At 71.3% G+C, this 56155-nt stretch carries 53 protein-coding genes (1 of these 53 cut by a window edge); 30 read left to right on the top strand and 23 right to left on the bottom strand.

Annotation, left to right across the window (positions count from 1 at the left end; all coding sequences use genetic code 11):
• Window positions 1-487: the 5' portion of a TetR/AcrR family transcriptional regulator gene (locus G401_RS0136165; protein ID WP_169734291.1), read on the bottom strand. 335 nt of this gene lie to the left of the window's left edge; 487 of the gene's 822 nt are visible here — the first part of the coding sequence; the start codon lies at window positions 485-487; the stop codon falls past the left edge of the window.
• Window positions 488-556: 69 nt separating this feature from the next.
• On the opposite strand from G401_RS0136165, the gene G401_RS0136160 reads away from it, so the two are divergent.
• Window positions 557-1270 (top strand): hypothetical protein, encoded by a 714-nt coding sequence (locus tag G401_RS0136160; protein ID WP_064741944.1) that lies wholly within the window; start codon window positions 557-559, stop codon window positions 1268-1270.
• Window positions 1271-1433: 163 nt separating this feature from the next.
• Here the strand turns inward: G401_RS0136160 and G401_RS0136155 are convergent, their stop codons facing one another.
• Window positions 1434-2087, bottom strand: a complete 654-nt coding sequence (locus tag G401_RS0136155) for a hypothetical protein (protein ID WP_051367714.1) — start codon at window positions 2085-2087, stop codon at window positions 1434-1436.
• Window positions 2088-2321: 234 nt separating this feature from the next.
• Between G401_RS0136155 and G401_RS50855 the strand changes: the two genes are divergently transcribed.
• Entirely contained in the window at window positions 2322-3869 is a 1548-nt protein-coding gene (locus G401_RS50855) for an MFS transporter (RefSeq protein ID WP_064741943.1), read from the top strand.
• A 7-nt stretch (window positions 3870-3876) separates the two neighbouring features.
• A complete protein-coding gene (locus G401_RS0136145; protein WP_027346322.1) occupies window positions 3877-4536 on the top strand; it encodes a TetR/AcrR family transcriptional regulator in 660 nt (219 codons plus the stop codon).
• Between the two features lie 241 nt (window positions 4537-4777).
• Here the strand turns inward: G401_RS0136145 and G401_RS0136135 are convergent, their stop codons facing one another.
• The 3 genes from G401_RS0136135 to G401_RS0136120 form a co-directional block, all read right to left on the bottom strand.
• Entirely contained in the window at window positions 4778-6076 is a 1299-nt protein-coding gene (locus G401_RS0136135; protein ID WP_027346321.1) for a PQQ-binding-like beta-propeller repeat protein, read from the bottom strand.
• A 102-nt stretch (window positions 6077-6178) separates the two neighbouring features.
• On the bottom strand, window positions 6179-8947 hold the full coding sequence (locus G401_RS0136130) for a beta-L-arabinofuranosidase domain-containing protein (RefSeq protein WP_034594143.1): 2769 nt from the start codon (window positions 8945-8947) through the stop codon (window positions 6179-6181).
• A 494-nt stretch (window positions 8948-9441) separates the two neighbouring features.
• Window positions 9442-10182, bottom strand: coding sequence for an MBL fold metallo-hydrolase (locus G401_RS0136120; RefSeq protein WP_027346319.1), 741 nt, complete (start codon window positions 10180-10182; stop codon window positions 9442-9444).
• Window positions 10183-10308: 126 nt separating this feature from the next.
• Between G401_RS0136120 and G401_RS0136115 the strand changes: the two genes are divergently transcribed.
• A complete protein-coding gene (locus G401_RS0136115; protein ID WP_027346318.1) occupies window positions 10309-11643 on the top strand; it encodes a serine hydrolase domain-containing protein in 1335 nt (444 codons plus the stop codon).
• 159 nt (window positions 11644-11802) lie between these two features.
• Here the strand turns inward: G401_RS0136115 and G401_RS0136110 are convergent, their stop codons facing one another.
• Window positions 11803-13716, bottom strand: coding sequence for an elongation factor G (locus G401_RS0136110; RefSeq protein ID WP_034594141.1), 1914 nt, complete (start codon window positions 13714-13716; stop codon window positions 11803-11805).
• A 465-nt stretch (window positions 13717-14181) separates the two neighbouring features.
• On the opposite strand from G401_RS0136110, the gene G401_RS0136105 reads away from it, so the two are divergent.
• From G401_RS0136105 to G401_RS0136095, 3 genes are all read left to right on the top strand, one after another.
• Entirely contained in the window at window positions 14182-14472 is a 291-nt protein-coding gene (locus G401_RS0136105; protein ID WP_027346316.1) for a hypothetical protein, read from the top strand.
• Between the two features lie 109 nt (window positions 14473-14581).
• A complete protein-coding gene (locus G401_RS0136100) occupies window positions 14582-15001 on the top strand; it encodes a hypothetical protein (protein ID WP_027346315.1) in 420 nt (139 codons plus the stop codon).
• Between the two features lie 43 nt (window positions 15002-15044).
• Window positions 15045-15950, top strand: coding sequence for a hypothetical protein (locus G401_RS0136095; protein ID WP_157546716.1), 906 nt, complete (start codon window positions 15045-15047; stop codon window positions 15948-15950).
• Between the two features lie 63 nt (window positions 15951-16013).
• On the opposite strand, the gene G401_RS0136090 is transcribed toward G401_RS0136095, so the two are convergent.
• The gene (locus G401_RS0136090) at window positions 16014-17051 is read right to left on the bottom strand and encodes a suppressor of fused domain protein (protein ID WP_027346313.1); all 1038 of its coding nucleotides are present in this window, start codon (window positions 17049-17051) and stop codon (window positions 16014-16016) included.
• A 41-nt stretch (window positions 17052-17092) separates the two neighbouring features.
• Here G401_RS0136090 and G401_RS0136085 point away from each other — a divergent pair, with 41 nt between their 5' ends.
• The 3 genes from G401_RS0136085 to G401_RS53775 all read left to right on the top strand — a co-directional run bounded on the left by G401_RS0136085 (window position 17093) and on the right by G401_RS53775 (window position 19051).
• Complete coding sequence (locus tag G401_RS0136085; protein WP_211240948.1) at window positions 17093-17662, top strand: dihydrofolate reductase family protein; 570 nt, start codon at window positions 17093-17095, stop codon at window positions 17660-17662.
• 15 nt (window positions 17663-17677) lie between these two features.
• Window positions 17678-18226, top strand: coding sequence for a cysteine hydrolase family protein (locus tag G401_RS0136080; RefSeq protein ID WP_027346311.1), 549 nt, complete (start codon window positions 17678-17680; stop codon window positions 18224-18226).
• 81 nt (window positions 18227-18307) lie between these two features.
• Window positions 18308-19051, top strand: coding sequence for a hypothetical protein (locus G401_RS53775; protein WP_027346310.1), 744 nt, complete (start codon window positions 18308-18310; stop codon window positions 19049-19051).
• Between the two features lie 172 nt (window positions 19052-19223).
• Here the strand turns inward: G401_RS53775 and G401_RS0136070 are convergent, their stop codons facing one another.
• Entirely contained in the window at window positions 19224-20975 is a 1752-nt protein-coding gene (locus G401_RS0136070; RefSeq protein WP_027346309.1) for a hypothetical protein, read from the bottom strand.
• On the bottom strand, window positions 20972-22687 hold the full coding sequence (locus tag G401_RS56415) for a hypothetical protein (protein ID WP_157546715.1): 1716 nt from the start codon (window positions 22685-22687) through the stop codon (window positions 20972-20974). Before G401_RS56415 ends, G401_RS0136070 begins: the two co-directional genes overlap by 4 nt.
• A gap of 72 nt (window positions 22688-22759) precedes the next feature.
• On the opposite strand from G401_RS56415, the gene G401_RS58465 reads away from it, so the two are divergent.
• The 6 genes from G401_RS58465 to G401_RS0136035 all read left to right on the top strand — a co-directional run bounded on the left by G401_RS58465 (window position 22760) and on the right by G401_RS0136035 (window position 28118).
• The gene (locus tag G401_RS58465; RefSeq protein ID WP_027346307.1) at window positions 22760-23707 is read left to right on the top strand and encodes a glycosyltransferase; all 948 of its coding nucleotides are present in this window, start codon (window positions 22760-22762) and stop codon (window positions 23705-23707) included.
• A 22-nt stretch (window positions 23708-23729) separates the two neighbouring features.
• Window positions 23730-24551 (top strand): PHP domain-containing protein, encoded by an 822-nt coding sequence (locus G401_RS0136055; protein ID WP_245602010.1) that lies wholly within the window; start codon window positions 23730-23732, stop codon window positions 24549-24551.
• A 40-nt stretch (window positions 24552-24591) separates the two neighbouring features.
• Window positions 24592-26157 carry an MFS transporter gene (locus G401_RS0136050; protein ID WP_027346305.1) on the top strand — a complete coding sequence of 522 codons (1566 nt, stop codon included), beginning with the start codon at window positions 24592-24594 and terminating at the stop codon, window positions 26155-26157.
• Window positions 26158-26228: 71 nt separating this feature from the next.
• Complete coding sequence (locus G401_RS0136045) at window positions 26229-26615, top strand: GntR family transcriptional regulator (RefSeq protein WP_027346304.1); 387 nt, start codon at window positions 26229-26231, stop codon at window positions 26613-26615.
• Window positions 26608-27507 carry an ABC transporter ATP-binding protein gene (locus G401_RS0136040; RefSeq protein ID WP_034594138.1) on the top strand — a complete coding sequence of 300 codons (900 nt, stop codon included), beginning with the start codon at window positions 26608-26610 and terminating at the stop codon, window positions 27505-27507. Before G401_RS0136045 ends, G401_RS0136040 begins: the two co-directional genes overlap by 8 nt.
• On the top strand, window positions 27504-28118 hold the full coding sequence (locus G401_RS0136035; RefSeq protein WP_027346302.1) for an ABC-2 transporter permease: 615 nt from the start codon (window positions 27504-27506) through the stop codon (window positions 28116-28118). The genes G401_RS0136040 and G401_RS0136035 overlap by 4 nt, the downstream gene beginning before the upstream one ends.
• Before the next feature lie 117 nt (window positions 28119-28235).
• Here the strand turns inward: G401_RS0136035 and G401_RS0136030 are convergent, their stop codons facing one another.
• Window positions 28236-29615 (bottom strand): MFS transporter, encoded by a 1380-nt coding sequence (locus G401_RS0136030; protein ID WP_027346301.1) that lies wholly within the window; start codon window positions 29613-29615, stop codon window positions 28236-28238.
• A gap of 60 nt (window positions 29616-29675) precedes the next feature.
• Window positions 29676-30023 carry a nuclear transport factor 2 family protein gene (locus G401_RS0136025; RefSeq protein ID WP_034594137.1) on the bottom strand — a complete coding sequence of 116 codons (348 nt, stop codon included), beginning with the start codon at window positions 30021-30023 and terminating at the stop codon, window positions 29676-29678.
• A gap of 121 nt (window positions 30024-30144) precedes the next feature.
• Here G401_RS0136025 and G401_RS0136020 point away from each other — a divergent pair, with 121 nt between their 5' ends.
• A complete protein-coding gene (locus G401_RS0136020) occupies window positions 30145-32721 on the top strand; it encodes a helix-turn-helix transcriptional regulator (RefSeq protein ID WP_027346299.1) in 2577 nt (858 codons plus the stop codon).
• Here the strand turns inward: G401_RS0136020 and G401_RS0136015 are convergent.
• Both G401_RS0136015 and G401_RS0136010 read right to left on the bottom strand, forming a co-directional pair.
• Window positions 32710-33429, bottom strand: coding sequence for a YcnI family protein (locus tag G401_RS0136015; protein ID WP_027346298.1), 720 nt, complete (start codon window positions 33427-33429; stop codon window positions 32710-32712). The two genes, G401_RS0136020 and G401_RS0136015, sit on opposite strands and share 12 nt — an antisense overlap.
• Before the next feature lie 227 nt (window positions 33430-33656).
• A complete protein-coding gene (locus tag G401_RS0136010; protein ID WP_027346297.1) occupies window positions 33657-34232 on the bottom strand; it encodes a TetR/AcrR family transcriptional regulator in 576 nt (191 codons plus the stop codon).
• A 52-nt stretch (window positions 34233-34284) separates the two neighbouring features.
• Here G401_RS0136010 and G401_RS0136005 point away from each other — a divergent pair, with 52 nt between their 5' ends.
• Window positions 34285-35076, top strand: coding sequence for a class I SAM-dependent methyltransferase (locus G401_RS0136005; protein WP_027346296.1), 792 nt, complete (start codon window positions 34285-34287; stop codon window positions 35074-35076).
• On the opposite strand, the gene G401_RS0136000 is transcribed toward G401_RS0136005, so the two are convergent.
• On the bottom strand, window positions 35073-35900 hold the full coding sequence (locus G401_RS0136000) for a DUF72 domain-containing protein (RefSeq protein ID WP_027346295.1): 828 nt from the start codon (window positions 35898-35900) through the stop codon (window positions 35073-35075). The genes G401_RS0136005 and G401_RS0136000 overlap by 4 nt on opposite strands.
• A 144-nt stretch (window positions 35901-36044) precedes the next feature.
• Here G401_RS0136000 and G401_RS57385 point away from each other — a divergent pair, with 144 nt between their 5' ends.
• The gene (locus G401_RS57385; RefSeq protein WP_211240947.1) at window positions 36045-36575 is read left to right on the top strand and encodes a hypothetical protein; all 531 of its coding nucleotides are present in this window, start codon (window positions 36045-36047) and stop codon (window positions 36573-36575) included.
• Here the strand turns inward: G401_RS57385 and G401_RS0135990 are convergent.
• Window positions 36554-36946 carry a DUF4406 domain-containing protein gene (locus G401_RS0135990; RefSeq protein ID WP_245602006.1) on the bottom strand — a complete coding sequence of 131 codons (393 nt, stop codon included), beginning with the start codon at window positions 36944-36946 and terminating at the stop codon, window positions 36554-36556. The two genes, G401_RS57385 and G401_RS0135990, sit on opposite strands and share 22 nt — an antisense overlap.
• Window positions 36947-37018: 72 nt before the next feature.
• Between G401_RS0135990 and G401_RS0135985 the strand changes: the two genes are divergently transcribed.
• Window positions 37019-37798, top strand: coding sequence for a DeoR/GlpR family DNA-binding transcription regulator (locus G401_RS0135985; protein WP_027346292.1), 780 nt, complete (start codon window positions 37019-37021; stop codon window positions 37796-37798).
• Here the strand turns inward: G401_RS0135985 and G401_RS0135980 are convergent.
• A complete protein-coding gene (locus G401_RS0135980; RefSeq protein ID WP_027346291.1) occupies window positions 37788-38336 on the bottom strand; it encodes a DUF1062 domain-containing protein in 549 nt (182 codons plus the stop codon). The genes G401_RS0135985 and G401_RS0135980 overlap by 11 nt on opposite strands.
• A gap of 288 nt (window positions 38337-38624) precedes the next feature.
• Here G401_RS0135980 and G401_RS0135975 point away from each other — a divergent pair, with 288 nt between their 5' ends.
• Genes G401_RS0135975 through G401_RS0135965 form a run of 3 tightly spaced genes read left to right on the top strand, consistent with a single transcriptional unit; the run spans window position 38625 to window position 41709 of the window.
• Window positions 38625-39608: an ATP-grasp domain-containing protein gene (locus G401_RS0135975; RefSeq protein ID WP_027346290.1), complete on the top strand. Its 984-nt coding sequence runs from the start codon at window positions 38625-38627 to the stop codon at window positions 39606-39608.
• The gene (locus G401_RS0135970) at window positions 39605-40897 is read left to right on the top strand and encodes an MFS transporter (protein ID WP_027346289.1); all 1293 of its coding nucleotides are present in this window, start codon (window positions 39605-39607) and stop codon (window positions 40895-40897) included. The genes G401_RS0135975 and G401_RS0135970 overlap by 4 nt, the downstream gene beginning before the upstream one ends.
• Window positions 40894-41709: an SDR family NAD(P)-dependent oxidoreductase gene (locus tag G401_RS0135965; protein WP_027346288.1), complete on the top strand. Its 816-nt coding sequence runs from the start codon at window positions 40894-40896 to the stop codon at window positions 41707-41709. Before G401_RS0135970 ends, G401_RS0135965 begins: the two co-directional genes overlap by 4 nt.
• A 3-nt stretch (window positions 41710-41712) precedes the next feature.
• Here the strand turns inward: G401_RS0135965 and G401_RS0135960 are convergent, their stop codons facing one another.
• Together G401_RS0135960 and G401_RS50845 are read right to left on the bottom strand one after the other, a co-directional pair.
• Window positions 41713-41991: a hypothetical protein gene (locus G401_RS0135960; protein WP_027346287.1), complete on the bottom strand. Its 279-nt coding sequence runs from the start codon at window positions 41989-41991 to the stop codon at window positions 41713-41715.
• Entirely contained in the window at window positions 41988-42446 is a 459-nt protein-coding gene (locus tag G401_RS50845; RefSeq protein ID WP_051367711.1) for a toxin glutamine deamidase domain-containing protein, read from the bottom strand. The genes G401_RS0135960 and G401_RS50845 overlap by 4 nt, the downstream gene beginning before the upstream one ends.
• A gap of 161 nt (window positions 42447-42607) precedes the next feature.
• Here G401_RS50845 and G401_RS0135950 point away from each other — a divergent pair, with 161 nt between their 5' ends.
• The 3 genes from G401_RS0135950 to G401_RS50840 all read left to right on the top strand — a co-directional run bounded on the left by G401_RS0135950 (window position 42608) and on the right by G401_RS50840 (window position 45190).
• Entirely contained in the window at window positions 42608-43813 is a 1206-nt protein-coding gene (locus tag G401_RS0135950; protein ID WP_027346286.1) for a cytochrome P450, read from the top strand.
• Entirely contained in the window at window positions 43807-44019 is a 213-nt protein-coding gene (locus G401_RS0135945; RefSeq protein ID WP_027346285.1) for a ferredoxin, read from the top strand. Before G401_RS0135950 ends, G401_RS0135945 begins: the two co-directional genes overlap by 7 nt.
• Window positions 44020-44182: 163 nt before the next feature.
• Window positions 44183-45190, top strand: coding sequence for a hypothetical protein (locus tag G401_RS50840; RefSeq protein ID WP_051367709.1), 1008 nt, complete (start codon window positions 44183-44185; stop codon window positions 45188-45190).
• Window positions 45191-45193: 3 nt separating this feature from the next.
• Here G401_RS50840 and G401_RS0135935 read toward each other — a convergent pair whose 3' ends face one another.
• The gene (locus tag G401_RS0135935; RefSeq protein WP_027346284.1) at window positions 45194-45778 is read right to left on the bottom strand and encodes a hypothetical protein; all 585 of its coding nucleotides are present in this window, start codon (window positions 45776-45778) and stop codon (window positions 45194-45196) included.
• A gap of 266 nt (window positions 45779-46044) precedes the next feature.
• Here G401_RS0135935 and G401_RS0135930 point away from each other — a divergent pair, with 266 nt between their 5' ends.
• Entirely contained in the window at window positions 46045-46869 is an 825-nt protein-coding gene (locus G401_RS0135930; RefSeq protein ID WP_211240950.1) for an alpha/beta hydrolase family protein, read from the top strand.
• 50 nt (window positions 46870-46919) lie between these two features.
• On the top strand, window positions 46920-49424 hold the full coding sequence (locus tag G401_RS0135925; RefSeq protein ID WP_027346282.1) for a helix-turn-helix transcriptional regulator: 2505 nt from the start codon (window positions 46920-46922) through the stop codon (window positions 49422-49424).
• On the opposite strand, the gene G401_RS0135920 is transcribed toward G401_RS0135925, so the two are convergent.
• The 3 genes from G401_RS0135920 to G401_RS0135910 all read right to left on the bottom strand — a co-directional run bounded on the left by G401_RS0135920 (window position 49411) and on the right by G401_RS0135910 (window position 51793).
• Window positions 49411-50064, bottom strand: coding sequence for an alpha/beta fold hydrolase (locus G401_RS0135920; RefSeq protein WP_027346281.1), 654 nt, complete (start codon window positions 50062-50064; stop codon window positions 49411-49413). The two genes, G401_RS0135925 and G401_RS0135920, sit on opposite strands and share 14 nt — an antisense overlap.
• A 485-nt stretch (window positions 50065-50549) precedes the next feature.
• Window positions 50550-51023 carry a hypothetical protein gene (locus tag G401_RS0135915; protein ID WP_027346280.1) on the bottom strand — a complete coding sequence of 158 codons (474 nt, stop codon included), beginning with the start codon at window positions 51021-51023 and terminating at the stop codon, window positions 50550-50552.
• A gap of 137 nt (window positions 51024-51160) precedes the next feature.
• Window positions 51161-51793, bottom strand: coding sequence for a TetR/AcrR family transcriptional regulator (locus G401_RS0135910; RefSeq protein ID WP_051367705.1), 633 nt, complete (start codon window positions 51791-51793; stop codon window positions 51161-51163).
• Window positions 51794-51871: 78 nt separating this feature from the next.
• On the opposite strand from G401_RS0135910, the gene G401_RS0135905 reads away from it, so the two are divergent.
• On the top strand, window positions 51872-53335 hold the full coding sequence (locus G401_RS0135905) for an MFS transporter (protein ID WP_027346278.1): 1464 nt from the start codon (window positions 51872-51874) through the stop codon (window positions 53333-53335).
• A gap of 228 nt (window positions 53336-53563) precedes the next feature.
• Window positions 53564-54502 carry a patatin-like phospholipase family protein gene (locus G401_RS0135900; RefSeq protein WP_027346277.1) on the top strand — a complete coding sequence of 313 codons (939 nt, stop codon included), beginning with the start codon at window positions 53564-53566 and terminating at the stop codon, window positions 54500-54502.
• 128 nt (window positions 54503-54630) lie between these two features.
• On the opposite strand, the gene G401_RS50835 is transcribed toward G401_RS0135900, so the two are convergent.
• Window positions 54631-56040, bottom strand: coding sequence for an NF041680 family putative transposase (locus tag G401_RS50835; RefSeq protein ID WP_064741918.1), 1410 nt, complete (start codon window positions 56038-56040; stop codon window positions 54631-54633).
• Between the last annotated feature and the right edge of the window lie 115 nt (window positions 56041-56155).

Below are 56155 nucleotides of genomic sequence, written 5' to 3'. Positions count from 1 at the left end.
GCTTGAGCGCGGTGATCAGGGCATCCAGCCACGCCGCGTTGTGCGGGGTCAGCGGGACGGTCGTCGGCACGTCCAGCAGCCACGGGCGGGCGAGGAACCGTTCGAACAGCTGGTGTGACCACAGCGTCGCCGCCGCCCGCCAGTCGCCGGCCGGCAGCGCGGGCGGTTCGCCCCAGGCCCGATCAGCCAGCAGGACGAGAAGCTCCTCTTTGGACGCCACATACCGGTACAGCGCATTGGCTGTCACGCCGATCCGGCCGGCCACCTTCGGCAGCGAAGCCGCCGCGATGCCCTCCTCGTCGGCCAGTTCCGTCGCGACCGCGATGATCTCCTCGACGCTGTGCGCCGGCTTCGGCCCGCGCCGCCCCTCGACGTCGACGGCCCCCCAGGCCGCCGCCAGCCCGGGCGGCAGCGCGTCGAGGTTCACGTCCTGCGCAGGCGCGTGATCCGGTACGCCGTCGCGGCCAGGGCTCTTACGTGGGGTCATGCCGGCTTCCCTTCGGAGTTCTCCGCAAAATTGTAGACGCCTTACACAGTTGTTGTTACTGTGCATGGCGTGAACACTTCATCCCTTACACAGTTTCAGCTCCCCGGCACCGCCCGACGCTGGATCGGCTGGGCCGCGCTCCTCGGCGCCGTCGCCGCGATGGCCGAACTCCCCCTCTACTTCGTGGTACGCGCCTGCGACGCGGCGAAGTGCGGGGTCGACACCGGCAGCCCCATGCCGGACTCGCTGGTCCTGACCCGCTCGCTGTTCAACTTCCTCGCGCTCACACTGTTCCTGGTCTTCATGACCGGTGTCCGGTACCTGATCGCGCGCGCCGACGCCCGGTACGAATGGTTCGGCACCGTGGCCGGTACCGCCGGCGTCGCCTGGGCGATCATCGACATGGTGGCCAAGGGACTCGAAGGCGGCACCGCCATCAAGACCCCCGAGTGGATCGACCCGACGCGTACCGTCCCGACCTACCTGCTCTACGGCTCCATCAGCCACCTGATGCTGCTCGTCTTCGGCCTCGCCTTCGGGTACGCGGTCCTGCGTACCCGCGCCCTGCCCCGGTGGGTCGGCTGGACGTCGTACGCCGTCGCGGCGCTCCACCTGGCGGCGGTCCCGTCGATGTACTTCGGCTACAACTCGTCGGAGTTCTACGCCGCCAACGGATGGGGATCGGTCGCGATGTTCAACGGGTACGCGGCGATCTGGCTGGCGGCCGTCGGGGTCGCAGTCCTGAAGAGGAAGGATCCGACGGCGTACGCCAACGCCAGCTAGAGATCATCAATCGTCGATACCAGGAAGTGGCCTCTTCGTTCGCACCGAAGAGGTCACTGGTTCGATCTCAGCATCATCCACCGAGGTCAAGGGCCGTGACGAGATCCGCGCCAAGATGCCCGAGGTGTACGCCGTCCGCGCCATCGACGCCCTCCAGGCGATGTCAGCGGTTGAACCAGACGACCAGGCGGCAGTTCGCAGTTCCGTGGAGGCGGCCGAGCACGTCCATCAGTTCCCACACCGGGCGCCAGTCGCCGTCTTGAGGGATGACGTCGCCCCGGGTGAGCCGCTCCGCCCTGTACTGGACGTTGCCCATGGTCCAGATGCTGCCATCCGGCCAGGCTTGGAGAGGTTCGCCCGGAGCGGGGGCGGCCACGCCCAGGGCCTCGAAAGCCTCGCGTGACCAGGCTGCCTTGTCCTTGAAGACCCACTGGCCGGCATCGTCTTGTTCGTAGCGGTGCAGGCGCGTATCGGCATGGTCGGCCGGCTCGCTCCAGTCGATCTGCTGGATCTCGTCCCACCCGATCCATGTCGGCGACAGGCCGTCGTGGCCAGATTCGGAGCGAAGGTCGTTGAACGCCCGCCGAGTGCGTTCCGCCGCGTCGGCAGGCAGTCCCCGTTCCCCGGCGATGGGCCGGAACCCGGCGTAGTTCATCACGCCGAACAGACATCCGAACGCGTCGTAGTCTCGGGTGGCATACAAGCAGTCCAAGTGGACCGCAGTCTCCCACTCGATCTCACTCGGCAGATCCGGCCAGATCACCCATGGCCGAACTTCGATGAATCCGTCAATGTCCATGCCCACCGGCCAGAGCATGCCACCAAGATCGGCTCAGGGCACCCGGTTTCCGAACCGCTGTAACGATCGGCCTTGCGCGGTCACTGAGCTTTGACCCGAGATGACGGGACGCGCTGCCTGGCGAGCCGGCACCGTGGGCGAGCATCCCGATCTTCAAACTAACGCTTGTAAGGTTACGGTCGTTACGCTAACCTCACCTAACATACGTAAGGTTACGGACGTAATCCTATGCCGTGGGATGAGGGAGAAGCCATGGAAACGCAGCTCACGGGTCATCCGAGACGGCGGCCCGCGCTGGCGGTGCTCAGCCTGACGCTGGTCGCGGTCACGCTCGACAATTCGGTGCTCAACACGGCGCTGCCGTCCCTGGCCAAGGGGCTGCACGCCACCACGTCGGACCTCCAGTGGATCACCGACGCGTACACCCTGGTCTTCGCCGCCGCGCTGATTCTGGCGGGCAGCCTCGGTGCCCGGCTCGGCGCCCGCCGCGCGCTCATCGGCGGCCTGGTCGTCTTCGCCGGCGGATCGGCGGCCGCCGCGTTGTCGCACAGCCCGGCCCAGCTCATCGGCTGGCGGGCACTGATGGGCCTCGGCGCGGCGTTCGTCATGCCCGCCACCCTCGCGATCATCACCCAGATGTTCCCGGTCGCCGAGCGGCCCAAGGCTTTCGCCGCCTGGTCGGCCGCCGCAGGCGTCGGCATCCTGATCGGACCGGTCACCGGCGGCGCGTTGCTGGGACATTTCTCCTGGAGCAGCGTCTTCTGGATCAACGCCCCGGTGGTCGCGGCCGCCCTGGTCGCCATCGCCGCCGTCGTGCCCACCGTCGCGCCGCAAGCCACCGGACGGCTGGACCTGCTCGGCGCGGTGCTGTCGACCGCAGCGGTGGCCGCGCTCGTCGACGCCATCATCGAGGCTCCCGAGCGCGGCTGGCTCGCTCGCGCCACCTTGGGCGAGTTTGCCGTCGCGGCCGTGCTCAGCGGCGCTTTCGTCGCTTGGCAGCTGCGCGCGAAGCAGCCTCTCGTGCAGTTGCGGATGTTCGCCAACCGCCGCTTCGGCGTCGCCGCCCTGGCCCTGGCGGTCACGTTCTTCGCCCTCTTCGGCACGCTGTTCGAGCTCTCCCAGTACCTTCAGCTCGTGCACGGCTACAGCCCGCTCGTCGCGGGCCTCGGCGCCATGCCGTTCGCCGTCACCATGGCCACCGCGTCGGCCACCTCCGCGCTGACCACCAAGCGCCTCGGCGTCCGGGGCGCGGTCATCACCGGCCTGCTCCTCGTCGCCGCGGGGCTCGCGGCCCTTTCCACCACCTCCACGGGTACGCCTTTCGCCACCATCGCCGCCTCGACGGCCGTGATCGGCGCGGGCATGGGCATGTTGATGGCCCCCGCCAGCCTGGAGATCACCGGATCGGTGCCCGGCAGGTACGCGGCGATGGCCGGCGCCCTCAACAGCGTCACCCGGGAACTCGGCGGCGTCCTGGGCATCGCGGTGATCGGCACGATCGTGGCGGCCGGGTACCGCAGCGCCATGCAGGACTCGCCCACCGTCGCCGGCCACGACCTCCCGTCCGCCCACGCGGTGGCGGCCCACCTGCCCGCCGACACCGCCGCGCCGCTGCTCGACGCCGCGAACCAGGCGTTCACCGCCGCGATGGACCGCGGGGCCGTCATCGCCGCGATCATCGCGGCAGCCACGGCGCTGCTCGTGTTCGTCGCACTGCCGCGCCGTGCTCCGCGGCCAGGGGTCGCCGTGGTGACGGACTCGGTGGTGTCTGGTCCGGAGCGGACGTTGGAGAAGGCATGATGACGTGGTGAAAACGTCTCCGGAGGCCAAGGGCCGCACTCGCAACCGTCGGGGCGAGGGCGGCCTGCTCCGCGACGAGATCGTCGCCGCGGCCGAACGCATTCTCGAACGCGAGGGCGCCGAGGACGCGATCACGCTGCGGTCGGTGGCCCGCGAGGCCAACATCGCCGCTCCATCGATCTACTCCCACTTCGCCGACCGCGACGCGATCATCGACGCGGTCCTCGACATCGGCTACGAGCGGCTGCGGATGCTGATCGTCGACGTCACGGCCGCCGAACCGGATCCCGTCGCGCGGCTGCTGGCCGGGGCCCGCGCGTACGCCGAATTCGCCATGACCGACCCCGCCCGCTACCGCGTCCTGTTCGGACGGTCGCGGGCACCGGAGGCGCCCGGCCTCTCCGGGCCGCCGCTGGAGACCATCGAGGGTCTGCCGGACGTGTGGCAGCGGCGGCTGGACGCGTTCCGGACCCTCGTCGACGCGATCGCCGCGTGCGCGGCGGCGGGCCGGTCCGACAGCACCGACCCGTTCTCCGACGCGACTCTCTTGTGGACCTCCATGCACGGTGCGGTCCTGATGCGCCAATTCGTGCCGCGCTTCCCGTGGCCGCCGCTGGACTCGGCGGTGGCGGAGCTGGCCCACCGGATCGGCCGGATCCGCGACTGAGCCCGGCGGCGAACGGAGCGCGAGCCCGCTACCAGCGGATCAGTGCACGCTCATCGGGGCTTGTGAACCGTCGGCCGGATTCGAACCGGCGTCTACGCATCCCCGAAGGCGTGCGTGATCCTGGGCCACTGGACGACAGGCAGGAAGCGAGAGTATTTCGCCGGCAACCACACCGCGAGCGATGTGAGCCCCAAAACCATCATCTTCTGCTCCACCTTCGTGGGGCGGCTCTACGGGCATGTCATACGGGTCGATCGTCGAGGCGGATCGCGACCGGGCGGATGTCGGTGACATCGTTGCTGCACAGCAGCCAGCCGTAGCTGAAGTCGCAGTCCTCGTACGCTCCACCCAACCGCCTGAGCGTCGTGACGGCGAGCGGCACACCCGATCGCAGGTCGATGTAGCCGAAGATCGTCTCGTGCTGAGCGCGCGCGTGGGACGCGACGACAAGCGTGGCGGTGCCGCGGCTGGCGAACTGAGCCACCCAGATCCGGTCGGCGTCCACTCGGACGAGCCGCCAGACGCCGATGTCGGCGAGGACATGTCCCGTCGCGGTCTCGACGATCTGGTTGGTGTCCATCGGCACACCCGGCGTGACGACGCCGGATCGGTGCTGCTCGCCGATGATGAACTGCCGGTCGCCGCGATCGACGACAGTGTGCAGCAGGAACTGCGCTTTGGAATAGAGGATCTCGCCGTGAAGGTCGTAGACCTTCATCTCGACTCCGCCGCGCTGGCAGATGAGATCTCCGCAGAGCCATAGGTCGGGCGGGAAACTCGCGCTGTTCGTGATGTTCAAGTGCGCGATCTGGCGCAGGTCATGGCTGTCGAAGACGCCTACGCCCGGGTAGACGATCGGCCCGGAGTCGGGAACGGAGGGTGGAACGGCCAGGATGTATCTCGCCGACCCGCCGATGATCCAGTAGCCCTGGGGAAGTGTTCCGACGAGGCGCGCACGTCCGGTCGCCAGGTCGACTGCCCGCACCGTGCCATCGCGGGCGGTCGACCACTGCGAGCGGCCGTCGAAATAGTTCGACGATTTCAGCCAGGGGGACCGCCAGATCTCCCGACCGGTACGCGCGTCGGCGCCGACGGCATCATCGGAGCACCCGTTGCACCAGATCGGCACGATGGCGCCGATCGTGTTGGACAGGACGGCACCCTTGCGGCGCCATAACTCGCCACCGGATCGGAGATCCACGGCGATCGTCTGATCGGTGCCGGATTTAAGGATCTCCCGCGTCGCATCGGAGTATTGGAGGGCGCTCATGATGAGTACGCCATCGACGATGCGCAGCGACTGCAGGTGGCCGATGCCCGGATCGCGCCGCCACAGCTCCCGTCCGTTGTACAGGTCGAGCACGCCGACGGCATCGTCGTGGATGGAGCTGCGGGCGGCGTACCCGTCGCCGATCAGGGAGTAGTACTCGCCCTCGGCCAGCGCCGGCAGCACCACCCGGGTCACGTCCGGGCTGGGCAGCGCGACGGCCAGCATGGCCAAGACCAACGCGAACCGCGCCCAGCGCCACGACGATCGCATGCTTCCCCCGTCACCCACAAGATCGAAACTGGACGGTATCAGTGGGACGCAACAGGCCGCTGCCACCTCGAACGGTGGCAGCGGCCTTCGAGCACCCTACGATCAGACGAGCCGCCAGAGATGGTCGCCGGAGCCGTTGTCGTCCCAGAGCACCACCTGCGCCCCGAGCGCCGTCGACGCCCCGCTGACGCCCAGCACCCGCCCTCCGTTCGCGCACTGGATGCGGAACGCCCCGTTGCTGCCGTACCGCAGGCGCCAGCGGTGGTCGGCCGTGCCGTTGTCCGACCACTGCACGGCCCGCGAGCCGTTGGCCGTGGCCGCGTTCTCGATGCCGAGCACCTTGCCGCTGTTGGCGTTGCGCAGTCTGAAGTAGCCGCCGCTGTCCACGACCGCGCTCCACAGGTGGTCCGCCGTGCCGTTGTCCTCCCACTGCACGACCAGGCCGCCGTCGGCCTGGGACATGTCCTGTACGCCCATCAGCCGCCCGGTCCCGACGTTCAGCAGCCGGAACGTGCCGACCGGCAGGAAGCGCCAGTTGTTGTCGGCGGAGCCGTCGTCGGGTGCCTGGACGGCCTGGGCGCCGGAGGCCGTGGAGTTGCCGGAGATGCCGAGGACCTTGGAACTGTTGACGTTGCGCAGCTTGTGCCCGCCGTCGCCGTTGTCGACGACCGTCCACCGGTGATCGGCGGTGCCGTTGTCGGTCCACTGCAGGACGATCGCGTTGTCGGCCGTCGACATGTTCTGTACGCCGAGCACCTTCGCGCTGTTGATGTTGCGCAGGCGTACGGCGGTGCCGTCGACGATCATCTCCCAGTTGTGGTCGGCGGTGCCCGAGTCGGCCCACTGTACGGCGAGGCCGCCGTCCGCGGTGGACATGTTCTGGACGCCGAGGACCAGGCCGCTGGCGACGTTGACGAGCCGGAAGCCGGGTGCCGTCGTGCCGGTGCCGCTGCCGGTGTTCCAGTAGACGGCGTAGTTGAAGCCCTGCGCGTCGTGGAACGGACCGAGGTTGACCGTCGAGCCGTTCGCGGTCGCCGTGAACGCGAGCGCCGTGCTGCTGGTACGCGTGACCGACGACGCGGTCAGCACCGGCGGTGCCGACAGGCTGGTGCTGCCGTAGTTGCCGGCCAGGACCGCCGGCCCGTAGGTCAGCGCCACGACGTTCGCGTTGTCGTTCGCGGGCCGGACGACGACCGCCATCGGCAGGCGTACGGTGACGACGTCGCCGGAGGTCCATGACCTGGTCAGGGTCGCGTAGGTGCCGGGCGTGGCGGTGATGTTCTGGGCCGTGCCGTTGACGCTGATCGTCGCCCCGGTGGCCCACCCCGGTACGCGGATCTTCATCGACCAGGAGCCGCTCACACTGCCGGTGACGGTGAGGGTCGTGGTGTCGCTCGCGGGATACGTCGTGCTCTGGGTGACGGTGATGCCGCGCTGGGACCAGGTCAGCACCGACGGCGTGAACAGGTTCACGTACAGCGTGGTGCCGTTGTAGAAGTAGACCGAGTCCATCAGCTTCGTGTTGGCCTCCAGGCCGGTGCCCTGGCAGCACCAGAAGCTGGCGTAGTCGGTGCTCCACGTGCCGCCGCCCCAGGCCGGGCCGACGCCCCGGCGGCCGCCGGGGTTGAGCGGGGTGAAGTAGGTGACGTGCCCGTGGGCGTCGGCCGGGTTCTGCGCGCCGATGACGTGGTTGAGCAGTGCCCGCTCGTAGAAGTCGACGTAGCCGGCCTGGTCCGGGTTGAGCAGCCACAGCTCGCGGGTCAGTTTGAGCATGTTGTAGCTGTTGCAGTGCTCGCAGGTGTCCTGCGTCAGGTACGCCGCGATCGCCTGCGGCGCCCGGAAGTGCTCGGCCTGGCTGTTGCCGCCGATCGCGTACGTGTGGGCGTTGACGCAGATGTTCCACGCGTTGGTGGCGATGTCGCGGTAGCGCGTGGTCCCGGTCGCCTTGTACTCCCGGGCCGCCCCGATCCACTTGGGCACCTGCGTGTTGGCGTGCAGCCCGCTGAGGCTGTCGGTGTTGGCGGCCAGCGGCGTGAACACCGCGGCGTGGTCGAACCGCTGGGCCGCGGTCAGCCAGCGGGCGTCGCCGGTCTGCTGGTACAGGTCGGTCAGCACCGCGTTCATGCCGCCGAACTCGGTGTTGAGCACGGACTGCATCGTGCCCGAACTCAGCCGCGCCGTACGCGTGTCCACCCATCCGGCCAGCGCGAGCAGCACGTCGCGGGCCTGCGTGCTGCCGAGCAGCCGCCAGACGTCGAGCAGGCCGGCCATCGTCTTGTGGACGCAGTAGTACGGGACGTTGCCGTTGGTCAGCGTCCCGCCCTCCAGCGCGGTGAAGTCCGACTCGGGGAAGCCGGACAGGTAGCCGGCGGCGAATCCGGCCGTGCCGTTGTTCGCCTGGCACGCGGCCAGCCCGGCGACCATCGCGTTCGCCTTGTCGCGGCAGGTGGTGTCGCCCAGGACCGCGTACGCCTGCGCCCAGGCGGTCAGGAAGTGGCCCTGGACATGGGTGCGGAACGGGAAGCTGGGCGCGTCCCAGCCGCCGGTGGCGGTGGCGCCGGCGGTGGACAGCCTGTGGTTGGCGCGGAAGTTGTACAGCAGCCGGTCGACGTCGACGAACTTCAGGTAGGCGAGCGTCCGGTTCTGGTTGTCCAGCCAGCGGCTGGACGTCAGCTGGACCTGGCCGAGGTCGAACGCGTACGCGCCGACCCCGGTGTCGGACCGGGCGGGCGGGACGGCCGCGGCGGCTGCCGGGTCCGGGTGCAGGAGTTCCAGCGCGGGCAGGGCGGCGGCCGACAGGCCGGCGGCGCGCAGCAGCCCGCGCCGGCTCAACGAGAGGTCGGCGGGCGGGTTCGCAGGACGGGAGGGCATCGCGAGTCTCCTCACGGGACGGTGGCGACCCGCCGAGGACGAGCGGGTCAGACCTCGCAGTGTTATCGTTCACATCGGCCGCCGTCAAGGTCTTGCGACAACCTGGGACAGGCCCGACGGCTCGCCTTCCGTGACCGCGACAACCAGTCCAGCCAGGCAGCATCACCAGGCACGGCATCGTCCCACTTGAACAGTGCGGCCAGATGTGGCACCGTCGGACAGGGTGGATGGGAGCGTTCCCATCGATCCCGCCTTGTTAGCGTTCACATTCACCACCGCCGGAAGGAGTCCCCGGTGCCCCGCCCGTCCCTCCGCGCCCGGCTCGTCATCGCCGCGGCCGCCGCCGTCCTCAGCGCCACCGCCCTGCCGCTGATCGGACATCCCGGCGCGTACGCCGCCGCCACCGGCCCCTGATCCCCCCGAACTCCTGCGGCCGGCCCGCCGATTCCCCGGGCCGGCCGCAGGCTCTACCAGCGGTTCAGCGGTTCAGCGGGTCAACGGATCAGCCGGTCGGCGATCCCGGCCGCCGCGAACGCCGCCTCGACGTCGGCGTACCCCTCGGTGAAGTGCGACCAGCTGTCCACATGCGCCACCACGACCGTACGCGCGCCCAGCAGCTGCGCCGCGCGGGCGGCCGCCGGGCTGTCCAGGGTCAGCAGCGCCCCGTCGAACAGAGCCGTACGCGCCGCGCCCGCGTACAGGATGGCGGTGTCCACGGGGCCGAACCGCGCGGCGATCTCCTCGACGACGGCGAGCGAGGCGTTGTCGCCGCTGACGTAGACGGTGGGCAGGCCGTCGCCGGTGAGCACGAAGCCGGTGACCTCGCCGGTGACGGGCTCGCAGCCGTCGGGGCCGTGCTGCGCGGGCACCGCGGTGACGGTGAGCGTGCCACCGTCCGGACGCGACAGCGCGGTGGACTCCCACGGCGCGAGGGCGCGGGCGCTGCCGCCGAGCCGCTGCGTGCCGGTCGGCGTGGTCAGCACCAGCGGCACCCGCCCCAGGTACGCCCGCCCGGCCGTGTCGAGGTTGTCAGGGTGCTGGTCGTGCGAGAGCAGCACCACGTCCACGGGCCCGATCTCCTCGGGGCCGGCGGCGGGCGCGGCGGTCTTGGTGAGGACGTGGCCGCCCGGGCGCGGGTAGTCGCCGGGCTGGTCGAAGGCGGGGTCGGTCAGGAACCGGATGCCGCCGAGTGCGAACTGGACGGTCGGGCCGCCGAGGACACGGGGGGTCTGCATGGCACTTCCTCACGGATCTTGAAACTTCTGCTCCCTCGAAACATAGCTCGGAAGATCACTTGCACAGTGTTCAAGCACTCGTCTACAGTCCCACTTGAACGTTGTTCAAGTCATGGGGAGGACAGCATGGAACTGCACGAGGTCGTCACCGCCGTCGCGGCGAAACACCGGATCCCGGGCGCGGCGGTCGGCGTGCTGGTGGACGGGCGGGAGCACTTCGCGGCCGCCGGGGTCACCGACATCGAGAACCCGCTGCCCATCGACGAGCACACCCTTTTCCCGATCGCCTCGGTGACCAAGTCCTTCACCGCCACCGCCCTGATGCGCCTGGCCGCCGAGGGCAAGGTCGATCTGAACGCCCCTGTCCGCACCTACGTCCCCGAGCTGCGACTGTCCGACCCGGACACGACCGAGCGGGTGACCGTGCTGCACCTGTTGAACCACACCGCCGGGCTGGAATGGAACCTGATCGACCCCGACCCCGTCGAGGACACCCTGGCCGCATTCGTGGCCAAGCTGGCCGGGCTGAAGACGATCGCGCCGGTGGGCGCCCGGGTCTCCTACAGCCAGGCCGGCTACAACCTGGCCGGGCGCGTGATCGAGAAGGTCACCGGAATGTCCTATGAGGAATCCGTCGGCCGGCTGGTGCTGCGACCCGCCGGACTGGCCGACACCGTCTTCGCGATGGACGACGTCGCCCGCCGCAGGCACGCGACCGGCTACAACCGCGACGACGACGGCACACCGCGGCCGGCCACCTCCTGGAAGGGCGACCGGGGCAACCATCCCGGCGGCGGCGCCGCGTCCACCACGGCCGACCTGCTGCGCTGGGCGCGCGTACAGCTGGGCGACGATCCGGCCGTCCGGCGCATGCAGGAGCCGACCGCCGAACTGCGGGCGAGCACCCTGGGCGACGCCATGGGCATCTGCTGGTTCATCAAGGACATCGGCGGCGTACGCACGATCGGCCACGGCGGCTCCGGCAACGGCCAGTTCAGCGACCTGCTGATCGTCCCCGGACGTGGCTTCGCGGTGGTGTCCCTGGCGAACTGCGGCCCCGACGGCTACTTGTTCAACCAGGCGATCACCCAATGGGCGCTGGAGCACTACCTGGGCGTCGTCGAGCAGCCCCCGCAGCCCGTCGCGTACGACGAGGCGCGGGCCCGGGAAGCGGCGGGCCGCTACGAGATCGACGTGATGAACCTGGACGTCGCGACCGACGGCGAGCGGATGACCCTGGCGGTCGGGATCAAGCCGGAGATCCGCGCGGCGTCGGAGACCGAGATGCCGGCGGACTACCCGGCCGCGGCGATGGGCTTCCTGCCCAGCGACGGCGACGGCGACGAGTACGTGATCACCGACGGCGGGCTGGCGGGGCAGCGCGGCTACTTCACCCGCTCTGCCCAGGGGGTCATCACCGGCATCGACCTGGCCGGCCGCCTCTTCACCCGCATCCCCTGAGGCCCCCCCACCGCTCCCCTCCCCACCCCGCCGGCCGCCGGCCGCCGGGCCCAAGATCGCGTTTGGATCACGGTTTTCACCCGAATCTTGGGCCATGATTCGGGTGATTTCCCTGATCCAAACAGGATCTTGACGCTCGCGGACGGCGGGCCGGGCGGGTCAGACGGCGGCCAGGTAGGCCTCGCGGTTGCGGGGGTCGGGCGTCAGGCGTCGCCGTTGCGGACCGGTTCCCCGGACAGCCCGGTAGCCGGACAGCACGGCCTCCACCGTTCCCTCGCCGCTGGTGATCCCGGGCAGTCGCCGGTGCAGTTCCTGGCTGTGCGTCGCCGTCAGCTCCGCGTCGATCACCACCTCCGTCCCGCGTACGCGTTGCCCTTCGACGGTCGCCTCCAACCGGCTCAGCAGGGAGAGCACCGGACCCAGCGACTCGACCGGCACGTCCAGGCTGACCTGGGCGAGCGGTTCGCAGACCGCCGTACCGGCCGCTTCCAGGGCGGCCATGAGCACCAGCGGCGTGAGCTTGCGGAAGTCCGCCGGGGTGCTGAGCGGCCCCCGGGTCGCCGGCGAACCGTCGGGCGAGCTGTAGTTGCAGTCGGCCAACGTGATCACGCAGTCGTGCACCGGCCACGCCCGCAGACCCTCCTCCAACGCCTGGCGTACATAGGTTTCCATGCTCGCCGTGAACTCGTCGCGGTTGCGGAACGCGTACAGGGGGATCGACCGGTGGTCCACATCGGACACGAAACGCACCCCGCTGTCCGGTGCGGCGGGCTCGATCCGCAACCCGATCGTGGCCCGGAACGGGTTGTCCGGCGCGTTGAGGATCTCGACCGCGTACCCGGTCCGCAGTGGACGCTCGACGCACAGCGGCGTGGCCTCCCGGAACACGACCTCGATGCCGTACGCGTCGGCGAGCGTGGACTCGATGACCTCCTTCTGCACCTCGCCGTAGAGCGACACCGTGATCTCGTGATACGTGTCGTCCGACCGCACCGCGATCAGCGGATCCTGCTCCGCGAGCTGCTGCAGCGCCACCAGCAGGGCCGGCCGCCGGGCCGGGTCGCGCGCGTCGACCACCGCCTCCATCATCGGCCGGGCGAAGTTGCCGCCGACCGCGCGTACCGGGCGGCCGATCGGGTCGCCGACCTGGAACGAGCCCGCGCCCCACAGCTTGCCGATCTCGCCCGGCCCGACGGCGTCACGGCGTACCCAGGTGCCGTGCTCGAACACGCTGATCGCCGTCGCCTTGTCGCGGCCGTCGCCGAGCCGGTCCCGCAGATGCAGGCGACCTTCGAACATGCGCAGGTAGGCCACCTTCTCGCCGGCCGCGCCCCGCTCCACTTTGAAGATCCGTCCGGCCACCGGCGCGTTCGGGTCGCCGCTCGCCGCCGGCAGCAGCGCCGCGATCCCCGACATCAATTCCGCGACGCCCGTCCCGTTCGCCGCCGACCCCGTGAACACCGGATGCACGAGCCCGGCCCGCGTCTGCCCGGCCAGCGCCGCCCGCAGCCGGTCGTCGCTCATTTCACCCCGGACGTACGCGGAAACGAGCCCGTCGTCATGCGTGGACAGCACGTCGAGCCACTCCCCCGGCGGCGTACCCGCGTCCACGACGGCGACACCGAGCCGGCGGGTGAGGTCCGCGCGTACCCGGTCGGGATCGGCACCCCGCCGGTCGATCTTGTTGATGAACACCAGCGTCGGTACGCCGAGCCGCCGCAACGCCCGCATCAGGACACGGGTCTGCGGCTGTACGCCCTCGACGGCCGAGACGACGAGAACGGCGCCGTCGAGGACGCCGAGCACCCGGTCCACCTCGGCGATGAAGTCCGGGTGGCCGGGAGTGTCGATGAGGTTGACGGCGACGCCCTCGATCTCCAACGCCACGACGGCCGACCGGATCGTGATGCCGCGCCGCCGTTCGAGGTCGAGCGAGTCCGTCTGCGTGGTGCCGGCGTCCACACTGCCGATGCGGCCGATGACGCCGGCAGCGTACAGGAGACGCTCGGTGAGAGTTGTCTTACCGGCGTCGACGTGCGCCAGAATGCCGAGGTTGAGGATGGGTCGAGACAAGCGCCGATTCCTTCGAGACGAGTGACAGGTCCGCGGAAGAGATCGACGTTCCTCGCATCAGTGGGCTCCTCAAGCCGGGGTCAGAGACGCCTCCCAGATAACCACACCCGCCTCCCACCCGCGACGCCTTTTCCACCCACCCCGCCCCCCGGCACCCACTCCCGCCCCACCCCGCCCCCAAGATCCCGCTTGGATCAGGGAAATCACCCGAATCTTGGGCCTTGATTACGTGGAGATCCCTGATCCAAACGGGATCGATGCCGGCGGCCCAGCGGGCGCCTGCCTGTTCGCCGGACAGGATGATCGTTTACAGCTCAGGTGTGAATTCGGCCGCCTCGGAGGTAACCGGGATCCAAGCGGGATCTTGGAGGTCTGTGGTTGACCTGGTTGAGCCGGTCCGAACGGATTTCGGTCGGGACCGTAGGGGGGTGGACACGGTCGGGCGTTCTCGGGCATCGTGCCCACATGCACCAACTGCGCCTCGTCCTCACCGTTCTGCAGGCCATGAGGTCCACCTACGCCGAGGTGGTCCGGGACTTCGTGGCCACCCGGATGCGTACGCGGCTCGGCCGGCTGACGTTCGCCCTGCTCGTGCTGGCTGTCGGCCTGTCGACCGGCGGTCAGTTGCTCGTCACCGCGTACGCCGAGTCCAGTCCGCTGATCCGGCTGACCGCCTTCGTCGCGGCCTGCACCTGGGTCTTCGGCTTCGGACACACCGCGGCGCTGGTGGCCCGCCCGGCGGCGAAGAGTCGATAAGCCACCTTGCCGGCCGGCGCCCCCCTCGCCGGGTACCGGGCCGGCCCACCCGGTACCCGATGCTCGACGCTCCATTCACGACTCTTGACCCCCGCACGATGATCGAGCCATGCCGTCTTTGACTCCTGACGCCGCGGGAACGGTCGCTCAGGTCACCGCCACTCTCGCCCTGGGCGTCGTCATCGAGATCAGGTTCCTCTGCGACCTGGCCCGCCGTCAGGGACAGGGAACCAGCGACGACGACTCCACGGCCATCGGTTTCGGCCTTGCGGCGGCCGCGCTGGCGCTGGAGGCCCTGGCCATCGTCACGTACCAGGCACTGCTGGTGGTCGCGCCGGAGCTGAGCCAAGGTACGCGTTTCTGGTTGGCCGTGGCGTTCGTTCTGCTGGTACTCGTACCCGGCGGCCAAGCCTGGCTGGCCCTCGGCGACCTACCCAAAGTGTCGCCGTGGGTGGCGGCAGCGGGGATGCTGGCGATGATCATCGCCGCGATCGTCATCATGAAGACCCTGAACCTGACGGGCAGCTAGGCTGGCGCACCCATCCATTGATACCGGACGTTAGGATGCCGGCGTGCCGGAGAAACCACATAGGACACTTGTCCGACTGCTCGTTCTCGCCCTGGCCGCTGCCGTAGGGGACCTGGCCGTGAACGCCGCCTCCGCCACCGACCGCTGGCCCGGCCTGATGAACGTGATCAGACGTCATCCGTGGCCGGCCCTCGCTGTCGTCGTCGCCGCCGGCGTGGCTGTCGAACTACTGCTGAGCAGGTCCGCCGACCGCCGTAGAGGGCCGGTGCCGACCGACCCCGACCCTCATCCTCGGCCGGGTACGCCGTTCGAGGTCGCCTGGAGCGGCACCGATCCACTGGACTCCTTCGCGGATGCTCCACCGGCCGGCTTCTTCACCGTGAGCGCGATCATGCTGGCCGGGCTCGCATGGCAGGTGAACGGGAGTCTTGACCGGGCCATCCTGGATGACCGTGCCAATCCGGCAGGGCCGTTCCTGTTTCTCGCGGTCGGGTGCGGCCTGTTGGCGATCGTTTTGTGGATCTCCAAGGTGGTCGGCGATCGTACCGTCTCACCGCAGCTGACGCCCTGGTCTCTGCGTGTCGATGCGGACGCCATCACGATCGGCGCGCAAGACCAGGAGTGGATCATCGAATGGACCGAAATTCTCCAGGTCACCGAGGCCAAGGTGCTGTCGCTCGCATGGCGGCGGTTGCGGGTCCTGCACATCGAGTTCGATCCTGTCGCCATACGCCCCGCCGAGGTGTTCGCCGTAGGGTGGCCTGGGCCGGTCTATCCCGGCTTCTACCTTGGTCTCCGGGGAGCTCTGACGGGACGCTGGGTGCCCATCTGCGTCTACGGTCCAATGAACGACCGCCAGCGTAAGGATCTCCGTGACGCGCTCGCCCGGTTCGGCGGCCGTCGGGCGACCAGGTTCTGGACGCAGGAGCGCAAGAACGCCGCCCCGTAGGCCGTCTTGGGGGTCTGCGGTGCCGCCGGTCGCCATCGCAGGTCACCTGCTGAATCACCAAGGTCAGCCGATCTCTTCGACGACCTCGCCGTCCTGGTCGCGGATCTGCGACTTCACGATCTCCACAGTCAGCGCGTCACTCACCGCGTAGACGCCCGCCCGCGGCCGCAGAGCCCCGACCAGATCATCGAGTACGCGCGGCGGCACCGTCAGTTCGAGGAATCCGTCGTCGCCGGGCGTGACGGCGAACGCGTCCCCCGGTTGCAGCCCCACCGCGCCGGTCGACGATTCCACGAGCAGCCCGCGGCCGAACGGGAGCCGGGCGGTCAGGATGCGCCCGATGCGGGGGGCCGCGTTCGCCCCGAACGTGAGGCGTACGCCCGCGTCGTCGGCCGCGAAGGTGGCTTCCTGCACGTAGAGACCGCCCGTCGACGAGCCGTCCCGGCGTACGCCGGCCTCGATCGCGGCCGCCACGTCCGGGTCCTCCGCGAGGTCCGGGCGGGCCAGGTCGGTGACGAACAGCGGCAGCTTCGGGGCCAGCGCCGCGAGCAGTCCGGGCGCGTCCCAGCTCTCGATCGCCGCGTACTCGGCCAGGGTGATGCCGACGACCTGCAGGAACGTGAGCCGCCCGTTCGAGGTGTCGATCGTGGCGAGTTCGGGGTCGTCGGTGAAGGTCACCGCCCGGATCACGGTGTCCTCCGCGCTCAACGCGATCGGGCCGTTGAGGTCGAGGTGGTGCCCGGCCGCGAACACGTTGCCGCTCTGGTAGACGTAGCGGGCCAGGTTCTGCAGGAAGCTCACCGCCCACATCGGCGGCTCGGCCTCGGCCGCTTCGCGGGCCAGGCGGAAGGTCAGTTCGAAACCCCAGCCGGATCGGTCCGGGTTGTCCGACTCCTTGGCGTACAGTTCCGAGAGGCCGTACGTGACGAAGTGCCAGTGTCCGTCGCGCGGGTAGGCGCTCACGCCGTCCAGCGGGTCGGGGCCGCCGAGCCGCCAGCCGATCACGGTGCCGTAGTGCCGGGGCTCCACACCGGAGTAGATCGGTTCCAGGGCCGCGTCGATGGCCTCCCAGCCGGGGGCGCCGAAGTCGTCGTTCGTCACGGTCGCCGACTCTACCGCCGGCCGCGTACGCGAGGAGGACCGTGTTGGGCAAGGTCATCGTCACGGGAAGCATGTCCCTGGACGGGTTCGGGTGCGGTCCCGACCCCAGTGCCGAGCACCCGATGGGCGTGGGCGGCGAGCGGCTGCACACGTGGCTGTTCGCCGAGGCCGCGCATCCGGCCGATGTCGAGGCGGGCAACCGGATGCGGGCGGCCGCGGGCGCCGTGGTGCTGGGCGCGCGTACGTTCTCGCTCGGTCTGGAGATCTGGGGCGACGTGCCCTTTCCCGCGCCCTGCTTCGTGGTCACGCGGACGCCGGGACCGGATCTCGCTCAGCCCAGCGGCACGTTCCGCTTCGTCTCCACTGTGGAGGAGGCGGTCGCCGGCGCGCTGGCCGCCTCGCCGGGCGACGTCCTCGTGATGGGCGGCGGCAGCACGGTCGGCGCGGTCCTGCGGGCGGGGCTCGCCGACGAGGTGTGGGTCGAACTCGTCTCGATCACGCTCGGCGCCGGTACGCCGATGTTCCCCTCGGTCGGCGAGCTCGACCTCGAACCGATCGCGGCCGACGCCTCCCCGTCCGCGACCCACCTGCGCTATCGCGTACGTCGATAGGGGATCCTGCCAGACATGACTACCGCACTGCTCGTGATGGACGTACAGAACTCCGTCGTGGCCCGCATCGCCGAGCCGGGCTACCTGCCACGGCTGCGTACGGCGATCGCGGCGGCCCGCGCGGCCGCGCTGCCGGTGATATACGTCGTGGTCGGGTTCCGGCCCGGCTACCCCGAGGCGAACCCGCGCAACAAGATCTTCGGCGGGCTCGCCGGCCGGTTCGGCGCGGCCGGACCCGACGCGATGGAGATCCACCCGGACGTCGCGCCCGAACCCGGCGACATCACCGTCACCAAGAAGCGGGTGTCCGCCTTCGCGGGCAGCGACCTCGAACTGCTGCTGCGCTCGAGCGGCATCGGGCACCTGGTCCTGACCGGCATCGCCACCAGCGGCGTCGTCCTGTCCACGCTCCGCCAGGCCGCCGACCTCGACTACGAGATCACGGTGCTGGCCGACGGCTGCCTCGACCACGACCCGGAGGTGCACCGCGTCCTGACGGAGAAGGTGTTCCCGGCCCAGGCCGACGTCGTCACGATCGAGGACTGGGCCGCTCGCATCAAATAGATCCTTTTCCATACATGCAAGAGCCTTTTCCTGTACATCGTCGAGACCGGTTTCTGTAGAACCGCTGCGTACGCTGCGCCCATGTCGACACTCTTCAGTGTTCTGCGGCGCCGGCCGGCCCGGTTCGCCGCGCTCAGTGCGACGGTGGCGGGCGTCATGCTGTTCGCCTTGCCCAGCGCGGCCAACGCCTCCGCGTCGGGCACGGTCAACACCGCCGGCACGGCCCTGACCGTCCGGGCGGCCCCGGGCACCGGCTTCGACGCGTGGGACACGGTCGCGGACGGTTCGAAGGTCACGATCCTGTGCCAGACCGAAGGCTCCCAGGTCAGCGGGACCTACGGCACCAGCACCATCTGGGACATGCTCGCCCGGGGCGGTTTCGTCTCGGACGCGTACGTCTACACCGGCGGCGACGGCTACGTCACCGGCAAATGCGACTACGTCGGCGCGCCGCCCCGGGCCAACCCGCGGGGCATCAACGCCGCCATCTCGTGGGCGTTCAGCCATCTCGGCTCCAGCGCGTACGAGAATCTCTGCCTGAAGTTCACCGGCCTGTCCTACGGCTGGAGCTACACCAACTGGGCGACCGCCGAGGTCGGCGGGGACTACATGGTGAACCACGGCTACATGCACACCAGCGGGATCCCGCCGCGCGGGGCGCTCGTCTGGTACCACAACTCCTCCGGCACCGGGCACGTCGTGATCAGCCTCGGCGAAGGCAAGATCATCGGTACGTCGGTGGGCGGCCAGGTCGGCGTCGACGACTACCTCTACCACAGCAGCTACCGCGGCTGGAGCCAGCCGTACTACCCGCTGGCCGGCTGACAGCCCTTTCGCTGTCCCGCTCAGACCGCTCCATGATCCCGTTTGGATCAGGGAAATCACCCGAATCTTGGACCAAGATTACGTGGACATCCCTGATCCAAACGGGATCATGGAGCCGGGTCACGCGAGCGGGCCGGGGAGCGGGTCGCGCCGGGGAGCGGGGCGGGCAGGATCAGGCGCAGAAGCGCGAGCAGGTGATCAGGGCCGTCTCCGGGTCGTTGGTGGCCAGCCGGACATCGCCCGCCGCGGTCCTCGTGAACCGCCACCACCGTTCCTTCCCCGGCTCGATCGTCTGCCAGAGCCGTACGCCGTACCCGTCGCACCAGTCTCCACAGTGGACGACATACAGCCCGTCCTGGGGCTGCCCGCCGAGGCGGACCGTGAACCCGGACGGCTGCCGCGGCGCGTACGCCCGGACGGCGGCGACCGGACGGCCCTGCCGGTCCATCGCGAGCGCCTCGATGCGGGCCGGGTCCCCGCCGGGTTGCCCGGGCACGTCCAGGGAACGGGTGGTCGAGTCGACGGCCCGGCAGTCCGGATCGGCGCAGTGGTAGAACTCGATCTCGGGCCGGCGGCTCCGGTTCGTCGCCATGACCGGCCGGCCGGCGGTGTCGACGCCGAGCGCGAACTTCGCGTCGTACCAGCTGACCGGCTCCGGCTCGGCCGCCTGGCCGGCTTGATCGCCGAACATTCCCGGGAACGCGCTGTGCGGCTTCTCGCGGGGCGGGTCGGCCGGCAGCGGGATCGGTGTCAGGACGTGCACGGTGCCGCAGGCCGGATCGTCGCAGCGCCACAGGCGCAGCAGGACCGAGTCGCCGGCCTCGTGGGTCACCGCTGCGATGAGCAGCCCCGTCGGCGTACGCGTCATGTCGATGCGCATCGCCGTGTCGATCCCCGTCAGCGCGACCTCGGTACGCGTGCATTCGGTGGCCTGGATGTCGCACTTCACCAGCTCGGGCTTGCGGTCGCCCGGGTCGACGGCCACCTGGGAGCCGTCCGGCAGCGGGAGGAACCCCAGGCCGATGGCGTCCACGCCCTGCCGCGGCCGTTCGGTGCCCGACGTGATCACCGGTAGGCCGCCGGGGTCGGCGACGGCCACGGCGGTCAGCGCCAGCGGCGCGGCGATGACGAGGGCGAACGCGGCCCCCAGCCTGGTTGGGCGCCGTCCTGGTCGCGGTTCGCCCTCCTCTGCAACAGGAGCGAGTGGAAGCGCGCCCTTCTCTGCACCGGGAACGGATGGAAGCGCGACGGCTTGGAGCGTCACACACGCGACGAGGACGGCCACGGTGATCACGGCGCCGACCGCGGACCGGGCGAACCCGGCGGCCGTACTGTCGCCAAGCGACATGAAGCGCAGCTGGAGCAGGAGGGCGGTGACGACCGGCACGGCGACCAGGATCCACACGCCGCGCAGGAACTCCCGCCACCGTTGCCCGGCCGATCCCCGCCAGGCATCGGCGAGCGCCCTGCCGATCGAGGCCCCGGCGAGCACCCGCGGCAGCGCGCCGAGCAGCTGGGTGACGGCGAACAACGGCAGGACGGCCGCGATCGCGAGGACGGCGAGCGATCCGCCGGAGACCACGGCAGCGCCCGCGAGACCGCCGAAGCCCAGCACGGCGAGCACGGCAAGAATTCCCGCCGCCGGGAGCAGCCGCCGGATCACCCGGCGGTACGCGTACCCGCCGGAACCGGCTGCGGCTCCGGCACAGAGCGCGAACGCCCAGCCCGCCACCCAGCCGATCCCGGCGAGGGTCGACGACGAGCCGCCCGCGTACGCGCCGTCGATGATGGAGGTCGACGTCCGGTCACCGAACACCGGCAGGAGCGCCGTCAGCAGCCAGACCAGCGCGAGCGGCGGGGCCACCACCGTGAGCACGGCCCGCCGGCGGTCCGCGTCCGGCGCGGTGAAGGCGTCCCCGGTCATCGCGGGTCGCAGTTGCGGGTGCAGGTGAGCTGGACATCGTCGCCCCACTCCCAGGTCGTCAGGACCGTTCCCTCCGGCCGCACCTCGATCTGCCACCGGTCCTGGTGGTTCGGTTCGGGCGTCCGCCACAGGCCTGTCCCCCACGTGTCGCAGCCTGGTCCACAGTGGATGACCAGCAGCCAGTCCCTGGGCGGCGTACCCCACCGGATCGAGAATCCCGGCTTCCGGGGCGGGGCGTACGCGCGCACGGCGACGACCGGCCGGCCCAGCTGATCCAGCGCGAGCGCTTCGATGGTGGACGGGGCCGCTCCGGTCGCCTGGAACAGGTCGAGCCGGCGGGTGGTCACGTCGAGCCCGCCGCAGTCGCGATCGGCGCACCGGTACAGCTCGACTTCGGCTCGCGTGCTGCGGCTGACCGCCAGCACGGGCCGGTCGGTCTCGTCGACGCCGACGATGAACTTGGCGTTCTCCCAACGCAGCGTCTTCGGTTCGGTGTCCTGCCGCCCGGTGCTCAGCTGGTCCGCGAGCGGATCGAACGACGTGTCGCCGGCCGCCCTGACCGCCGGGTCGTCGGGCAGCCGGATGCCCGGCAGCACGTGCACCGAGCCGCACACGAGGTCGTCGCACCGCCACAGCCGCAGCGTGTGACTGCCGTCGTCGTTCATCATCGCCGCGGCGACGATGAGGCCGGTACGCGTACGCGCCATGTCCATGATCGAAGGGTGGGCCAGGCCGGTGAGCGCGACGTCGGTACGCGTGCACTCGGTGGCCTCGGCGTTGCATTTCAGCAGCTGGGGACGGCTTTCGCTGGTGGAGACGGACAGGTGCGAGCCGTCGGGCAGGGAGATGAAGCGGTAGTTGGTGCGCTCGAACCCGAGCGGCGCCGGGGCGGGCGCGGCCGTGATCACCGGAGCCTGCTCGGGGTCGGCGATGGTGACGGCGGCGAGCACCAGCGGCGCGGCGACGGCCACGGCGAACGCGGGCCACATCCGCACCGGCGGCGCGTACGCGGGCTGCGCGCCGGGCACCAGGGCGACGGCTTGCAAGGCGACGCACGCCGTGCCCACGAGGACGGCGACCGTCCCGAGCACCGCGGAGCGGACGACCCCCAGGTCCGACCCGCCCCACGGCGATCCGGCGTCCACCGCGCCGACCAGACCGACGGTGAGAACGGCCAGCACCGGGAGGCCGATCAGGATCCACAGGCCCAGCCCGAACGACACCCACCGGGCCCGGCTCGTGGCCCGCCAGGCGCCGACGAGGGCGGCATCGATGTCGCTACCGGCGAGGACCCGCGGCAGCGCGCCGAGCAACCGCGCCACGACGAACACCGTCGCCACGACGATCGCCGCGAACCACGGCACCGAGCCGCCGGACAGGACGACCGCGATGCCGACGCCGGCGGCGCTCAGCGCGCCCAGGGTGCCGGCGACGACCGCCACCGGCAGCAGCCGCCGGGCCAGCCGCCGGTACGCGGCGCCGCCGAGCGCGGCCACGACGGCGGCGCACAGCGCGACCAGCCAGGCAAGCACCAGGACCACCGGCGCCACGGCGCTCGACCCACCGATGTGGACACCGTTGGACACGGCGGTGTACTCGGGGGTGAGGTCGGTCAGCAGGGTACTGGCGAGCCAGCCCGCGGCGATCGGCGGCGCCGCCGCCACGAATGCCGCGCGCCAGCGAGGTGGTGTCCGCCCCGGAACCGCCGTCATGATCATCCCCGTATCGTCGGTGTGCCGCCGCAGCGTAGTGGACGCCGTCCAGGTTCGGGGTACCGTCGCACGATGCGCGTCCTGTTCGCCGCCCTCGCCTCCCCCGGCCACACCCTGCCCATGGTTCCGCTCGCCCTCGCCGTCCAGGCGGCTGGGCACGACGTGGAGTTCGCCGTCGGCGAGGCGGTGCACCCGCGGCTGCGTACGTTCGGGCTGGCGGCGTTCCGGCCCGCCGACGTGTTCTACGAGATCTACGCCGAGGATCTCCGGCCGGACCTCGAAAACCGCCGGCCCGACCTCGTCGTGCACGGCTGGGGCGTACCCGGCGCGGCGGAGGCGGCTCAGCAGGTCGGGATCCGCGGGGTCTGGCACGGCTTCGGGCGGCTCTTCCCCGACGGCATCGGGCTCGTGCGGCCCACCGGCACCGGCCGGCCGCATCTGGACATCTGCCCGCCGTCGTTGCAGGACAAGGATTTCCTGGCCACCGAGGCGACGATCCCGATGCGTCCCGGCACCCGTACACCGTCCACACCGGACCCCGGGCTGGTCTACCTCACCCTCGGCACCGCGTTCGGCAGCCCGGACCTGCTGCGCACGGCCATCGCCGGGCTCGCGCCCGCCTACCGCCGGGTCGTGGTCGCGGCGGGACGCGTGACGCCGGCGGCGCTCGGGCCCCTGCCCGCCAACGTCACCGTGGAGACGTGGGTCGATCAGGACGCCGTCCTCGCCCGCGCCGCCGCCGTCGTCCACCACGGCGGCAGCGGCACCACCCTCGGCGCGCTCGCGGCCGGCGTACCGCAGCTCGTCCTGCCGCAGGGCGCCGATCAGTTCGCCAACGCCGAGGCCGTGTTCACCGCCGGCGCCGCGCTGCGGCTCACCGCGTTCGACGCCGGCACGATCCGGGAGTACGCCGCCCAGCTCGACGGCTGCCGTCCGGCGGCCGCCGCGCTGGCCCGGGAGATCGCCGAGATGCCGGCCCCGGCGCGGGTCGCCGAGCGCCTGGCCGATGATGTGAGCTGACAGCTTCGCCGAAGGGGTGGCCGTGCGCGAACCGATCCTGCCCGCCGACAGTCACGTACACAGCGAGTTCTCCTGGGACGCCGCGAACGGCTCGATGGAGCGGACCTGCGCGGAGGCCGTGCGCCGGGGGCTGCCCGCGGTGGCCTTCACCGAGCACGCCGACCACACGCCGTGGCTGGTCCACGGCTATGACGCGCACCTGTCGCGGATCAGCGTCGACGGTCTCCTGACCCCGCCGCCGATGGACCTCGACGGCTACCTGGCGAGCATCGAACGCTGCCGCGACCTGTTCCCGCAGTTGCGGATCCTGTCCGGACTGGAGCTCGGCGAGCCGCACTGGCACCCGGAGGCGGTGGCGAAGCTGACCGCGGCTCCCCTCGACCGCCTGCTGGGCTCGCTGCACTGCCTGCCGCTCGGCGACGGCTTCTCCGAACCGCCCGGCCAGTTCGCCGCCCGGCCGGCCGCCGAGGTGCTGCACGACTACCTGGCCGAGATCCCCAAGTTGATCGAGGGCTCGTCGGTGTTCGCCGTCCTGGCCCACATCGACTACCCCGTACGCTACTGGCCCGGCGAGTTCGACCCGGCCCCGTTCGAGGACGGCTACCGCCACGCCTTGCGTACGCTGGCCGGGACCGGCCGCGCCCTGGAACTCAACACGCGGCTGCCGTTCTTCCACGCGACCCTGCTGCGCTGGTGGTGGGAGGAGGGCGGCGAGGCGGTCAGCTTCGGCAGCGACGCGCACATGCCGCACGCGGTCGGCGACGGGCTCGCGGACGCGGCCGCCCGGGCGCAGGCGCAGGGCTTCCGGCCCGGCCGCCACCCGTACGACTTCTGGCTGCGCTGAACCGCCCGCACCCCCGCCCAACTGCTCCTAGGCTGACGACGTGGCATGGAAGCCGTTGGCCGTGCTGGGAACGGCTCAGTTCCTCATGGTGCTCGACACCTCCGTGATGAACGTGTCCGTCAGCCAGCTCGTCGCCGACTTCGACACGACCGTCACCGCGATCCAGGCCGTCATCACGCTGTACACGCTGGTCATGGCCGCTTTCATGATCACTGGCGGGAAGCTCGGCGACCTGCTCGGCCGGCGCCGCGCGTTCGCGATCGGGCTGGTGATCTACGGCATCGGCTCGGGCGTCACCGCGATCGCGCCCCAGCTGTGGGTACTGACCGTCGGCTGGTCGGTGATCGAGGGACTCGGCGCCGCGCTCGTCCTGCCCGCCCTCGCGGCCCTCGTCGGCGGCAACTACGCCGCCGGGCGGGACCGGGCGATGGCGTACGGGGTGATCGGCGGGGTCGCCGGGGCCGGCATCGCGGTCGGGCCGTTGCTCGGCGGCTGGGTGACCACCTACCTGACCTGGCGGCTGGTCTTCGCCGGCGAGGTCGTGCTGGTCATCGCCATGCTGCTCACGCTGCGCTGGGTCGCCGACGTGCCGATCGAGCGTCGCCCGCGGCTGGACTGGATCGGCGCCGCCCTGTCCGCGGTCGGCATGGCCCTCATCGTGCTCGGCGTCCTGCAGAGCAGCGCATGGGGCTGGGTGAACCCGAAGAACCCGCCGTTCACGATCTTCGGTTTCGCCCCGACGATGTTCGTCGTCACGGCCGGCCTCGTCGTGCTGTACCTCTTCGCCGTCTGGGAACGCCGCCGCGACGCGGCGGGCCACGACCCGCTGGTCCGGATGACGCTGTTCACGCTGCCCTCCCTGCGGTCGGGCCTGGCCATGCTGCTCGCCCAGAACCTGGTGCTGCTCGGCCTCTTCTTCGCCATCCCGCTCTACCTGCAGCTCTCGCAGGGACTCGACGCCTTCCAGACCGGCGTACGCCTGCTGCCGGTCTCGATCACGATGCTCGTCACGGCGCTCAGCGGTCCCGTCATCGGCCGGTACGCCGGACCGCGGCGCATCGTGCGCATCGGCCTGGCCGTGCTGTTCGTCGCCGTCATCTGGCTGGTGGCCAGCGTGGACCCGGAGCTGAACGAGCGCTCGTTCGGCTTCGCGATGGCCCTGCTCGGTGTCGGCATGGGACTGCTCGCCTCGCAGCTGGGCAACATCGTCCAGTCCAGCGTCGGCGAGGCCGAGCGCGGCGAGGTCGGCGGCCTGCAGTACACCGCCCAGAACCTCGGCTCGTCGCTCGGCACCGCCCTGGTCGGCGCGGTCCTGCTGGCGACGCTGGCGGTGAGCTTCGGCAACCACGTCGCCGACCACCCCGAGATCTCCAACGCGGTCGCCGACCAGGCCGCCGTACGCATCGCCGGCGGAGTCCCGTTCATCTCGACCGCCGACGCGACCGCCGCCCTCGCCACGACCCAGGTGCCGCCGAACGAGCAGGCCGCGATCGTGTCCGCGTACGCCAGTGCGCAGCTCGTCGGCCTGAAGCTGGCGTTCCTGACGGCGGCCCTGTTCGTGCTGGCGAGCGTGCCGTTCACGCGGAAGCTGCCCGAGCGCCTGTAGCGCACTTGCGCCCTTACCGTCACGACTGTATATAGTGTGCATATACAGTTGGGCCGTCTGGGGAGGTCGTCGTGCGGGTCGTGCTGTCCAACAGCTCCGGCATACCGCTCTATCAGCAGATCAAGGAACAGGTCGGCGCGGCCGTGCTGACCGGGGAACTGGCCGAGGGCGAGGCGCTGCCGTCCGTCCGGGCGCTCGCCCGCGACCTGCGTATCAGCATCATCACCACCACCCGCGCGTACGCCGAGCTGGCCGCCGAGGGATTCATCTCGACCGTCCCCGGCAAGGGCGCGTACGTCCTGCCGCTGGACTCGGCGCTGGTCCGCGAGCAGCTGCTGCGCCAGGTCGAGGAGGGATTGCAGACCGCGCTGGACGCCGCCCGGCGGGCCGGCCTCGGCCGCGACGACGTCGTCCGGATCCTGGACGGCCTGCTGGATTCGGAGTACGAGCATGCCTGAGACGCCGGCCTTCGCCCTGCGCGGCGTGAACTGCGCGGTCGGCAACGGTTTCGCTCTGCGGGATGTCGGCTTCGAACTGCCGACCGGCTACGTCATGGGCCTGATCGGCGCCAACGGAGCCGGCAAGACCACCACGATCCGGTGCCTGCTCGGCATGCGCGGCATCGACTCCGGCGAGATCGAGCTGCTCGGCCGCCGGGTCCCCGGCTCGGTCAGCCTTCGCCAGGACGTCGGCGTGGTGCTCGACCACACCTATTTCGTGGGCGAGTGGCGGCTGGCGGAGGTCGAGCGGACGCTGCGGCCCTTCTACGACCGCTGGGACGGCGCGCGGTACCGGCAGCTGCTCGACGAGTTCGGCCTCGACCCGAAGGCCAGGGTCAAGAACCTGTCCCGCGGCATGGCGATGAAGCTGATGATCGCCGTCGCGCTGTCGCACCGGGCGCGGCTGCTGGTCTTCGACGAGCCGACCAGCGGCCTGGACCCGGTGGCCCGGGCCGAACTCGTCGGCATCATCGGCGACTTCCTCCTCGACGAGGGCCACAGCGTCCTGTTCTCCACGCACATCACCGCCGACCTGGACCGCATCGGCGACTTCGTGACGCTCATCCACGACGGCCGGGTCGTGGACACCGGGCCCAAGGACGAGATCCTGGACGCCTACCGCGTGGTCCGCGGCGGCCCCGACGAGCTGACCGACCTGATCGGCGTGGAGCTGATCGGCGCCCGGCGGTCACCGGCCGGCGTCGAGGCCCTGGTCCGCACCGACGAAGCCGGCCTCCTCGACGGCCGCGTCCTGGTCGAGGCACCCACCCTGGAGGAGATCGCCATCCACATCGGACTATCCTCCGCCCGCCCCGCCCTCCGCACCCGTACGCGTGGAGCCGCCGCATGAACGCCGTCTTCCGCGCGACCGTGCTGCACATGCGTAGCGTCGCGCCGTACCGGACCCAGTTCCTCCTGGTGCTCGCCCTGATGGTGGTGCTCGACCTGCGCAGCCCGACCGGCCTGATGGTGGCCACGGCGGTGATCCTCGCCCCGTACCTCGCCGTCCAGCCGTTCCAGATCGCCGACAAGGCCGACCTCACCACCCTGTACGCCGTCCTGCCCGTCACCCGCCGCGCGGTGCTGCTCGCGTACTACGCCTGGGCCGTGGTCGTCTATCTCGGCGCGCTGATCGTGGGAACCGCGCTGTCCTACGTCGCCGCGCGGGTCGAGGGCGACGCCTTCGGCGGCGGGCAGCTCACCACCCTGCTGACGATGTCGTGGGCACTGTTCGCCGTCAACGTCGCGGTGCAGTTCCCGCTGCTCATCCGGTTCGGGTACACCCGCGTCAACGTCCTTGCGACGATCCTGCCGATCGCACTGATCATGCTGGCCGCCTACAAGCTGCACCTGACGATCGACGCGGGCCAGGTCTGGCTGCCCCTGCTCGGCGTCGCCGGTGCCGCCGTCCTCGTCATTTCGGCGACGCTCACCGCACACGTGTTCCGCCACCCTGAGTGACCTCACCGACGCCAAGACCCCGCTTGGATCAGGGAAATCACCCGAATCTTGGCCCAAGATTACGTGCGAAACCCTGATCCGAACGGGAGCTTGGACGGGCCGCCGGGAGCAGCCGGGTCAGCGGCGCGGCAGCAACTGGATCAGCAGCGCGAGCAGCGCCTCCAGGCCGATCAGCACGATCAGCCCCGCCTCGAACCCGGCGGTGTACCCCGAGGCCTGGTAGAAGACGATCCCGATGAGCGCCACGCCCAGCGCGTTGCCGGTCTGGTTCACCGTGGCCAGGACGCCCGCCGCCGCGCCCGTGTGCTCGGCCGCCACCCGGGACAGGGCGATCGTGGTCAGCGGGGCCAGCGCCATGCCCATGCCCAGACCGTCGACCGCGAGACCCGGCAGCAGCCAGCCGACGCCGTGCCCGGCGGCGGCCGCCATCCCGGCCAGCCCGGCGACCATGATGAGCGCGCCGGCGGTGACCGCGTGCCGGCCCAGCCGGGCGGCGATCCGGTGCGCGTTCATCGAGGTGAGCAGGTAGCCCGCGCCGATCGCCATGAACACCGCGCCCGAACGCAGCGCCGACAGGTGCTGCCCGAACTGCAGGTACAGGGCCAGGATCACGAAGAACGACGCCTGCCCCATCCAGAACACCTGCACGGCCAGCAGCCCGGTCGAGAACGTGCGCTCCCGGAACAGCCGCAGGTTCACCAGCGGATGCGTACGCCGGCTCTGGTGGAGCGCGAACACCGCGAACAGCGCGGCGGCGCCGGCGAGGCTGACCCACGTCCACAGTGGCCAGTGCTGTTCGGGGCCCTGGATGAGGGGCAGGACGAGGGTGACGAGCGCGGCGGTGACCAGCACGACGCCGGTCAGGTCGAGCCGGCTGGCGGCGTTGCGCGACTCGGGCAGGAACCGCAGCGCGGCGAGGACGGCGATCCCGATCGGCAGGTTGATCAAGAAGCACGTCCGCCAGTCGAGCCCGAACAGGTTCGCCTTGATCAGCAGGCCGCCGATGACCTGGCCGAACACGGCCCCGAGGCCGAGAGCGAGGCCGTAGCGGGCGAAGGCCTTGGGCTGCGCGGCCGGCGGCACCGAGCCGCGCAGCAGGGCCAGCGTCTGGGGCATCATCAGCGCGGCACCCAGGCCCTGCAGGACCCGCGAGCCGACGAGGAACCCGGCGGTCGGCGCGATCCCGCACAGCACCGAGGCGACGGTGAACACCGCGACGCCGACACCGAAGATCCGGCGGCGGCCGTAGAGGTCGCCGAGCCGCCCGCCGGTGATCAGCCCGGCCGCGAGCGCCAGCCCGAATCCGGCGACCACCCATTGCAGCGCGGCGGGACCGGCTCGCAGGTCGGTGTGGACGGCGGGCAGGGCGACGTTGACGATGAAGAAGTCCAGCGCGGTCATGAAGGTGGCGGTCAGCAGCACCGGCAGTACGCCTCGCGGCGCGCGGTCGGCGGCGGTCGCGGTGGCGGGGGTGGCGGCGACGGCGGTCGTGGTCATGGGAAGTCTCCTTGGGGTGGAAGGGAATGGGGGCCGGACGGTCGCCCGGCCCCGGGGAAATCAGGCGGGCACCTTGTCCAGGAAGCCGGCGACGCTCGCGATCCGGTCCCCGTCGAGCACCGCGACGTCGAACCCGATGACGACCGCCTCGCCGCCGGCCGGGCCGAGGTGCCAGGTGAACCGGCACACGTCGTGGTGGGCGTCGACCGGACCGGCCAGCCGGAACTCCAGGCCGGGGAACTGGCCCTGGACCGCGCCGAGCAGGCCGTCGATCCGGTCGTGCCCGGCCACGGCGGCCAGCGGGTCGGTGTACGTCGCGTCGGCGGTGAAGACGTCCGCGACGAGCGCGGCCCGGGCGCCGGCGTCGGTCTCGTTCCACGCGGCGATGTACTTCTCGATGAGCTGCATCTTCGTGCTCCTCACTGGTCCGTTCGGTGTCGATCTCGAACCTACGGAGGCGCGGGAACCGCGGAATCGGTATCGCTTAGGTAATGCGGGCACCGGCGTACCGGTGTGTAGGTTGGAACGCATGTTGCACGGCCGCGAGCGCGAGCAGGACCGGATCGAGGCGCTGGTCGCCGCGGCCCGCGACGGCTCCGGCGGCGCGCTGGTCCTGCGCGGCGGCCCCGGCATCGGCAAGAGCGCGCTGCTCGACTGGGCCGCCACTCTGCCCGCGGGCCGGGTCCTGCGGGCGAGCGGCGTGGAATTCGAGGCCGAGTTGCCCTTCGCCGGCCTGAGCCAGCTGCTGTGGCCGGTCCTCGACCGCCGCGACCGGCTGCCCGCGCCGCAGCGGGCCGCGCTGGAGGGCGCCTTCGGCCTCGCCCCGGGGACGGCGGCGGACCGGCTGCTCATCGGGTTCGGAGTGCTGTCCCTGCTGGCCGAGGCCGCCGACGACGGCCCGGTCGTCTGCCTCATCGACGACGCGCAATGGCTCGACGCGGTCTCCGGGGACGCCCTGCTGTTCGTCGCGCGCCGGCTCGGCGGCGAGGGCGTGGCCCTCATCGCCGCCGCGCGCGAGGACGCGTTCCCCGCCGCCGGCCTGCCCGAACTGCCGCTCGACGGGCTGGCCGCCGCGGCCGCCGCCCGGCTGCTCGGTCCCGATCTCGATCCGGCCGTCCGCTACCGCGTCCTCGCCGAGGCCCAGGGCAATCCGCTCGCGCTCATCGAGCTGCCGAAGATCACGAAAGCGGCCGACGCTCCGGCGGTGCCGCTGACCGACCGGCTGCGCGCGGCCTTCAGCGGCCAGGTCGCCGGCCTGCCCGCCGCCACCCGGGCGCTGCTGCTCGTCGCCGCCGCCGAGGACGCCGGCGATCTCGGCGTCATCCTGCGCGCCGGCGCCCCGGCCACCGCCGCCGACCTCCGCCCGGCCGAGGAGGCCCGGCTCGTCGACGTCGCGGGCGCCACCCTGCGCTTCCGGCACCCGCTGGTCCGCGCGGCGATCTACCACGATTCCGCGTACGCGCAACGGATCGCGGCCCATCAGGCGATCGCCGACGCGCTGTCCGCTCCGGACTCGGCCGACCGCCGGGCGTGGCACCGGGCCGCCGCCGCGACCGGATTCGACGACGACGTGGCCGCCGCCCTCGAGGACACCGCCCGGCAGGCCCGCGACCGCAACGGGTACGCCGCGGCGGCCGTCGCGTACGAGCGGGCGGCGCAGTTGAGCGGTACGCCGGCCGAGCAGGCCCGGCGGCTGCTGCTGGCGGCGGAGAGCGGTCTGCCGGCCGGCCGCCCCGCCGCCGCCGTCGAACTCGCCGAACGGGCCGCGTCCCTTGTGGACGATCCGGCGTTCCTGGCCCGGGTCGGCTGGATCGAGGGCCTGGCCTGGTTCTGGCAGGGCAACCACCAGACCGCGTACGACCTGCTGACCGCGGCCGGCGGCCTGGCCGGCGACCCGACCCCGTTCTGGGTCCAGGCCGTGCATCCCGCGTGGTACCTCGGCGAGCCGCAGCTGGGCGCCTGCCTCGACCGGCTCGCCACGCTCGACGATCCGGTGGCCCGCTTCCTCGGCGACGCCTTCCGCGGCGGGCCGGACCGGCTGCCGGACCTCGACGTCTCCCCGGCCGACCTCGTCCAGATCTGCGCGCTCGGCTTCGTCGCGGGCCTGGACGAGCAGGCGTACGACCTGACGGCCCGGCTGGCCGACCGCTGCCGGCACGAAGGACTCGTGGGCCTGCTGCCGACGCTGCTGTTCTTCCTCGCCGAGGCCCGGTTCTTCACCGGCGGGCACCGGGACGCCGCGGTCGCCTGCGCCGAGGGGCTGCACGTCGCCCGCGACGGCGGCCAGCCGCTCTGGATCAGCCAGCTGTCCGCGATGGACGCGGTCCTCGCAGCCGTCGCCGGGGACGAGGAGCGCTGCCGCGCGTCGGTCGCCGAGGCGCTGGCCGCCACCGCGCCGGGTGCCGCCCCGGCCGGGCACACCTGGGCGCACTGGGCGCTCGGCCTGCTCGACCTCGGCCAGGGCCGGGTCGAGGCGGCCCTGCCCCGGCTGCTGTCCCTTCAGGACAATCCGTACGCGCACCACGTCGCGGCGTACCGGTGCATCCCGGATCTCGTCGAGGCGGCCGTCCGCGCGTCCGTCCCCGCGGCGGCCGGACCGGCGCTCGACCGGCTCGTCGCCTTCGCGGAGCGCACCGGCCGGCCGTGGGCGCAGTCGCTGGTGTACCGGTGCCGGGCGCTGCTGTCCGGCGACGAGAGCGACTACCTGGCCGCGCTGAAGCTGCCGAGCCGGCCGTTCGAGCAGGCGCGCACCGAGCTGCTCTACGGCGAATGGCTGCGCCGGGGCCGCCGCAAGGCCGACGCGCGTACCGTGCTGCAGCGGGCCGTCGAGGTCTTCGACCGCCTCGAAGCCCACCCCTGGGCCGCCCGTACGCGTACCGAGCTGGAAGCGACCGGCCTGCGCGCACCGCAGCCGGCTCCGGCGGCGGCCGCCGCGCTGACGCCGCAGGAGCTGCAGATCGCCCGGCTCGCCGCCCAGGGACTGTCCAACAAGGACATCGCGGGGCAGCTGTTCCTCAGCCCCAAGACGGTCGCGTACCACCTGTACAAGGCGTACCCGAAACTGGGTGTGGCGAGCCGGGGCGATCTGGTGACGCTAGGCCTGTGACCCGGACGGCCGGCGGCGCAGGGCGAGACCGACCGCGGCGAGCGCGACGACCAGCGAGACGATGCTGATGACGAGCGGCCACGGGCTGCCGTTGTCCTTGTCGTCGGCCGACGCCGTGACGGTGGCCCCGGCCGCGGTGGTCGTGGCCGCGCCGGTGTTGGTGGACCCCTTCGGGGTCAGCTTCAGCACCGGCGCCGGGTGCTCGGCCTCCTCGCCGGCCTTCGGCTCCTCGATCCAGCGCACGACGTTGCCGTCCGAGTAGGTCTGCAGCGCCTTGAACACGATCTGGTCGACCTGCGGCAGCGGCCCGGCCGAGACGTCGAACTCCTGGAACTGCCCCGGCTTGATCACCGCGTCGGCCGCGGCCGTCCACGTGATCTTCGAGATGGCGTCGGTGACCTCGTTGCCGTCGTCGTCCTTCAGCGGCGTGGCCAGCTTCGACCGCTCGACCGCGGCCGTCCAGCCCGGCACCGGCCGCAACGAGATCGACGGGATCGGGTGATCGGTGGGGACCACCACCTCCACCTTCGTCGTGTCCGCCGTCGTCGTCTCGTTCGGTACGCGGAACGTCAGCTTCGCGTACCCGCCCTGCGTGGCGGTGCTCGGATTGACGGTGACGTGGGCGGCGGCGGGACCGGCGACCAGGGCGATCGCGGCGGCCGCACCGGCGGCGACGGTTGCGAGGCGGCGTACCACTGTGCGCGTCATGCGGATTCTCATCTCATCGGGCGACTCTTCCGGCAGAGGGTCGCCGCCGCGCCGGAAGAAGTTCCTCAGCCTCGCCAAGATCCCGCCTGAATGCCCCCAAGATCCTGCTCGGATGCCCCCAAGATCCCGCTTGGATCACGGATGTCACCCGAATCATGGCCCAAGATTCGGGTGTTTTCCCTGATCCAAGCGGGATCTTGGGGGCCAGAGGAGGAGGGCGGGACGGGTTACGGGAGGGCCAGCGCGACGACGTGGCGGAGGTCCGCCGGGGTCGGCGGCGGCGCGTGGCGGTCGGCGTACATCAGGTGCGCCGAGCCGATGATCATCCGGGCCACCGCGTCGGCGTCCACCTTCCGGTCGAGCCGCCCGAGCCGCTGCTCGTCCGACAGGTAGCCCGCGATCGACTGGGCCGCCTCGGTCATCAGCGGTACGCCGACCGGTGTCGTCTCCCGCAGCCGCGACCGCAGCTCGTCGCGCGCGATGACCAGCCCGACGATCGCCACGGCGACCGGCTCGAAGTAGACCGCGAGCGCGTCCGCCACGTTGCCGACGACGGTCGCCGTGCCGGCGGAGCCCCGCAGCAGGGCGTCCTGGATCTCCAGCCGCGCCATCCGGCTGTGCACGAGGTCGGCCAGGAAGGCGTCGAAGTCCGCGAAATGCTTGTGCAGTACGCCTTTGGCCACGCCCGCCTCGGCGGTGACCGCGCGGCTGGTGAGCGCGTTCGGGCCGGCCCGCAGCAGGATCCGTTCGGCGGCGTCGAACAGCTGCTCGCGCGGGTCGCGGATGGCCACTCCAGTCGGCACGTGATCAGGGTACCGGTTGCCGAGTGGGCACATGCCCACTTAGAGTGGGCGCATGCCCACTACTCCTTCCGAACCGCACCGGGCCCGCCGGATCGCCGAGGGCTTCGGCACCGACGCGGAGCGCTACGACCGCACCCGCCCGAGCTATCCGGCCGCGATGGTCGACGCGGTGGTCGCCGCCGCGCCCGGCCCGGACTTCCTCGACGTCGGGATCGGCACCGGCATCGCCGCCCGCCGGTTCCGCGCCGCCGGCCGCACCGTGCACGGCGTCGAGGTCGACGAGCGGATGGCCGCCCTCGCCCGCCGCGACGGCTTCACCGTCGACGTCGCCAGGTTCGAGGACTGGGACGCCGCGGGGCGTACCTTCGACGCCGTCGTCGCCGGGCAGACCTGGCACTGGATCGACCCGGTGGCCGGCGCCGCCCGGGCCGCCGAGGTGCTGCGGCCCGCCGGCCGGCTCGCCCTCTTCTGGAACGCCTTGCTCACCCCCGAGCCGCTCGCCCGGTCCTTCGCCGCCGTCTACCGCCGGGTCCTGCCCGATCTCCCCTTCGATCCCTATCCCGTACGCGCGGCCGACCCCTACGCGCCCATGATGGACACCGCGACCAGCGGCCTCGCCGAGGCGGGCGGATTCGGCGTACCGCAGCGGTGGTCGTTCGACTGGGAGCAGACGTTCACCCGCGACGAGTGGCTGGACGTGGTGCCGACCCACGGCGGGCACAACCTCATCCCGCCGGACCAGTCGGCCGCGCTGCTCGCCGGACTGGGCGAAGCCGTCGACGCGGTGGGCGGCTCCTTCGTCATGCCGATCACCACGGTCGTCCTGACCGCCCTCAGGATCTAGAAGAGGGTGTCGGGCTCCACCGGCTCCGGTTCCGGCAGCGCCGCCAGCCCCGGTACGCGCTCGCGTACCTCGGCGTGGAAGCGGCGGGCCAGTTCGGGCGCGTCGGCGTTGTCGGGAGTGTGGATGAAGACGGTCGGTTCGCGGCCCTCGGCCAGCCACCCGGCGACGCTGGCGACCCACGGCTGCCAGCCCTCGACCGTCTCGGCGACCGAGTCCCGGCCGATGTAGCGGACGATCGGCCGGGCGGTGAGCGCGCGGTCCCGGCGGGGCATCCGCGGCTTCTTCGTCCACGCCTCGCGCTCGGCGTCGCTGGTCGGCGGCTTCGCGAACAGGGCCACCGTGTCGAAGGGCAGCCACTCGGCGTCGGCCGCCGCCAGCACGGCCTCCAGGTCCCGGGTCACCGCCGCGTCCTCGAAGAAGGCGCGGTGGCGTACCTCGACGGCGTACCGGTGGGCGGCCGGCAGACGGCGCAGGAATGCGGCCAGCGCGGGCACGTCGCCCGGCCCGAACGAGCCCGGCAACTGCACCCACAGCGCGTGCGTACGCGTCCCCAACGGCTCGATCGCGTCCAGGAAGGCACGCAGTTCCGGCTCGCCGCCGGTCAGCCGGTGCTCGTGCGTGACCGGCTTCGGCAGCTTCAGCACGAAGCGGAAGTCCGGCCCGGTCTGCGCGGCCCACGACTCGACCGAGGCCCGGGCGGGGGTCGCGTAGAACGTCGTGTTCCCCTCGACCGCGTCGCACCAGCCCGCGTACGCCCGCAGGCGCTCGGCCGCCGGGAGCGGGTGCCGGACGAACCGGCCCTGCCACGGTTTGTGCTGCCACATGGCGCAGCCGACGGCCAGACGGGGCGGGGACATCGGCTCACCATATCCAGTACGCGAGGGATCCAGTACGCGAGGGATCCATTACGCGAGGGATCCGGTACGCGAGGGATGGAACCTTTCCGGCCCGGGGCGCATCGTCAGGTCATGAACAAGATCTTCGCCGCCGCCGTGACCGCCGCCCTGGCTTCGGCCGTCCTCACGACCACCGCCTGCACGGCCGCCCCGACGCCCACCGCCGCCCCCACGACCGCCGCCGCTCCCACCGCCGCCGGGCCGTGTCGCCCCGATGTGCGTACCGATGAGCTGCCGGTCTGGGCGCGCGGCGGGTTCAGCGGCGACACGAGCATGCCGCACACGCTCGGCGCGGCCGGGAGCATCGTGGCGGTGATGTTCGGCTATCCGCTGCACCAGCCGCCGACCACCGCGGACGGCCGGACCAACAAGATCCTCTGGGTGTCGGCGCCGGACGGGTCCGGCACACCGGGCAGCGACCCCGACCTGGTGATCACCGCACGGCTGGACGGCACCGGCGACCCGGTCCGCCAGACGGTCGCCGGCGGCCCGGGTCCGTCCATCGTGGACCTGCCGAAGGCCGGCTGCTGGCGGCTGACCCTCGCCTGGTCCGGCCGCACCGACACGATGGACCTCGAATATCAGACCGTCGCGGGCAGCTGACCGAGGGCCGGGATCTCGTCGATCGAGTAGTAGACCGGCAGTCCCCGCTGCGTGGCGATCGCCACGTCCTGGTCGGCCCCCTTCGACTCCCCCGGCAGGCGCAGGACGGCGTCGCAGTGCTGCAGCAGCCGCTCCGCCGTGGGATAGAGGACCTCGGCGGCGAGCGGGTGGGCGATCGAGTCGGCGCCGCCGCCGCGCAGGACCGGAAGGGCCACCCACTCGCCGATCATCGGCACGTGCCCGGCCTGGAAGATCGGCCACGCGGCCGCCTCCAGGCGGGCGAGATTGGCGGCCAGTGCTTGCGGGTTGTCGCCGGTTCCGGACCGGTAAGGCCCGGCAATGAGGATCAACATGGGTTTCCGTGCAGTCATGTGCCCCATGTTAGCGCTAGACTCGGCAGCATCAAGGAAAAACATGGAGAATCACGCAATAGGAGATCGTGCATGCTCGCCGCGCAGCGCCGTGAATTCCTGCTCGCCCGCCTGGCCACCGACCGGCGGGTGGTCACCGCCGACGTCGCCCGGGAACTCGGGACCCCCGAGGACACCATCCGCCGCGATCTGCGCGACCTCGCCGCCGCCGGCCTGTGCCAGCGCGTCTACGGGGGCGCCCTGCCGTCGTCGCCCGCGATTGCCGACTACCAGACCCGCCAGTCCATCCAGACCGACGGCAAGAAGCTGGTCGCGCGTACGGCGGCGGCGATGATCTCCGACGAGCACACCGTCCTGCTCGACGGCGGTACGACCGCCCTGGAGGTGGCCCGGGCGCTCCCGCCCGCGCTGCGCGCGACCATCGTCACCCACAGCCCCACCGTCGCCGCCGCCCTCGCCGAGCACCCGGCGGTCGAGATCTACCTGCTCGGCGGCCGCCTCTTCAAACACTCGGTGGTCACCTGCGGCGCCGCTGCCGTCGAGGCCGCCCAGGGCGTACGCGCGGACATGTTCTTCCTGGGCGTCACCGGCGTACACCCGGACGCCGGGCTGACCACGGGCGACGCCGACGAGGCGGCCATGAAGCGGGCGCTGGCGCAGCGGGCCGCCGAGACCTACGTGCTGGCGAGCGCCGAGAAGATCGGCACCGCCTCGCGGTTCGGCGTACTCGGGGTGGAGGCGGTGGCCGGGATCATCACCGACGCGCCGGACGACGAACTCCTGCGCCGGCTCGCCCGGGCCACGACGGTCCTCGCCGCGGGCCCGGGCTCGCCGGGGGTGCTCAGCGCTTGAGCGTGAAGGTGAAGTCCCCGGACAGCGGGCTGCCCAGCCGGACCATCGAGACGACCTTCCCCTCCGTGATCAGCCGCTCGACCCCGGCCCGCGACAGGCCGCAGCCCTCGGCGATCAGCCGGGCCGGCCGGATGGGGATGCGCGCCGCGAAGCGGACCGACACGTCGATCACCTCGCGGTCCAGATGGTCCCAGCCGCCGGTGTCCAGCCGCCAGGCGTCGCCCCAGTCGAGGGTCACCCGGCTGCGCCGCTGCACGAGCGGATCCTGGAGCAGTTCGGCCGTCAGATCGGAATCGTTGCCGTGCAACCGGTCCAGCAGCGTGGACGGGATGTCGCGGACGTTCGTGCGCTCCAGGAGCGTGAGCTTGGCGGTCTCGCCGCACCCGTTGCAGAGCACGAGAAGCCAGGCGTCGAGGAGCTTGTGGTTGGCGTTGACGCGGAATTTGCCGCTCGGCCGGAAGAACTCCGACCCGCAGGTGTGGCAGCGGCGACGGACGAGGGGCAGGCAGGTGGGAACAACCACCCATGAGGTGGACATAGAGATACACCGGTTTCAGTGAGAAAGTCCGCAGCAAAAAGATGCGCGGCGCAGGAAGGCGCGACGCGCGACCAGATCAGCAGTGGGGCGGTCTCACAGGGTGTACAACGGAACGTCCTCGGCTCGGCGACAGGTCCAGCAGCACCGTAACCGCGTACCCCGGCCCGGATCCACCGGTTTTCGCCGCCTCATGGAGCGGATTCGCAGTGAATTCGTAGCGCTCCTCGCCATGCTCGGCGCACCCCGCCGCGAACAACGCGACGGCGGCCGACCGGGAGTGGTGAGGCGATGTCTGACGCGGGCGCGCTGCGGCGCATGATCTGGCTCTTCCCCGACCGCGAGTCCTCGCGTACCAGCGCGAAATGGTCCGCGGCCTTCTGGAACACCTACGGGGAGGTGGCCAAGGAAGCGGACCTGACCTGGGAGCGGGTCGCCCCCGAGGCGGTCACCGTCGACGCGCTCGACCTCGCCGAGCCCAAGGTCTACATCGACGGCGAGCCGGTCACCCCGGCCGACACGTTGTTCGTCACCTCCCTGTACTCGCTGCCCTACCAGGCCGCGGACGTCTTCAACCAGCTGGCCCTGTACTCGGTCCTCGAACAGGCCGGCTTCTACCTGCCGCACCCGCCGGAACTGGCCACGCTGTGCAACGACAAGCTGGCGACCATCCTGTTCCTGCGCGACTGCCCCATCCCGCCGGTGCCGACCGTCCGCATCGGATCGGGCCGCGACCTCGTCTACGACGAGTACCTGCCGACGATCCGGCACCTGACCTACCCGGCCATCGCCAAGCCCGCCGCCTGGTGCGCGGCCCGCGGCATCAACATCGCCCGCGACGGCCACGACGTCCGCGGCCTGCTCAGCCTGGCCCAGGGCGGCGACACCGCGCTGGTGTTCCAGCCCTACCTCGGCGGCCGGACCGCCGACCACCGCGTCTACATCGTCGACGGCGAGCCGCTCGGCGTCCTCGTCCGCCAGCCCGGCGACGGGGCGCCCTACACGCAGTACAGCACCGGCGGATCGCTGCGCTACGTGCCGCTCGCCGACGAACTCGCCCCGGCGGTCGAGTACTTCGCCAAGAAGCTGCCGGTGCCGTTCCTGTGCGTCGACTTCCTGCACGACGGCGAGCGCTTCTGGCTGTCGGAGATCGAGTTCGACGGCACGATCCAGGCGCCCGACACCGCGCCCGAGACCGTCCGGCGCCAGCGCGACATCATCCGGGCCCGGTTCGAGGCGTACCGGCGGGGACACGAGAGGTTCCTGACGCGATGACCACCGAGAATCTCCGCTCGCCGGTCCTGGGCCGGCAGTTCGGTCTGCTGTGGACCGGGCAGTCGGTCAGCAACGTCGGCGACAAGGTCACCATCTTCGTCGTACCGACCGTCATGATCCTGCTGCTGCACGCCTCCGCGTTCCAGGTCGGCCTCGTCGCGATGGCCCAGTATCTCGCGATCCCGCTGCTCAGCCTGGTCGCCGGGATGCTCGTCGACCGCTGGGACCTGCGCGGCACGCTCATCGCCTGCGACGTCATCCGGTGCTTGACGATCGCCCTGGTGCCGGTCGCGTACTGGGCGGGGTTCCTGTCGGTGCCGCTGCTGTTCGCCGTGGTCGCCGTCGTCAACGCCACGTCGGTCTTCTTCAACGTCGGCTACACCGCCACCATCGCCTCCATCGTGGAGCCCGAGGGGCGGGTCAAGGCGTACGCGCGCCTGGAGACCAGCCGCACGACCTCCGAGGTCGTCGGACCGGCCGTCGGCAGCATCCTGTACGCCGGCCTCGGCGTCGCGTCCCTCCTCGTGGACGCGGCGAGCTTCCTGTTCTCGGCGGGCACGATCCGGTCCATGCGGCCCTACGGCGGGGGCGCCGGCAAGCTGCACTCGATGTGGGCCCGGCTCAAACGCGGCGTCGTGCTCAACTGGTCCGATCCGGTCCTGCGGGCCACTCTGATCGGCACCCTGCTCGCCAACGTCGGCGGGCCGATCTACGTCACCGTGATGCCGATGCTCGCGTACCGGGGACTGGGTCTGAGCGTGGGCACGATGGGCGTCGTGATGTCGGCGGCGGCCGTGGTGGCCGTGGCCGGCACGTTCCTGGCGCAGCGGGTGAGCCGGGCGATCACCGCGGCGCGCATGATGCCGCTGTCGATCTTCCTGCACTCGTTCGTGGGCCTGGGGATCCTGCTCGCGCCGCGGCTGCCGAGCGCGGTGGTGCTGGCTGCGACGCTGGGCGCCTACGGCTTCTTCATGGTCTGGTACAACGTGAGCACCGCCGCCGTACGCCAGGCGCGCGTGCCCGCCGCGGACCAGGCGGTGTCCCACGCGGCGTTCCGGACGATCACCTGGGGCGTCATCCCGCTGAGCGTGTTCGTCGGCGGCGTCCTGGTGTCGTGGTTCAACCGCGACGTCAGCATCCTCGCCGCCACCCGGATCACCATGGTCGTCGGTACGCTCATCGGCACGTTCTTCGCCTGGCCGCCGCTCGTGCCCGTGCACGGGATGCTGGAACGGGAGAAGGCCGCCGCGCCCGTCGCCGAGCCGGCCGAAGTGGGGGCGACGGCATGAGCGCACCGGTCCTGCTCATCACCGGCACCTCCTCCGGCATCGGCCTGCGTACGGCGATCGCGGCCGAGCGGGCGGGCTGGCACGTGATCGCCACGATGCGCGACGTCGCCAAGGCTCCCGCCGAGCTGGACGGCTTCGACATCCGGCCGCTCGACGTCACCTCCGAAGCGTCCATAGCGGACTGTTTCGGCGGGATCGAGCGGCTCGACGCGCTCGTCAACAACGCCGGGATCGGCAACAACTTCCCCACCATCGAGACCGTGTCCATGGATCGCTACCGGGCCGGGATCGAGGTCAACTTCCTCGGCGTCGTCGCCGTCACCCGGGCGGCGATGCCGCTGCTGCGCGCCTCGGGCGGCCGGGTCCTGTCCGTCGGCAGCACCCGCGGCCTCATCGCCCAGCCGTTCAACGAGGCCTACTCGGCGGCGAAGTTCGCGGTCGAGGGATTCATGGAGGCCCTCGCCCCGGTCGCGGCGGCCGTCGGCGTGACCGTCGCGATGATCGAGGCGGGTCCGGTGCTGGAGACGTCCTTCGCCGCCAACACCGGGGTCACCTTCGACTCGCTGCTGGCCGCCGCCGGCCCGTACGCCGACGCCCTCCGGTCCTATCTGGAGTATCTGCAGGAGACCGGCTGGCCCGGCGCGCAACCGGCCGGCGAGGTCGCCGACGTGATCGTGCGGGCGCTCACCGAACCCGACCCGCCGTTCCGCATCCCGACCAGCGACTGGGTACGCGACTACGCGGCCCTCAAGCTCGTCGACCCGGAAGGCCGGGCCGTCCAGAAGATGACCCGGTCCTGGGTCGTCCGTTAGCGGTCAGACCTCGCCGCGAGCCTTGGCCGCCCGGTACAGCGCGATCACGTGCGGGGCGGCCAGCCGTGGCCAGGTCGTCGTCCGGCGGGTGTCGGTGTCGTGCACGTAGACGCTGCCGCCGATCACCGACGGCGGCTTGGACCAGTCGGTGATCGGCGGCTCGATCGGCCACACCACCACCGCATTGTCGAACGCGAACGAGCCCACCTCGATCGGCCGGCCGGCGTACCGGGACTGGTTGAGCATGTTCCTGATGGCCTGCACGAGCTGGTCGGTGTTCACTGCGGCGCCCTCCACGTGTTGTCGACGATGATCGCCCAGACCCCGTACGCCTCCGGATACAGCGGCTGGTCTCCGCGCGCTCCCGTGTTGGCGTCCACCCAGCCGATCCGGCCGTCGTGGTTGTAGCCGTTCCAGGCGTGCGTACCCGTGCCGAGGTGCGGCGGCCAGCCGTTGACGATCAGCGCGGCCGTGCCGTGCCCGCCGTCGCTCAGCCGCCGGGCGATGAGCGCGAACGCCGTGCTGTCGGGTCCGACGTACTCGAACGGCCTGCCCAGGTACGCCTCGGCCCGCTCGCGGCCGGACTGCTCCCCGAGCAGCGGGCTCAGCGGGTCGGCCGGATCGTAGTTGAGCGACGACGCCGCCCGGGGCGCCCCCGAGTAGGTGGACAGGAACGCCAGGGCGCATTCCAGCGCGTTGCTCGTCCGGCTGGACGCGGTGTCGGGTGGGGATGTCATCACATGCTCCTCGGCGCTGACAAGATCGTTTCCTCGGCCGCCGCGAGCCTACCCGGCGTCCGCCAGGACGTCTTCATGATCGGGCGGGGGCACCCTTCGCCCTTGACCGAACCCCCGGCGGTGGCATATTTATCTACTTAGAACTATCTGGGGAGGTTCTCATGACCGCACCGCCGGAAGCCTCGGCTCGCACCTATCCGTTCAACAATCCCGCGGGCCTCGACCTCGATCCGCTCTACGCACAGCTGCGCGCCACCGAGCCGCTGTCGCGGGTCCGGCTGCCCTACGGCGAGGAGGCCTGGCTGGCCACCCGCTACGAGGACGTGAAGTTCATCCTCGGCGATCCGCGGTTCGGCCGGGCGGCAGTGATCGGCCGGGACGAGCCGCGTACGCATCCGCGGCAGCAGGATTCCGGGCTGCTGACGATGGATCCGCCGAACCACACCCGGCTGCGCAAGCTGGTGGCGAAGGCGTTCACCAACCGGCGCGTGGAGACGCTGCGGCCGCGGGTCACCGAGATCGCCGACGGGCTGCTGCGCGACATGAAGGACCTGGGCGACCGGGGCGACCTCGTCGAGGGGTTCGCCACACCGCTGCCGATCATGGTCATCTGCGAGCTGCTCGGCGTACCGTTCACCGACCGGCACAACTTCCAGGTCTGGTCCGAGGCGATCATCTCCACGACCTCGCTGCCGCTTGAGACGATCATGGAATACATGGGCGCGCTGCACGCGTACATGGCCGGGCTGGTGGCGCAGCGGCGCGAGCAGGAGACCGACGACCTCATCGGCGCCCTAGTCCGCGCCCGCGACGAGGACAACGACCGGCTGACCGAGCAGGAGATGGTGGAACTGCTGGCGGGTCTGCTCGCGGCCGGCCACGAGACCACGGTCACCCAGATCCCGAACTTCGTCTACGTGCTGCTGACCAATCCCGGCAAGTGGCGCGAGCTCGTGGCGGATCCCACGCTCATCCCGAACGCCGTCGAGGAGCTGATGCGCTACGTCCCGCTCGGCACGGCGGCCGCCTTCGCCCGGTACGCGAGCGAGGACACCGAGCTGGGCGGCGTGCTCGTGAAGGCGGGCGAACCGGTGCTGGGCTCGCTGGGCTCGGCGAACCGGGACGAGCGGTTCTTCAAGGATCCCGACACGCTGATCTTCACCCGGGAGACCAACCCGCACATCGGTTTCGGGCACGGGCCGCACCACTGCGTCGGCGCGCAGCTCGCGCGGCTGGAGTTGCAGGTGGCGCTGGGCGCGTTGACGCGCAACCTGCCGGACCTGGAGCTGGCCGTGCCGGCGGACGAAGTACCGTGGAAGACCGGCATGCTGGTACGCGGCCTGAAGGAGCTCCCGGTCCGATGGTAGGTCCACAGTCAGGTCCACAGTGGCGGGTGACGGTCGACCCGAGCCGGTGCATCGGCTCGGGGCTGTGCGCCGCCTCCGCACCCAGGCACTTCACTCTTCAGGGGCCGTACGCGACCGCGGTCGGCGATCTGATGGAACCCGACGAGGAGATCTCCGACGCCGCCGAGTGCTGCCCGACGGAAGCCATCACGGTCGAGGAACTCTGACGGCCAAGGGGTTCGCGGCTCACCCCGCGAACCCCTCCCGAGACATACGTATCAAGGTCGTTGATCGTGACTGTCGGGACGGCGACTCGGGCCGGGCCATCGGCCGCGATCGACCTCGTCTACCCTCGGGCCTGTCCGCTTCCCACCCCCGGCGGAGGGCCCCATGTCCCGCACGATCCGATGGCTGATGCCGCTGTCCCTGCTGGCGGTCCTCGGCGGCGGCGCGGCCGCGTACGCGATGCCGCACGGCCAGCCGATCCGGTGGACCGCCGGGATCACCACCGCGACAGGCGCGTCCCCGAGCCCGTCCGCCGCGCCGGAGCCGCCGCCACCGCCGCCGCCCACTCTTCAGGCGGGCCCGGTGACCGTGACCGCGCCGAAGGACGGCTTCCTCGCGTGGGCGTTCTACGACCGGCGTACGTCGACGATGAGCGGTTCGGCCAACAGCGACTCGGGGGTCAACAGCACCGAGTCGATGATCAAGGCGTGGATGGTCTCGGACTACCTGCGCAAGCGTACGAAGCTCACCGCCGCCGAGCGCAAGCACGTCACCGGCGCGATCCGGGACAGCAACGACAACGACGCGGACTACTTCTACAAGGCCAACGGGGGAAAGCCCGGGCTCAAGCGGCTGGTCACCGTGTGCGGCCTCAAACACGTGAAGACCTCGGCGGACCCCAAGGAGACCTGGGCCTACACGACCATGACCGCCAAGGACGCCGTACGCATGGGCCTGTGCATCGGCGACGGCCGCGCGGCCGGTCCGCTGTGGACGCAGTACGTGCTGGACGAGATGCGCCACGTCGAGGGCGACGTGACCGACAACAAGATCCAGAGCAAGACGGGCGGCGGGCACTGGGGCATCATCGACGCCCTGCCGGACGACGTGATCCCGCAGACCAGCATCAAGAACGGCTGGACGATGCTGTGGAAGGACTACCACTGGCACGTCGACTGCCTGGCCGTCCACCCCGACTGGGTCCTCGCCGTCCAGGTGCGTACGCGCTACGCGCCCAAGACGGAGAAGGAGGCGCCGCTCAACGCGGACGCGCTCTGCCAGGCGGTCACGAGGCAGCTGGTGTTCCCGCGGATCGTGCCCGAGCCGCAGCCGTCCGCCACGCCCACGACCTCCGCCACGCCGAGCCCGTCGGCGTCGCCGCCCGCGCCGTAGCCGTCACAGTTCGATCGGGCGGCAGTTCCACGCGTGGTCGACGATCTCCTCCGCGGTGTGCTCGGGCGCCGCGTGGAAGATCAGGTCGCCCAGGTGGGCGCAGCCGGTCTGCTGTTCGAGCCCGGCGACGGTCCAGCCGAGCACCAGGTCGTCGGACTCGGCGGCGAAGATGCGCTGCACCACGTGCACGGCCGCGTCGTGGCCGAGCGGAAAGGGCAGCCGCGCATAGTGCACGTAGTCGCGGTACTCCTCGACGGCCTCGCCGACGTTCACCCACTCGTCGTGGCCCGCCCCGAACAGCTCGGCGGCCAGCGACAACGCCTCGACCGGTTTGCTCGCCCGCGCCACGACGCCGCCGGTGTCGTCGGCCTGCGGGTCCAGCGGCGGCAGCGCCGCGAGATCGCTGAGGTCCGCGCCGCCGTCGTCCAGTCCTAAGTGGTACGCGATGGCGAAACCGTCCGCGACGGGTTCGACCACGGCCCAGCGGACCCCTTGTCGTCCCTGGTGGAGGGCCGGGCCGAGGAATTGCTCGATCGGCGTCCCCTCGCTCAGGGTCCACTCCGCCAGCCCGTCGGTGAGGTGTCGCACGTATAGAGGTTAGCCGTTGTTCACGATCTTTACCGTCCCGGGCCGGTCCGGCGAGCGGGTCCATGCCCGCGAGGAGGCACCCGCGGACCGGTGATTTCGCCGATGCCGACCCGGCGCCGCACCTCAGATGATGACGGGCATCGATGCGGTTCGCGGATCCCGGCGCTTGCCCGGTACCGGGGCCCCGACCGCCCGAGCAGGAAGGTACCGACGTGCACACTTCCACCAAGGCCGGTGCGGCGCGCGTCCTGGCGGCGCTCGCGGTCATGCTGACCGGCGTGCTGGCGGCCGGTTCGCCGGCGGTCGCCGACAACCCGTACGAGCGCGGGCCCGCCCCGACCCTCGCGAGCATCCAGGCCGCCCAGGGACCGTTCGCCACGTCCTCCGTCTCCGTGTCCGCCGCCCAGGTGAGCGGGTTCGGCGGCGGGACGATCTACTACCCGACGACGACCTCGGCCGGCACCTTCGGCGGCATCGCGATCTCCCCCGGCTACACGGCCACCTGGTCCAGCCTGTCCTGGCTGGGCCCGCGGCTGGCCTCGCAGGGCTTCGTGGTGTTCGGCATCAACACGCTGACGATCTACGACCAGCCCGCCAGCCGGGGACGCGAGCTGCTGGCCGCCCTGGACTACCTGACCGGCAGCTCGTCCGTACGCGGCCGGGTCGACGCCTCCCGGCTGGCGGTCGCGGGGCACTCGATGGGCGGTGGCGGCACCCTGGAGGCCGCGAACAGCCGGCCGTCGCTCAAGGCCGCGGTGCCGATCGCGCCGTGGAACCTGACCACCAACTGGTCGGGCGTACGCGTCCCGACGATGATCTGGGGCGGGCAGGCGGACACGATCGCGCCGGTCGCCGCGCACGCCATCCCGTTCTACAACTCGCTGCCGTCCTCGACCGAGAAGGCGTACATCGAGTTGGCCGGGGCCTCGCACTTCTTCCCGCAGACGCCGAACACCACCCTGGCCGCGTACTCGATCTCGTGGCTGAAGCGCTTCGTCGACAACGACACCCGCTACGACCAGTTCCTGTGTCCGAACCCGACCGGTATCGCGATCTCCCAGTCGCGCGGGACCTGCCCCTACACCACCTGACGCATCGACAGGTCTTTGCAAGATGGTTACCTTGGAGTAACACTCTTGGCATGGTTATTGCACCGACGATGCAGATACAGCGGCTGCGCGGGCGGTCGAGCCAGCTCGCCGCGGTCCGGACACTGATCACCGACGCGGGGCGCGGCCACGGGGGCGCGCTCCGCGTCGTCGGCGAGATCGGCACCGGCAAGAGCGCCCTGCTCACGGCCGCCGCGGCCGGCACCACCGAGTGGACGGTCGCCCGCATCGGCGGCCTGGAGGCCGAGCGCCGCCTGCCCTATGCCGGCCTGCAACGGCTGCTCGCGCCGCTCGCCGACCGCCTCGTGACGCTGCCGGCGCGCCGCGCCCGCGTCCTCGGCACCGCGCTCGACGGCGCCGGCTGCCCGGACGCCGACCGGCTCACCCTCGCCCTGGCCACCGTCGACCTGCTCGCCGCGCAGGACCGCCCGGTCCTCGCCTGCCTCGACGACGCGCACGCGATGGACGAGTCCACTCTCGACACGGTCACCGCCGCGGGTCGCCGGCTCGGCCGCCACCCCGTCGCCCTGCTCCTGGCCACGCGGGCCGGCGCGGGGGCGGACGGCATCGCCGAGGTCGGGCTGGGCCCACTGTCCCTGGAGGACTCCCTGAGCCTCGTCCACGATCTCGCGCCGCACCCGCTCGCTCCCGGCGTGGCCGCCCGGGTCGCCGCCCTCGCACACGGCAACCCCGCCGCCCTCGCCGAGATCGCCGCCGCCCTCACCGCCGCGCAGTGCGCCGGCGGCACGCCGCCGCCCGATCGGCTGCCCGAGAACAGCCCGCTGCGCGAGGCGTACATCCGGAGACTGGATTCCTATGAGCGCGACACCCGGTGGCTGCTGCTGCTCGCGGCGACCGACCCCGAACTGGATCAGAAGATCCTGGTGCGCGCGGCGCAGGCGAGCGGCGTGCCGATCGCGGCGCTCGCGCCCGCGGAGCGCGACGGCCTCATCCGCGTCACCGCGACCACCGTGCGCCTCACCCAGCCGCTGCTGCGCGACCTGCTCTACACCGAGGCCCCCGTCGTGGACCGGCAGTCGGCCCACCGCGTGCTCGCCGGCGTCCTGGACCACCATCGGGTACGCCGGGCGGGGCACCTCGCCGCCGCGGCAGCGGTCGAGACCCAGCCGGCCGACGTGGCCGATCCCGGGCCGGACCGCTCCTGGCTGTCCGGCCGGCCGGCGGACCACGCGGTGGACGAGATCCTCGACGCCGCGGCCGGACTCGGCCCGGTGGCGACCGCGTACGCGCTGCTGCGAGCGGGCGAGGCCGCCTGTTTCCTCGGCGAGCACCGGCGCTACGAGGACCTCGACCGCCGGGCGGAGGTTCTGCGGCGCCCGGACGCCTCGCTGCCCGAGCGGCTCATCCGCGAGCACATCGCCGGCTTCGCCGCCACCTTCTCCGGCCGCCACGCCGAGGCCACCGTCCACCTGCGACAGGTGACCGAGTGGGCGACGCCGCTCGCCGACCCGGGCGCCCTGACCTGCGCCGCCGCCGGGGAACTCCTGCGGGCCGACTCGGCCGCCGCGTACGCGCTGGCCCGGCGGGCGGTCGACGCGGCCGATCCCGCCACGCTCCCGCTGGCCCTGGAGATGCTCGCCTACGCGGAGTTCTGGCTCGGCCGCTACGCCCACGCGGAACGGGCCAGCCTGGACGGCGTACGCGCGGCCCTGCACGCCGGCCAGGACAACTACGCCGGCGACCATCTCGGCCTCCTGGCCGTGCTCGCGGCGATCCGCGGCGACGCCGACACCTGCGCGCACCGGCTGGCCGAGATCACCGTGGCCGCCGACGCCGGCGCGTTCACCCGGCCGCGCGCGCTGGCCCGCTGGGCGCAGGCGGTGCTCGACGTCATCGAGGGCCGCCCGGCCGAGGCCGCGGACAAGATCCTGTCGCTCGCCGATCCCGCCCTCGGCACCGGGCACGTCGTCACGCAGATCATGGCGACCCCCTGGCTCGTCGAGGCGGCCGCCCGCGCCGACCGGCCGGACCTCGCGATCGCCGCGCTGTTCGCGTTCGACCAGTGGGCGCTCGGCACCGGCGACCCGGTACGCCGGGCCCTGTCCGCCCGCTGCCACGCCCTGCTCGCCCCGCGCGGCAGCGAGGAGGCCCGGTCCGGCTACCTCACCGCGCTGACCCTGCACCAGGACGGCGAGGGCGAGTTCGAGCGCGCCCGCACGCACCTGCTGCTCGGCCAGGAACTCCGCCGCAGCCGCCACCCCCGGGACGCGCGTACGCACCTGCGGGCCGCGCTCGACGCGTTCACCCAGCTCGACCTGCCACTGTGGACGGAACGGTCCCGGGGCGAACTCCGGGCCGCCGGCGACCCGACCCCGGCGGCCGCCCTCCCACCCGCCGACGCGCTCACCCCGCAGCAGCGCCAGATAGCCCGCCTGGTCGCCGACGGCGCCACCAACCGCGAAGTGGCGACGACCCTCTTCCTCAGTACGCGTACCGTCGACCACCACATGCGCAACATCTTCCAGCGCCTGGGCATCCGGTCCCGGGTCGAACTGGCCCGGCTCACCGCCCGATGACCACGTCCCACACCTCGGCCGGCCGGGTCACCATGGCGAGATGATCGGCGGCCAGGCTCCGGACGGCGTACCGGTCGGCCTCGGCCCGCGCGGCTTCCTCGGCGTACGCGTCGCTCAGCCGGACATAGGTCTTGCCCGCCTCGTCCCAGCCGGGCCCCGGTCGCGGCTTGACCTCGGTCGCCACCGGCCACGGCAGCTCGGGAAGGTCCCGCAGGACCTGCTCCCGCTGCCGCGCGTCCGGCAGGAGTTCGTCCACCGCTTCCCGGGGGAACCAGGTGTCCCACGGAGGGAGTCTGCCGTCCCGCGCCATTCCCCGCAGGGCGTCGGCGAAATCGGCGGGCAGGGAGTCGATCCAGCTCCGGCCGGGATGCGGCAACACGGCGTCGAGGAACACGACGTCGCATCCGACCGCCGACGCGATCCCCGGCAGGTACGCGCCCGCGCCGCTGTGCGCCACGACGAGATCCGGCTCGGTTCGTTTCGCCGCGGCGACCACACTGTCGTGAAAGGACGGATCATTCAGCAACGGGCGGAGATCCGGTGCGGCCACCCGCCAGCCGTCCTGTTCCGCCCGCTCGGCCAGGGGACCCCAGCAGGCGGGTGACAGCACCGGGCTATGCACCAGCAGCAGCGTACGCACCCCTGAATCCTGCCACCGGAATGTCGGACGGGCCCGCTACCGTGCCGGCTCTCCGGAGTCCCGCTGCGGGTTGGAGAACTTGATCAAATACCGCTATTGCGGCACCGGGAAGCCGATTCCCTTGATCAAATACCGTCATTACGGCGGGAGCGCGCCCCCCTGCCGGATAGGCGGTATTTGATCAAGGAGGCACGCCATGGATTGCCGTAATAGCGGTAAATGATCACTCCACGGCGGGGCATTCAACAGCGGACCGCTCCAGCACGGCGGGAAAGCATGATCAAGTTCCCGGATCCTGCAGAAAACGGGCCGATTCCGCAGCTCCAGGGAACTTGATCATGCCTTGGAGATCCACTACTACAGAATCCGGGCACTGGATCGAGGTCCAGGGGCGATCCGGACCCACTACATCTCAGCCGCGAACGATCGCCGGTGTGCGGAGGTGTCGATCCGCGGCCCTCGCCCGAGCGTCGGGCCCAGAGACGTTAGAGGAGTTCGAGGAGGTCGAAGCCGGGTTTGCGGTCGGCGAGGAGACGGCGGTAGCGCTCCCCGGCGATCAGCTGCTCGGCCCGCTCCCGGAGAGCAGGCGGACGTCCGGACCCCGCTACGCGCGGGGCGAGGAGTTTCATCTCGGCGTGGACGGCGTCGGCCTCGGCCGGCCGGCCCAGGTGGTCGAGGACCGCGCGGTGGATGTGGAGGACGGCGACGGCGGTGAGGACCGCGTGCCCGGGGGCTGATCGGGCGACGTCGGCTGCTTCGGCCAGCAGTTCCAGACGTCTTTGCGGGGTGGGGGCGTGCTCGCTCTGTTCGGCCAGGCTCCTGGCGAGGCGCCCGGCGTGCCCGAGGACCCGGTAGGCCTTCACCCGGTCCCGGAGGCGGGCCTCGCGGGATCCGACCAGGATCCCCCTCGCCCACGCGTGCAGTTCGTTGGTCAGCTTGTCCCGGCCGGGGACGATCATCCGCGCTCCTGTCTGTCGAGTCGCGCCCATCGCGGCGCTGGGACAGACTAGGTGCGTAAACCGCAGGTCAACAGGGCTTTTCAGCGGAGTGACCGAAGAGGATCTCCACGGTATGCTGATGGCGGCGTCAACCCGGATCAGGCTTTCGTGACCGGGAGCACCGCGCGGATGAGGTCGGCCAGCGGCCCGACGAGATCGTCGATTCCCGCCTCTCCCAACGGTTCCAGCTTCGTCGAGGAGCGCAGCAGCGCCATGCCGACGGCCGCCGACAGCACGATCTGCGCCCGCAGCAGCAGCTGATCGCCCTGCGGGTGGCGCGGGTGCCAGCCCGCCGCCGCGGCGAGCCGTTCCGACGACGTACGCAGAACGCCGATCCGGATCTCGTCGGCCCGCTCGTCGCCGGAGGACCGCAGCATCAGCGCGAGCTGGTAGGGCTGGCCGCTGATGCTCATCCCGGCCAGCTGCTGGGCGATCGCGAGCGGCACGTCGTCGAGGGCGACGTCGCCGGTGGTCTGGCGCAGCTCGTCGACGGCCGTGGTCAGGCACTGCTCGAACAGGCCCTCCTTCGACGAGAAGTACCGGTTGATCAGGGCGACGTTGACCCCGGCGTCGTCGGCGATCTCGCGGACGGTGGTGGCCGCGTACCCGGCGGCGGCGAAGCGGTGGCGGGCGGCTTCGAGGAGGCGGCGGCGCGTGTCGGCGGCATCGCGGCGGCGGCGCGTGTCGGTCTCGGCGGGCACGCCGTCCAGCGTACCTGTGATCCAAGCCATGTAAACGTCCGTTGACTACCTGTCGGTCAGCGATCTAGGGTCAAGTCGACAGACGTTTACTTAGCTTCGGGGTTCCCCATGACGCAGGACATCGGCGCACCGCGTACCGGGCGGCACGCCAACAGCACGCTCGTCGTGCTCTTCCTCTCCCTCGGCGGCCTCTCGTTCGCCGTCCTCCAGTCCCTGGTCGCACCGGCGCTGCCGGTCATCGCCCACGACCTCAAGGCCTCGACCGGCGACATCAGCTGGGTGCTGACCGCGTACCTGCTGGCGGCCTCGGTGCTCACGCCGATCCTCGGCCGGCTCGGCGACATGATCGGCAAGCGCCGGGTGCTGCTCGTCGTCCTGGTCATCCTGGCCGCCGGTACGCTGCTCGCCGCCCTCGCCCCGAACCTGCAGGTCCTGATCGCGGCCCGGGCGCTGCAGGGCGCCGCCGGCGCGATCCTGCCCCTGTCGATCGGCATCGTCCGCGACGAACTGCCCCGCGAGAAGGTCGGCGTGACCGTCGGCCTGCTGTCGGCGATCTTCGGCATCGGCGCCGGCCTCGGCATCGTGCTCGCCGGACCGATCGTCGACCACCTGTCGTGGCAGTGGCTGTTCTGGTTCCCGCTCGTCCTCATCGCGGTCGCGCTGATCGGCGTCGTCGCCGGCGTACCCGAGTCCGACGTGCGTACGCCGGGACGCCTCGACTGGATCGGCGCGCTGGTGCTGTCGGTGTCGCTGGTGTCGCTGCTGCTGGGCATCAGCAAGGGCCGGGAGTGGGGCTGGTCGGACGGCAAGACGGTGACCATGCTCATCGTCGGCGTGGTCGGCCTGATCGCCTTCGTCCTCGTCGAACTGCGGGTGAAGGAACCGCTCATCTCGATGCGGCTGATGGCCCTGCGCGGGGTGTGGACGACCAACATCGTCGGCCTGACCTTCGGCTTCGCGATGTTCGGCACGTTCCTGCTGATCCCGACCCTGCTGGAGCTGCCGAAGATGACCGGCTACGGCTTCGGCAAGTCGGTGTCGGAGGCGGGCCTGTTCCTGCTGCCGACCACGCTGATGATGCTCGTCTTCGGCCCCCTGTCGGGCCTGCTGGAGCGCCGGTTCGGACCGAAGCTGCCGCTGACCCTCGGCGCGCTCGCGGTCGTGGCCGCGTTCGGCCTGCCGGCGATCGCCCACGGCGCGCTGTGGCAGCTGCTGGCCTCGGGCTTCCTCACCGGCGCGGGCATCGGCCTCGTGTTCGCCGCGATGTCCAACGCCATCATCGAGACCGTTCCCGCCACCCACACCGGCGAGGCGACGAGCGTGAACAGCATCGTGCGTACGGTGGGCGGCTCGATCGGCAGCGCGGTCGTCGCGGCGGTCGTCGTCTCCGACACCACGCCGCAGGGCATCCCGACCGATCACGCGTTCACGACCGGCTTCTGGGTCTGCGCGCTCGTCGCCGCGCTCGCGGTCGTCGCCGCGCTCGCCCTGCCGTCGGCCCGCAAGCGCCGGCAGGAGGCGGCCGAAGCGTCCCACGTGGACGATCAGATCGCCGAGCCCGTCCGCAGCTGAGCCCTCCTCGATCGTGGCCGTCCCTCCGCGGGGCGGCCACGCCCGTTTGTCCGAATTGCGTACGCCGAGGGCAGCCTGCTAGCCTTCGGGCGATCGTGACCTACCAGCTGGAGGTGAGACCCATGTTCGCAGTATCCGCACTGGGTGCTCCCCCGCTGTCCACGATCACGCGACTCAGGTAGTCGCCATCGGGAGCACCCGCCACGCGACTCGCGAAAGGCGACTCCCATGAGCACGACTTCATCCTCCTTGACCCACGGCGGTCCGACGGCCGCTCCCGACGGCAGGCGCGCCCTGGTGTGCGCGGGCGGCGGCGCGGCCGGCAACGCGTGGGAACTCGGTCTCATCGCCGGCCTCGGCGACGCCGGTGTCGATCTCACCGAGGCCGACCTCATCATCGGAACGTCGGCGGGATCGACGGTGGCCGCCCAGATCACCAGCGGGACCCGGGCCGCCGACCTCTACGCCGCCATCCTCGCCGAGACGCCCCCGCCACCGGCCGGCGGTGGCGTACCGGGCCGGGGGCTCGCTCCGCGCTCCTCGGGACCGAACTACATGGAATGGTCCGACGGCATCATCGCCTCGGCCGCGGACGCCGCCGACATGCGCCGCCGGATGGGCGCCGCCGCGCTGGACATGGCCGCCGCCGACGATTCCAGGCAAACGCGCTGGCGCGACATCGTCGCGTCCCGGCTGCCGAGCCCGCACTGGCCGGAGCAGCCCGTACTCATCTCTGCCGTGGATGCGCGTACCGGGGAACCGGTGGTGTTCGATCGCCACAGCGGCATCGACCTCGTGGACGCCGTCGCCGCCAGCACCTCGGCCATGACGCCCTACCCCATCGGCGAGAACCGCTACATCAACGGCGGCTACCGGCGCAGCGAGAACGCCGATCTCGCCGCCGGATACGGCCGGGTGGTGGTGCTGTCGCCGTTCGGCGGGCGTACGCGGATGCCGCTGGAGTGGGGCATGGACCTCGCGACCCAGGTCGAAGAGCTGCGCGCCGGAGGCAGCCGGGTCGAGACCGTCTTCCCGGACGCCGGCGCGGGTGAGGTCTTCGACGCGAACGCGCTGGATCCGGCCACGCGACTGCCGGCCGCGCGTGGCGGCTACGCCCAGGGCCAAGCCCTCGCGGAGCGGTTCGCCGAGTTCTGGCGGCGCGGGTGACAAGAACATAATCGCGGGTGACAAGAACATGATCACGTGAAGAGCGCCCGGCGATAGGCGCACGGGATCCGTCGGTCCGGTCAGGGACGCTCGCCTCCAAGATCCCGTTTGGATCAGGGTCTCGGGTTTTAAGGTCGGATTAGTTCTTTGGGGATCTTGACTTTGGTTGTGCGGGTGGGTTCGTAGCGGGGTGCGGGTTCGCTGGTGCGGCCTTTGGGTCGTCCGGGTCCGGGTTTGGTGGGTTTTGGCCATCTAGCTGGTGTGTCGATTGTGGCTAGCAGGTGGGTGAAACCTTGCCGGACCCGGCCCGGGGTCATTTGCTGGCTGGTGAGGGGTTTCTGCCAGGGCAGGCGGTGGTCGGCGACGAGGGGGCGGGCCAGGCGTAGCTGGGTGGCGGTGATGGCGGTGAGTTGGCTGAACCGGTCGGCTTGTTGTGGGTGGCGTAGTCGTGGGGTGGCCCAGCCGAGGTTTTGGCGGGCGAAGCGGAAGAAGTGTTCGACGTCGAACCGGCGTAGGTAGGCGCGCCAGCAGCGGTCGGGGTCGAAGGTGTCGGCGGGGCCGTTGAACCAGAGCCAGATCGGGCCGGGTTGGCGGTGGCGGGGTGTCTTGTCGACGGTGAGCCGGAGGATGGTGGCTTCGATGATGCTGGGCCGCCCGTCGGGGTCGCGGTAGTGGGTTTGGGTTTCGGGGTGTAGTTGGTGCCATGCGGTGACGTGGACGTTTCCGTAGACCGGGTCGTGCAGGGCGAGTTCGTGGTCGGGTGGGGTGTGGCTTTCGGGGTGGGCGAAGTGGAATCGTCGTCCGTGTCGGCGGGGTGTGCCGGGGCCGCGTTTGCCGGTCGGTGGTTGGGGGCGGGTCCACATGACCCGGTCGTTGCGCAGCCGGATCAGGGTTTGCACGGGTTGGTCGGCGAGTTCGACGCCCAGGGTGACCGCGTCGTAGCCGGCGTCGCAGACGAACAGTGGCAGGGGTTGCGACCGGGGGTGCTCGAGCAGGGGAAGCAGGAGGAGGATCTGCCCGATCGCGGTTTCGGTGCAGGTCTGGGAGGTGTTCACCCGGGAGACGTCCAGGGGCGCGACCCAGCTACCGGGTTCGGTCGACAGGTTCACCAGCCATGAGTATGACCATCCCGCGGTGATCGGTTTCCCGTTGGTGATCTGTGCTTGGGCGTGGTTGTACTTGTGCAGGCCACGTTCGGGTGAGCATTGCGCGGCCGGACGTGCCCACAGGGTGGTGTCGACGGCGAACGTCGGTTCCCATTCGGCGGGCCGGAACCCGGCCAGGGTCTCGCGCAGCATGCCGGTGTCGATCGCTCCGTCGGCGATCGCCCGGTAGGCGCTGCCGTGCCCGCGCCGTGCGCCCGGCGCGAGCGTCAGATGCGCCAGGCCGTCCACCGCGACCGCCGACGCTTGCGCGTCGACCAGGTCGAACAATGCGTCCGGCCAACGGTCCAGGCAGTCGTACACCTGATGGCGGAACTCTCGCAGCGCCTGCTGCGCGCCGGCCAACTCATGCGCGACACTGCTGGAAGTGGTCATCGCGACCTCCGAGAGGGTTTGTCAGGCCTTTACTCGAAGATCCGCGATGACCACTTCTATGTCACTACCCGACAAGAAGGACAAACAGCACTTCACGTTAAAACCCGAGTCAGGG

The organism is Hamadaea tsunoensis DSM 44101, assembly GCF_000428945.1.
Classification (GTDB): Bacteria; Actinomycetota; Actinomycetes; order Mycobacteriales; family Micromonosporaceae; genus Hamadaea; species Hamadaea tsunoensis.
Note: the sequence above shows the minus strand (reverse complement) of the source record. Positions and strands in the feature narration are given on the sequence as shown.

Coding starts and splice junctions, on each gene's coding strand:
- G401_RS0136155 (WP_051367714.1), bottom strand. CDS start 2,087: ATGCTCTGGCCGGTGGGCATGGACATTGACGGATTCATCGAAGTTCGG.
- G401_RS50855 (WP_064741943.1), top strand. CDS start 2,322: ATGGAAACGCAGCTCACGGGTCATCCGAGACGGCGGCCCGCGCTGGCG.
- G401_RS0136135 (WP_027346321.1), bottom strand. CDS start 6,076: ATGCGATCGTCGTGGCGCTGGGCGCGGTTCGCGTTGGTCTTGGCCATG.
- G401_RS0136130 (WP_034594143.1), bottom strand. CDS start 8,947: ATGCCCTCCCGTCCTGCGAACCCGCCCGCCGACCTCTCGTTGAGCCGG.
- G401_RS0136120 (WP_027346319.1), bottom strand. CDS start 10,182: ATGCAGACCCCCCGTGTCCTCGGCGGCCCGACCGTCCAGTTCGCACTC.
- G401_RS0136115 (WP_027346318.1), top strand. CDS start 10,309: ATGGAACTGCACGAGGTCGTCACCGCCGTCGCGGCGAAACACCGGATC.
- G401_RS0136105 (WP_027346316.1), top strand. CDS start 14,182: ATGCACCAACTGCGCCTCGTCCTCACCGTTCTGCAGGCCATGAGGTCC.
- G401_RS0136100 (WP_027346315.1), top strand. CDS start 14,582: ATGCCGTCTTTGACTCCTGACGCCGCGGGAACGGTCGCTCAGGTCACC.
- G401_RS0136080 (WP_027346311.1), top strand. CDS start 17,678: ATGACTACCGCACTGCTCGTGATGGACGTACAGAACTCCGTCGTGGCC.
- G401_RS53775 (WP_027346310.1), top strand. CDS start 18,308: ATGTCGACACTCTTCAGTGTTCTGCGGCGCCGGCCGGCCCGGTTCGCC.
- G401_RS0136070 (WP_027346309.1), bottom strand. CDS start 20,975: ATGACCGGGGACGCCTTCACCGCGCCGGACGCGGACCGCCGGCGGGCC.
- G401_RS56415 (WP_157546715.1), bottom strand. CDS start 22,687: ATGACGGCGGTTCCGGGGCGGACACCACCTCGCTGGCGCGCGGCATTC.
- G401_RS58465 (WP_027346307.1), top strand. CDS start 22,760: ATGCGCGTCCTGTTCGCCGCCCTCGCCTCCCCCGGCCACACCCTGCCC.
- G401_RS0136040 (WP_034594138.1), top strand. CDS start 26,608: ATGCCTGAGACGCCGGCCTTCGCCCTGCGCGGCGTGAACTGCGCGGTC.
- G401_RS0136035 (WP_027346302.1), top strand. CDS start 27,504: ATGAACGCCGTCTTCCGCGCGACCGTGCTGCACATGCGTAGCGTCGCG.
- G401_RS0136030 (WP_027346301.1), bottom strand. CDS start 29,615: ATGACCACGACCGCCGTCGCCGCCACCCCCGCCACCGCGACCGCCGCC.
- G401_RS0136025 (WP_034594137.1), bottom strand. CDS start 30,023: ATGCAGCTCATCGAGAAGTACATCGCCGCGTGGAACGAGACCGACGCC.
- G401_RS0136020 (WP_027346299.1), top strand. CDS start 30,145: ATGTTGCACGGCCGCGAGCGCGAGCAGGACCGGATCGAGGCGCTGGTC.
- G401_RS0136015 (WP_027346298.1), bottom strand. CDS start 33,429: ATGACGCGCACAGTGGTACGCCGCCTCGCAACCGTCGCCGCCGGTGCG.
- G401_RS0136005 (WP_027346296.1), top strand. CDS start 34,285: ATGCCCACTACTCCTTCCGAACCGCACCGGGCCCGCCGGATCGCCGAG.
- G401_RS0136000 (WP_027346295.1), bottom strand. CDS start 35,900: ATGTGGCAGCACAAACCGTGGCAGGGCCGGTTCGTCCGGCACCCGCTC.
- G401_RS57385 (WP_211240947.1), top strand. CDS start 36,045: ATGAACAAGATCTTCGCCGCCGCCGTGACCGCCGCCCTGGCTTCGGCC.
- G401_RS0135990 (WP_245602006.1), bottom strand. CDS start 36,946: ATGACTGCACGGAAACCCATGTTGATCCTCATTGCCGGGCCTTACCGG.
- G401_RS0135985 (WP_027346292.1), top strand. CDS start 37,019: ATGCTCGCCGCGCAGCGCCGTGAATTCCTGCTCGCCCGCCTGGCCACC.
- G401_RS0135980 (WP_027346291.1), bottom strand. CDS start 38,336: ATGTCCACCTCATGGGTGGTTGTTCCCACCTGCCTGCCCCTCGTCCGT.
- G401_RS0135975 (WP_027346290.1), top strand. CDS start 38,625: ATGTCTGACGCGGGCGCGCTGCGGCGCATGATCTGGCTCTTCCCCGAC.
- G401_RS0135970 (WP_027346289.1), top strand. CDS start 39,605: ATGACCACCGAGAATCTCCGCTCGCCGGTCCTGGGCCGGCAGTTCGGT.
- G401_RS0135965 (WP_027346288.1), top strand. CDS start 40,894: ATGAGCGCACCGGTCCTGCTCATCACCGGCACCTCCTCCGGCATCGGC.
- G401_RS50845 (WP_051367711.1), bottom strand. CDS start 42,446: ATGACATCCCCACCCGACACCGCGTCCAGCCGGACGAGCAACGCGCTG.
- G401_RS0135950 (WP_027346286.1), top strand. CDS start 42,608: ATGACCGCACCGCCGGAAGCCTCGGCTCGCACCTATCCGTTCAACAAT.
- G401_RS0135945 (WP_027346285.1), top strand. CDS start 43,807: ATGGTAGGTCCACAGTCAGGTCCACAGTGGCGGGTGACGGTCGACCCG.
- G401_RS50840 (WP_051367709.1), top strand. CDS start 44,183: ATGTCCCGCACGATCCGATGGCTGATGCCGCTGTCCCTGCTGGCGGTC.
- G401_RS0135930 (WP_211240950.1), top strand. CDS start 46,045: ATGCTGACCGGCGTGCTGGCGGCCGGTTCGCCGGCGGTCGCCGACAAC.
- G401_RS0135925 (WP_027346282.1), top strand. CDS start 46,920: ATGGTTATTGCACCGACGATGCAGATACAGCGGCTGCGCGGGCGGTCG.
- G401_RS0135915 (WP_027346280.1), bottom strand. CDS start 51,023: ATGATCGTCCCCGGCCGGGACAAGCTGACCAACGAACTGCACGCGTGG.
- G401_RS0135910 (WP_051367705.1), bottom strand. CDS start 51,793: ATGGCTTGGATCACAGGTACGCTGGACGGCGTGCCCGCCGAGACCGAC.
- G401_RS0135905 (WP_027346278.1), top strand. CDS start 51,872: ATGACGCAGGACATCGGCGCACCGCGTACCGGGCGGCACGCCAACAGC.
- G401_RS0135900 (WP_027346277.1), top strand. CDS start 53,564: ATGAGCACGACTTCATCCTCCTTGACCCACGGCGGTCCGACGGCCGCT.
- G401_RS50835 (WP_064741918.1), bottom strand. CDS start 56,040: ATGACCACTTCCAGCAGTGTCGCGCATGAGTTGGCCGGCGCGCAGCAG.